This window comes from Pseudomonas sp. Y5-11 (assembly GCF_022368695.1).
In the GTDB taxonomy this organism is placed as follows: domain Bacteria; phylum Pseudomonadota; class Gammaproteobacteria; order Pseudomonadales; family Pseudomonadaceae; genus Aquipseudomonas; species Aquipseudomonas parakoreensis.
In genome coordinates, this window is record NZ_CP058974.1 from 3379035 (window position 1) to 3435905 (window position 56871).

General features: G+C 60.6%; 49 protein-coding genes and 2 pseudogenes (2 of these 51 running past the window's edge). 27 read left to right on the forward strand and 24 right to left on the reverse strand.

Features of this window, described 5'->3' with window-relative positions:
• Positions 1 to 1053 carry the 3' portion of a helix-turn-helix transcriptional regulator gene (locus tag HXW87_RS15040; protein ID WP_239776467.1) on the forward strand. It extends 444 nt beyond the left edge of the window, so 1053 of the gene's 1497 nt are visible here — the last part of the coding sequence; its start codon lies beyond the left edge, outside the window; it ends in the stop codon at positions 1051 to 1053.
• A gap of 134 nt (positions 1054 to 1187) precedes the next feature.
• On the forward strand, positions 1188 to 1445 hold the full coding sequence (locus HXW87_RS15045) for a DUF1652 domain-containing protein (RefSeq protein WP_041073283.1): 258 nt from the start codon (positions 1188 to 1190) through the stop codon (positions 1443 to 1445).
• Between the two features lie 1085 nt (positions 1446 to 2530).
• On the opposite strand, the gene HXW87_RS15050 is transcribed toward HXW87_RS15045, so the two are convergent.
• From HXW87_RS15050 to HXW87_RS15060, 3 genes are all read right to left on the reverse strand, one after another.
• Positions 2531 to 3298 carry an SDR family oxidoreductase gene (locus tag HXW87_RS15050; protein WP_047293630.1) on the reverse strand — a complete coding sequence of 256 codons (768 nt, stop codon included), beginning with the start codon at positions 3296 to 3298 and terminating at the stop codon, positions 2531 to 2533.
• A gap of 22 nt (positions 3299 to 3320) precedes the next feature.
• Complete coding sequence (locus HXW87_RS15055) at positions 3321 to 4388, reverse strand: phosphotransferase family protein (protein ID WP_239776468.1); 1068 nt, start codon at positions 4386 to 4388, stop codon at positions 3321 to 3323.
• Between the two features lie 157 nt (positions 4389 to 4545).
• Positions 4546 to 5514 carry a 2-hydroxyacid dehydrogenase gene (locus HXW87_RS15060; protein WP_047293634.1) on the reverse strand — a complete coding sequence of 323 codons (969 nt, stop codon included), beginning with the start codon at positions 5512 to 5514 and terminating at the stop codon, positions 4546 to 4548.
• Between the two features lie 287 nt (positions 5515 to 5801).
• Between HXW87_RS15060 and HXW87_RS29615 the strand changes: the two genes are divergently transcribed.
• From HXW87_RS29615 to HXW87_RS15080, 4 genes are all read left to right on the forward strand, one after another.
• Positions 5802 to 6182: a hypothetical protein gene (locus HXW87_RS29615; protein WP_345773031.1), complete on the forward strand. Its 381-nt coding sequence runs from the start codon at positions 5802 to 5804 to the stop codon at positions 6180 to 6182.
• A gap of 49 nt (positions 6183 to 6231) precedes the next feature.
• Entirely contained in the window at positions 6232 to 6402 is a 171-nt protein-coding gene (locus HXW87_RS15070; RefSeq protein WP_179294976.1) for a hypothetical protein, read from the forward strand.
• Positions 6403 to 6653: 251 nt separating this feature from the next.
• Positions 6654 to 7934 (forward strand): HAAAP family serine/threonine permease, encoded by a 1281-nt coding sequence (locus tag HXW87_RS15075; RefSeq protein WP_041067380.1) that lies wholly within the window; start codon positions 6654 to 6656, stop codon positions 7932 to 7934.
• Positions 7935 to 8085: 151 nt separating this feature from the next.
• On the forward strand, positions 8086 to 9732 hold the full coding sequence (locus HXW87_RS15080; protein WP_239776469.1) for a SulP family inorganic anion transporter: 1647 nt from the start codon (positions 8086 to 8088) through the stop codon (positions 9730 to 9732).
• Positions 9733 to 9784: 52 nt separating this feature from the next.
• On the opposite strand, the gene acnB is transcribed toward HXW87_RS15080, so the two are convergent.
• Positions 9785 to 12394 (reverse strand): bifunctional aconitate hydratase 2/2-methylisocitrate dehydratase, encoded by a 2610-nt coding sequence (acnB, locus tag HXW87_RS15085; protein ID WP_047293641.1) that lies wholly within the window; start codon positions 12392 to 12394, stop codon positions 9785 to 9787.
• Positions 12395 to 12861: 467 nt separating this feature from the next.
• Between acnB and HXW87_RS15090 the strand changes: the two genes are divergently transcribed.
• The gene (locus tag HXW87_RS15090; protein ID WP_041067373.1) at positions 12862 to 13332 is read left to right on the forward strand and encodes a DUF1289 domain-containing protein; all 471 of its coding nucleotides are present in this window, start codon (positions 12862 to 12864) and stop codon (positions 13330 to 13332) included.
• Between the two features lie 208 nt (positions 13333 to 13540).
• Here HXW87_RS15090 and HXW87_RS15095 read toward each other — a convergent pair whose 3' ends face one another.
• The gene (locus tag HXW87_RS15095; protein ID WP_041067371.1) at positions 13541 to 14404 is read right to left on the reverse strand and encodes a universal stress protein; all 864 of its coding nucleotides are present in this window, start codon (positions 14402 to 14404) and stop codon (positions 13541 to 13543) included.
• Positions 14405 to 14563: 159 nt separating this feature from the next.
• Here HXW87_RS15095 and miaE point away from each other — a divergent pair, with 159 nt between their 5' ends.
• The 3 genes from miaE to HXW87_RS15110 all read left to right on the forward strand — a co-directional run bounded on the left by miaE (position 14564) and on the right by HXW87_RS15110 (position 17385).
• Positions 14564 to 15172, forward strand: coding sequence for a tRNA isopentenyl-2-thiomethyl-A-37 hydroxylase MiaE (gene miaE / locus HXW87_RS15100; protein ID WP_047293644.1), 609 nt, complete (start codon positions 14564 to 14566; stop codon positions 15170 to 15172).
• A gap of 218 nt (positions 15173 to 15390) precedes the next feature.
• On the forward strand, positions 15391 to 16098 hold the full coding sequence (locus HXW87_RS15105; RefSeq protein ID WP_239776470.1) for a response regulator: 708 nt from the start codon (positions 15391 to 15393) through the stop codon (positions 16096 to 16098).
• Positions 16099 to 17385 carry an ATP-binding protein gene (locus tag HXW87_RS15110; protein WP_239776471.1) on the forward strand — a complete coding sequence of 429 codons (1287 nt, stop codon included), beginning with the start codon at positions 16099 to 16101 and terminating at the stop codon, positions 17383 to 17385.
• Positions 17386 to 17509: 124 nt separating this feature from the next.
• On the opposite strand, the gene HXW87_RS15115 is transcribed toward HXW87_RS15110, so the two are convergent.
• Positions 17510 to 17998 carry a GFA family protein gene (locus HXW87_RS15115; RefSeq protein ID WP_239776472.1) on the reverse strand — a complete coding sequence of 163 codons (489 nt, stop codon included), beginning with the start codon at positions 17996 to 17998 and terminating at the stop codon, positions 17510 to 17512.
• Between the two features lie 209 nt (positions 17999 to 18207).
• Between HXW87_RS15115 and HXW87_RS29490 the strand changes: the two are divergent.
• From HXW87_RS29490 to HXW87_RS15130, 3 genes and pseudogenes are all read left to right on the forward strand, one after another.
• A pseudogene (locus HXW87_RS29490) lies at positions 18208 to 18528 on the forward strand (LysR family transcriptional regulator); the annotation flags it as partial.
• Positions 18527 to 19003 (forward strand): annotated as a pseudogene (locus tag HXW87_RS15125) (agmatine deiminase family protein); the annotation flags it as partial. The pseudogenes HXW87_RS29490 and HXW87_RS15125, both read left to right, overlap by 2 nt.
• A gap of 2 nt (positions 19004 to 19005) precedes the next feature.
• The gene (locus HXW87_RS15130) at positions 19006 to 20103 is read left to right on the forward strand and encodes an extracellular solute-binding protein (RefSeq protein ID WP_041067353.1); all 1098 of its coding nucleotides are present in this window, start codon (positions 19006 to 19008) and stop codon (positions 20101 to 20103) included.
• 147 nt (positions 20104 to 20250) lie between these two features.
• Here HXW87_RS15130 and HXW87_RS15135 read toward each other — a convergent pair whose 3' ends face one another.
• The 3 genes from HXW87_RS15135 to HXW87_RS15145 are packed head-to-tail and all read right to left on the reverse strand — an operon-like array spanning position 20251 to position 22784.
• Entirely contained in the window at positions 20251 to 20871 is a 621-nt protein-coding gene (locus HXW87_RS15135) for a DNA-3-methyladenine glycosylase (protein WP_047293656.1), read from the reverse strand.
• A 1-nt stretch (position 20872) separates the two neighbouring features.
• The gene (locus HXW87_RS15140; protein ID WP_047293658.1) at positions 20873 to 21670 is read right to left on the reverse strand and encodes an isocitrate lyase/phosphoenolpyruvate mutase family protein; all 798 of its coding nucleotides are present in this window, start codon (positions 21668 to 21670) and stop codon (positions 20873 to 20875) included.
• Between the two features lie 31 nt (positions 21671 to 21701).
• Positions 21702 to 22784: a bifunctional transcriptional activator/DNA repair protein Ada gene (locus HXW87_RS15145; protein WP_239776473.1), complete on the reverse strand. Its 1083-nt coding sequence runs from the start codon at positions 22782 to 22784 to the stop codon at positions 21702 to 21704.
• A gap of 184 nt (positions 22785 to 22968) precedes the next feature.
• Between HXW87_RS15145 and HXW87_RS15150 the strand changes: the two genes are divergently transcribed.
• Positions 22969 to 23382, forward strand: a complete 414-nt coding sequence (locus tag HXW87_RS15150; protein WP_239776474.1) for a VOC family protein — start codon at positions 22969 to 22971, stop codon at positions 23380 to 23382.
• On the opposite strand, the gene HXW87_RS15155 is transcribed toward HXW87_RS15150, so the two are convergent.
• Positions 23379 to 23999: a LysE family translocator gene (locus tag HXW87_RS15155; RefSeq protein WP_239776475.1), complete on the reverse strand. Its 621-nt coding sequence runs from the start codon at positions 23997 to 23999 to the stop codon at positions 23379 to 23381. The two genes, HXW87_RS15150 and HXW87_RS15155, sit on opposite strands and share 4 nt — an antisense overlap.
• A 274-nt stretch (positions 24000 to 24273) precedes the next feature.
• Between HXW87_RS15155 and HXW87_RS15160 the strand changes: the two genes are divergently transcribed.
• Positions 24274 to 24888 (forward strand): biliverdin-producing heme oxygenase, encoded by a 615-nt coding sequence (locus HXW87_RS15160; RefSeq protein WP_121185960.1) that lies wholly within the window; start codon positions 24274 to 24276, stop codon positions 24886 to 24888.
• Positions 24885 to 27131: an ATP-binding protein gene (locus tag HXW87_RS15165; protein WP_239776476.1), complete on the forward strand. Its 2247-nt coding sequence runs from the start codon at positions 24885 to 24887 to the stop codon at positions 27129 to 27131. The genes HXW87_RS15160 and HXW87_RS15165 overlap by 4 nt, the downstream gene beginning before the upstream one ends.
• 42 nt (positions 27132 to 27173) lie before the next feature.
• Here the strand turns inward: HXW87_RS15165 and HXW87_RS15170 are convergent, their stop codons facing one another.
• Positions 27174 to 31115, reverse strand: a complete 3942-nt coding sequence (locus HXW87_RS15170; RefSeq protein WP_239776477.1) for a hypothetical protein — start codon at positions 31113 to 31115, stop codon at positions 27174 to 27176.
• A gap of 50 nt (positions 31116 to 31165) precedes the next feature.
• Here HXW87_RS15170 and HXW87_RS15175 point away from each other — a divergent pair, with 50 nt between their 5' ends.
• Positions 31166 to 31753: a LysE family translocator gene (locus tag HXW87_RS15175; protein WP_108182964.1), complete on the forward strand. Its 588-nt coding sequence runs from the start codon at positions 31166 to 31168 to the stop codon at positions 31751 to 31753.
• Between the two features lie 15 nt (positions 31754 to 31768).
• Here the strand turns inward: HXW87_RS15175 and HXW87_RS15180 are convergent, their stop codons facing one another.
• The 3 genes from HXW87_RS15180 to HXW87_RS15190 form a co-directional block, all read right to left on the reverse strand.
• Positions 31769 to 32602 carry an AraC family transcriptional regulator gene (locus HXW87_RS15180; protein WP_182404352.1) on the reverse strand — a complete coding sequence of 278 codons (834 nt, stop codon included), beginning with the start codon at positions 32600 to 32602 and terminating at the stop codon, positions 31769 to 31771.
• Between the two features lie 35 nt (positions 32603 to 32637).
• Positions 32638 to 33141 (reverse strand): VOC family protein, encoded by a 504-nt coding sequence (locus HXW87_RS15185; RefSeq protein ID WP_239776478.1) that lies wholly within the window; start codon positions 33139 to 33141, stop codon positions 32638 to 32640.
• Positions 33142 to 33357: 216 nt separating this feature from the next.
• Positions 33358 to 34026, reverse strand: a complete 669-nt coding sequence (locus HXW87_RS15190; RefSeq protein ID WP_239776479.1) for a class I SAM-dependent methyltransferase — start codon at positions 34024 to 34026, stop codon at positions 33358 to 33360.
• An 84-nt stretch (positions 34027 to 34110) separates the two neighbouring features.
• Between HXW87_RS15190 and HXW87_RS15195 the strand changes: the two genes are divergently transcribed.
• Positions 34111 to 34503, forward strand: coding sequence for a GFA family protein (locus HXW87_RS15195; RefSeq protein WP_239776480.1), 393 nt, complete (start codon positions 34111 to 34113; stop codon positions 34501 to 34503).
• A 261-nt stretch (positions 34504 to 34764) separates the two neighbouring features.
• Here the strand turns inward: HXW87_RS15195 and HXW87_RS15200 are convergent, their stop codons facing one another.
• A complete protein-coding gene (locus tag HXW87_RS15200; protein ID WP_239776481.1) occupies positions 34765 to 35595 on the reverse strand; it encodes an alpha/beta hydrolase in 831 nt (276 codons plus the stop codon).
• A gap of 251 nt (positions 35596 to 35846) precedes the next feature.
• Here HXW87_RS15200 and HXW87_RS15205 point away from each other — a divergent pair, with 251 nt between their 5' ends.
• From HXW87_RS15205 to HXW87_RS15220, 4 genes are all read left to right on the forward strand, one after another.
• Positions 35847 to 36302: a (2Fe-2S)-binding protein gene (locus HXW87_RS15205; protein WP_025111491.1), complete on the forward strand. Its 456-nt coding sequence runs from the start codon at positions 35847 to 35849 to the stop codon at positions 36300 to 36302.
• 14 nt (positions 36303 to 36316) lie between these two features.
• Positions 36317 to 38479, forward strand: a complete 2163-nt coding sequence (locus HXW87_RS15210) for a xanthine dehydrogenase family protein molybdopterin-binding subunit (RefSeq protein WP_239776482.1) — start codon at positions 36317 to 36319, stop codon at positions 38477 to 38479.
• A gap of 1 nt (position 38480) precedes the next feature.
• Positions 38481 to 39059, forward strand: a complete 579-nt coding sequence (locus HXW87_RS15215) for a hypothetical protein (protein ID WP_041067306.1) — start codon at positions 38481 to 38483, stop codon at positions 39057 to 39059.
• Between the two features lie 61 nt (positions 39060 to 39120).
• Positions 39121 to 40089: a sensor domain-containing diguanylate cyclase gene (locus tag HXW87_RS15220; RefSeq protein WP_047293691.1), complete on the forward strand. Its 969-nt coding sequence runs from the start codon at positions 39121 to 39123 to the stop codon at positions 40087 to 40089.
• Between the two features lie 122 nt (positions 40090 to 40211).
• On the opposite strand, the gene HXW87_RS15225 is transcribed toward HXW87_RS15220, so the two are convergent.
• Positions 40212 to 40637, reverse strand: coding sequence for a VOC family protein (locus tag HXW87_RS15225; protein ID WP_041067301.1), 426 nt, complete (start codon positions 40635 to 40637; stop codon positions 40212 to 40214).
• A gap of 113 nt (positions 40638 to 40750) precedes the next feature.
• Here HXW87_RS15225 and HXW87_RS15230 point away from each other — a divergent pair, with 113 nt between their 5' ends.
• Positions 40751 to 41614, forward strand: coding sequence for a LysR family transcriptional regulator (locus HXW87_RS15230; RefSeq protein ID WP_239776483.1), 864 nt, complete (start codon positions 40751 to 40753; stop codon positions 41612 to 41614).
• A gap of 43 nt (positions 41615 to 41657) precedes the next feature.
• Here HXW87_RS15230 and fabI read toward each other — a convergent pair whose 3' ends face one another.
• From fabI to gloB, 8 genes are all read right to left on the reverse strand, one after another.
• Entirely contained in the window at positions 41658 to 42452 is a 795-nt protein-coding gene (gene fabI, locus HXW87_RS15235; protein WP_003202751.1) for an enoyl-ACP reductase FabI, read from the reverse strand.
• Between the two features lie 19 nt (positions 42453 to 42471).
• Complete coding sequence (locus tag HXW87_RS15240; protein WP_239776484.1) at positions 42472 to 44082, reverse strand: ABC transporter ATP-binding protein; 1611 nt, start codon at positions 44080 to 44082, stop codon at positions 42472 to 42474.
• Between the two features lies 1 nt (position 44083).
• Positions 44084 to 45103 (reverse strand): ABC transporter permease, encoded by a 1020-nt coding sequence (locus HXW87_RS15245; RefSeq protein WP_047293700.1) that lies wholly within the window; start codon positions 45101 to 45103, stop codon positions 44084 to 44086.
• A gap of 1 nt (position 45104) precedes the next feature.
• Positions 45105 to 46178: a microcin C ABC transporter permease YejB gene (locus tag HXW87_RS15250; protein ID WP_095668974.1), complete on the reverse strand. Its 1074-nt coding sequence runs from the start codon at positions 46176 to 46178 to the stop codon at positions 45105 to 45107.
• A gap of 4 nt (positions 46179 to 46182) precedes the next feature.
• On the reverse strand, positions 46183 to 48024 hold the full coding sequence (locus HXW87_RS15255) for an extracellular solute-binding protein (RefSeq protein ID WP_239776485.1): 1842 nt from the start codon (positions 48022 to 48024) through the stop codon (positions 46183 to 46185).
• The gene (locus tag HXW87_RS15260; RefSeq protein WP_239776486.1) at positions 48021 to 49853 is read right to left on the reverse strand and encodes an extracellular solute-binding protein; all 1833 of its coding nucleotides are present in this window, start codon (positions 49851 to 49853) and stop codon (positions 48021 to 48023) included. Before HXW87_RS15260 ends, HXW87_RS15255 begins: the two co-directional genes overlap by 4 nt.
• Before the next feature lie 279 nt (positions 49854 to 50132).
• Positions 50133 to 51599 carry a LysM peptidoglycan-binding domain-containing protein gene (locus HXW87_RS15265; RefSeq protein ID WP_239776487.1) on the reverse strand — a complete coding sequence of 489 codons (1467 nt, stop codon included), beginning with the start codon at positions 51597 to 51599 and terminating at the stop codon, positions 50133 to 50135.
• A 99-nt stretch (positions 51600 to 51698) separates the two neighbouring features.
• Positions 51699 to 52466, reverse strand: a complete 768-nt coding sequence (gene gloB, locus HXW87_RS15270) for a hydroxyacylglutathione hydrolase (RefSeq protein WP_239776488.1) — start codon at positions 52464 to 52466, stop codon at positions 51699 to 51701.
• A gap of 66 nt (positions 52467 to 52532) precedes the next feature.
• On the opposite strand from gloB, the gene HXW87_RS15275 reads away from it, so the two are divergent.
• The 4 genes from HXW87_RS15275 to HXW87_RS15290 all read left to right on the forward strand — a co-directional run.
• The gene (locus tag HXW87_RS15275) at positions 52533 to 53291 is read left to right on the forward strand and encodes a methyltransferase domain-containing protein (RefSeq protein ID WP_047293705.1); all 759 of its coding nucleotides are present in this window, start codon (positions 52533 to 52535) and stop codon (positions 53289 to 53291) included.
• A 91-nt stretch (positions 53292 to 53382) separates the two neighbouring features.
• Positions 53383 to 53844: a ribonuclease HI gene (gene rnhA, locus HXW87_RS15280; protein WP_003224162.1), complete on the forward strand. Its 462-nt coding sequence runs from the start codon at positions 53383 to 53385 to the stop codon at positions 53842 to 53844.
• A 158-nt stretch (positions 53845 to 54002) separates the two neighbouring features.
• Positions 54003 to 54761, forward strand: coding sequence for a DNA polymerase III subunit epsilon (dnaQ, locus tag HXW87_RS15285; protein ID WP_047293706.1), 759 nt, complete (start codon positions 54003 to 54005; stop codon positions 54759 to 54761).
• A 205-nt stretch (positions 54762 to 54966) separates the two neighbouring features.
• Positions 54967 to 56871, forward strand: the 5' portion of a protein-coding gene (locus HXW87_RS15290) for an Orn/Lys/Arg decarboxylase N-terminal domain-containing protein (RefSeq protein ID WP_239776489.1). It continues 351 nt past the right edge of the window; 1905 of the gene's 2256 nt are visible here — the first part of the coding sequence; its start codon is at positions 54967 to 54969; the stop codon falls past the right edge of the window.

A 56871-nucleotide genomic window follows, 5' to 3' on the forward strand; every position in this document is an offset into this window, starting at 1 on the left:
AATGCCAACCCGGCGCCGGCGGTGATCTGCCGCCTCAGCGACTTGCGTTACATCAAAGTTAATCCGGGGTTTCTGGAGATGACCGGTTACACCCGCGACCAGGTGATCGGTACCTCGGCCTATGAAATCGATGTCTTCGATCAGGCTGAGAAAAAGGATCTGGCGATCCAGCGTCTGCGCGATGTGGCGACCATTCCACAGATGCAGGCTCAACTGCGTCTGCCCGATGGCGGCAGCAAGCAAGTGATCGTCGCCGGGCAACCGTTGGTGCTCAATGATGAGGATTGCATGCTGTTTTCCTTCGTCGACATGGAGCTGCGGCACAAGGCGGAAGTGGCGCTGCGTCAGAGTGAGGAACGCTTCGCCAAGGCGTTTCGCCTGACCCCGGTGCCGATTCTGATCTGCAGTGCTGACGAGCAGCAGGTGATTGATGTCAATCAGGCGTTCCTCGACACCCTCGCCTACGACAGCGACGAGGTGGTGGGCAAAACCGTGACTCAGTTGCATTTCATCGACGACGACGGTGCGCGGGCCCGGCTGCTGAACGCCCTGGCCAAAAGCGGTCGGATTGATCGGGTCGACGTCCGCGTGCGCAGGAAGGATGCAGAGCTGCTGGAGTGCGCGGTGTCGGCTGACACCGTGAACATTCAGGACACGCCGTGCTATCTGCTGGTGCTGATGGACATCACCGAACGCAAGCGCACCGAGCTGGAACTGGTGGCGGCGATCGAAGAGGTGATGAAGGATGCTTCGTGGTTCAGCCGGACGCTGATCGAAAAACTGGCGAATGTGAAGAAGGTCAACTCGCCGCAACTGCCGAGCGTGTCTCTCACTGATCTGACGGCGCGTGAGCGCGACGTGCTGGGGCTGATCTGCGAGGGGTTGGCCGACAAGGAGATCGCCGCCCGGTTGAAGCTGGCACCCAATACCGTGCGCAATCATGTGGCGACGGTGTATTCCAAGCTCGATGTGCACAGTCGCAGCGAGGCTATTGTCTGGGCGCGGGAGCGCGGGCTGTTTTCCGGCGAACGCGGCGCCAAGGGGCAACGGTAGGTGCAAATGCACTAATCGATGAGGTGCAAATGCAGGTTCTGGCGCGGTGGGGCAGTTCTTAGTCTGGTGGGGTGCGATACAAGCCTGTTGGCTTGGGATCGTCTCCCTTCGAAACAGCTAAAGGAACAAGCTCCATGATGAATCTTGCGCAGTTGCGCGCCAGCCTTGAGCAGAGTTTCTCGCCCTTGGCGTGCGAGTGTTCAGTGGATGGGGATCATTCGCTGACGGTGAAGTTGTATCACCGTGAGTCGGGACAGGTGGATCTGGTGATCAGCGGGTTGAAGCTCAATGAGTTGCGTACGCCGGAGGCTGTGGCGGCGTTGATTGATGAGTTGCGGTATGAGTTGGAGAGTAATTCTTTGCGGGCTGCTCGGGATCCGGATATGGCTTAGGGTTTTTGGCTGTTTTGGGTGTGGATCCGTTACTGCGGGTGTTGCTGATTAGGGTTCCGCCCTTACGGCGGGTCACTTTTGGCAAACGCCCGGAATGCCGGCCCAGCCAAAAGTAACCAAAAGGTCTATGCCCTGACGTTCGGCCCTCGCTTAGGCTCGGGTTCCTTCGCTGCGGGATTCATCCGGGGGGCAGCGCCTACGGTTTGCTTCGCTGCACCTCCTCTCGCTGTGTTTGGCTGCGCCAAACGGTCGCTGCGCTCCCCCCCGGATAAATACCTCCACTCAGCCTGCCGACGGGCCCTCAGATCAAGAGCGGTACTCGAGCTAACGCTCATCGTGTTGAGTGGGGCGGCTTCGCCGCATGGGGTGTGCACGAATAAAGTTGTGGGAGCTGGCTTGCCAGCGATGGCGGCCTGACAGCCGACCAATCTCTAACTGAAAACACCCGATCCCACTGTGGGAGCTGGCTTGCCAGCGATAGCGGCCTCCCAGTCAACAAATTGCTTGCTGAGGCAACCCTCCCTCACAGATTTTGCTCTCCACAAAATCGACAGCCAATTCCCTCATCCCCCTCCATTTCACTGGCGCTCGCCGGGTAGTCGGCTATAAAGAATGAGTGGTCAGGTCTTCCGTCATCCGCGGTATTCGTGCGCGATAGCGGAAGTGGCTCTTCCATTCACCGCGGGTCGTCCTATGAATAATCCTGGGAAACGCGTGTATCTGCCGTTGTCGCTGGCTTTCTCTGTCGCGCTATTGAGCGGCTGCGCCAGTCCTCCGCCACCGCCTCCTGCTGCGCCGCCACCACCGCCGGTGCGTACCTGCCAGACGCTGGAGAACACTCAGGTGTCTGGCGATATGTACGTTGACGAGCAGGTTACGCGCCATATCACCACCACCCGGTGTGTCACGCAGTAGCGTGGGGCGGCTTGGTTGGCGGTGCATTTTGGCTGGCATCTGGCCAAGGTCATTGCCTGACCTCAATCCCGTGCAGGAGCTGCCGAAGGCTGCGATCTTTTGATCTTTATCTGCAAAATCAAAGTCAAAAGATCGCAGCCTTCGGCAGTTCCTGCACAGGCACGTCTGGTTCAGGACAGGAACCCACCGTCCACATTCAGCGCAACCCCGGTGGTGTAGCTCGACGCATCACTGGCCAGGTACAACACCGCCCCGGCCATTTCACTCGGATCGGCTACGCGCTTGAGCGGAATCTGCGTCAGCGCCTGCTTGAGGATCGCGTCGTTCTTGACCAGTGCCGAGGCGAATTTGGTGTCGGTCAGGCCCGGCAGCAGGGCGTTGCAGCGGATGCCGAATTGCGCGCATTCCTTGGCGAAGACCTTGGTCATGTTGATCACTGCCGCTTTGGTCACCGAATAGATGCCCTGGAAGATCCCCGGTGAAATACCGTTGATCGACGCAACGTTGATGATGCTGCCGCCACCGTTTTCGCGCATCAGCTTGCCGGCTTCTACCGACATGAAGAAGTAGCCGCGGATGTTCACGTCGACGGTCTTCTGGAATGCGCTCAGGTCGGTGTCCAGCACGTTGCAGAACTGCGGGTTGGTCGCGGCGTTGTTCACCAGGATATCGAGGCGGCCGAACTGTTCCTTGATCCCGGCGAATACCTGGCTGATCTGTTCCATTTCACCGATGTGGCAGGCCACGGCGGTGGCTTTGCCGCCAGCGGCGATGATCGCGTCGGCGACATGCTGGCAACCTTCGAGCTTGCGGCTCGAGACGATCACATGGGCGCCTTGCTGGGCCAGCAGTTTGGCGATGGCTTCACCGATGCCGCGGCTGGCGCCGGAGACGAATGCGATTTTGCCGTCGAGGTCGAACAACTGAGTCTTGGACATGGGGGTTCCTTGGTATGGGCCGTCAGAGGCTCGATTTCGCAATGACCTGCAGGCTCATGTGCTCCAGCAGTTTGTTCATGTGAATGAACTGCGCGAAGCGTTTGTCCTGAGTCTGGCCGTGGTAGAAGCGGTAGTAGATCTGCTGCACGATGCCGGCCAGGCGGAACAGGCCGTAGGTGTAGTAGAAGTCGAAATTGTCGATGCGGATGCCCGAGCGTTCGGCGTAGTAATCGACGAATTCGCGGCGGGTCAGCATGCCCGGGGCGTGGCTGGGCTGGCGGCGCATCAGTTGCACGGGGGCCGGATCGTCCGCCTGAATCCAGTAGGCGAGGGTGTTGCCCAGGTCCATCAGCGGATCGCCGAGGGTGGTCAGTTCCCAGTCGAGCACGCCGATGATCTGCATCGGGTTGTTCGGGTCGAGGATCACGTTGTCGAAACGGTAGTCGTTGTGGACGATGCTTGAGGTCGGATGGTCGGCCGGCATCTTGTCATTGAGCCAGGCCTTGACCGTTTCCCAGTGCGGCGCATCCGGGGTCAGGGCTTTTTCGTAACGTTCGCTCCAGCCCTTGATCTGACGGGCGACGTAACCTTCCGGCTTGCCCAGATCGCCGAGGCCGCAGGCGTTGTAGTCAACCCGGTGCAGTTCGACGAAACGGTCGATGAAGCTCTTGCACAGTGCTTCGGTCCTGGCTGCATCGAGGCCCAGTTCTGGCGGCAGATCTGAGCGCAGGATGATGCCCTTGACCCGCTCCATGACATAGAACTCGGCACCGATCACCGACTCGTCGGTGCAGTGCACGTAGGCTTTCGGGCAGTAGGGGAAACCGTCGCGCAATTGATTGAGGATGCGGAATTCGCGGCCCATGTCATGGGCGGATTTGGCCTTGTGGCCGAACGGCGGACGGCGCAGGACAAATTCCTGGTCCGGGTATTCCAGCAGGTATGTCAGGTTCGACGCGCCGCCGGGAAACTGGCTGATCTGCAGCGTGCCGGTCAGGCCCGGAATGTGCGCCTTGAGGTACGGGTCGATCAGGCTGGCATCGAGTTCTTCGCCAGAGCGGATACGGGTGGACTGGTCAGTAAGCGCCATGCTTATCCCTTCTGCTTATTTCGGAGGCCAGACATCATTGGCTAATCTAATGGCGCACCAGGGCGGCCACAAGCGCGCAGCGGTCTTATAGGTTAGCGTGTTGCAGGATAATCAGCGTTTCGAATAGGCACCGGCAGCAGGGCGCTGCCGGCGCTTGTTAATGCACGCGCTGGTTGGTGAGTCTCGGTGGCAGGATGACTGGCGTGAGCACTGGTTGCCCCGAAAAGAATGCCATCAGGTTTTTCCCCACCAGTTCCACCGTACCTTGTGTGGCTTCCGGCGACAGACCGGCGACATGCGGCGTGAGAATCACATTGTTCAGGGTTTTCAGCGCATCCGGCACCTGCGGTTCGTGATCGAACACGTCCAGCGCAGCCCCGGCAATCCGTCGTTGCTCAAGCGCGCTGATCAGCTCTGCGGTGGCGATCACACTGGCCCGGGCGATGTTGACGATGAAACCGGTCGGGCCCAGAGCATCAAGTACCGGACGCGTCACCAGATGCTGGGTGCCAATCCCGCCCGGCGTGGCGACGATCAGAAAATCCGAAGCCCGCGCCAGTTCGGTCGGCGTGGAGCAGAACGCATAGGGCACATCACTGCGCAGCTGCCGGTTGTGGTAACTGATCTGCATGTCGAAACCAAGGTGAGCACGTTTGGCAATCGCCATGCCCACCGCCCCCAGGCCGAGAATCCCCAGGCGTTTATTGGCCAGCGACGGACGCATGATCTTCGGCCATTCACCCCGGCGCACCGCCGCGTCGCAGCGCGGAATGTCGCGTACCAGTGCCAGCAGCATGGCCAGGGCATGGTCGGCCACCGACGAGGCATTGACCCCGGCGCCGTTGGTCACGGTGATCCCGCGATCGCTGGCGGCCTGCAGGTCGACGTGTTCGTAACCGGCACCGATCACGGTGATGATCTTCAGCGCCGGCAGGGCGGCGACTTCCTCGGCGGTCAGGCCCAGCGGGCCACGAGTCAGTACCGCGTCGATCCGTGCCCCGTGGGTGGCGATGGCTTGCGCGCGTTCGGCAGGGGTTGGCGCGAGGATCAGATGAAAGCCCTGATGCTCGAGAATCGGCAGATAGTCATTGATGGTTTCAACCAGTACCAGAACGGTGGCGGGCATTGCGCGGCTCCTGTGATCAATGGCGGTTCGGTCGCGAAGTCGTGTCAGGGTGCTGATTCCAGAGCTGTTTGGCAATGATGGCCGCAGCCCCGCTTCAGCCAGTGTAGGAGCTGACGCGGGGAGCGCGCGGGCGCTTCGTCAGAAGCTCGCCCCGGTATTGTTGATCGGCTGCACGAAGACGCCAGCGAGTCCAGTCAACTGGCGTATTGGGCGTTTTTTGATTTCGACGCGGACGAGGGGCATGGGCAAAGACTCCGTGGGGCAAGGAGCTCCTCTCACGCTAGAACATGTCGGTCAGATTGAAAATTTGGGGTGATGAGCTCGCCGCTGTTTTTGTACGAGGCTACCTACGTTTTTCGCGGATTTTGCCTACGAATTTGGCAGATGCGTCTGCTACCGGAATGGTGATGAACGCGAAATCATGGGGACACAAAGTAGCTCGGGCAGTGACTACCAACAGCCAAGGAAGGCAAATGCTTCAAAACAATCGAGAACACCTGGAACTCGAAAGGATAATGAGTGAAATACGGAAACTGGCGGCCGAGAGAAAAAAGCTTATAGCGGAAGAAAAGAAGTTGAGGTGGGATACGTATTTTTATCCGTTTGCGGTAGTCACTGGGGTGTTGACCGCAACAGCAGCTGTAGTAGGACTTTCACTCAAGTTTTAAGTGTTCGCGTTTGTACCATTCAAACCCACTCTCTAAAAAGGAAATCACCATGAGTACATTTGACCGTCAGGCCATGATTGATCGGGCAGATCGAGAATACGATGAGGACGTTGAAAGAATGCGCATCAAAAACAAGGGCGATATGTACCCAATCTGGGGAATGCTGGCGTTCGGCCTGTTTTGCATGTCACTCGGATTTCTCCTCGCTCGATCAATCTGATCGTCTTGCCGGTGGAGTTGTCGCTGAAACTTGTCGAAAAACGACATTTCACTTATCCGAAACCGACAGCTATTTTCCCGAAAACGACAACCCGCTGATCTGCTCCGTACAACCATTCCTCAGCTAAGTCTTTGCTTCTGCTCATTTATCACGGAGAATCGCGCCCCTGTTTCGGCCGGAGCATGTCTGTCGGTTTTTTCCGACGCGTCCCGACCGAGTGGCAAGTGACCGGAATGCGGAGATCCGACCGGATGAATGATCAGGCCAATAGCGTCGACGAACGCTATGAAGCGGCAGCACCAGCTGAACTGTCGAGCTGGAATCGCCATGACACCACGTGGATGTTGGGACTGTTCGGGACGGCCATTGGCGCCGGTACCCTGTTTTTGCCGATCAACGCCGGTCTGGGTGGCTTCTGGCCGCTGGTGATCCTCGCGCTGCTGGCCTTCCCGATGACGTTCTTTGCCCACCGGGGCCTGACCCGCTTCGTCCTCTCCGGTCGCGAAGGCGCCGACATCACTGACGTGGTCGAGCAGCATTTCGGCATCAAGGCCGGTGCGCTGATCACCCTGCTGTACTTCTTCGCCATCTTCCCGATCCTGCTGATCTACAGCGTCGGCCTGACCAACACGGTCGCCAGTTTCCTTGAACACCAACTGCACATCACGCCGCCACCGCGCGCGCTGCTGTCGTTCGTGTTGATCCTCGGCCTGCTCGCCGTTGTGCGTTGCGGCGAGCAAGCCATCGTCAAGGCGATGAGCCTGATGGTGTATCCGTTCATCGTTGCGCTGCTGTTCCTCGCGGTGTACCTGATTCCGCACTGGAACGGCGGCATTCTCACCACCGCCTCGCAAGTGCCGGCACCGTCGGCGTTGCTGCACACACTGTGGCTGGCGATTCCGGTCATGGTGTTTTCGTTCAACCACTCGCCGATCATCTCGGCGTTTGCGGTGGATCAGAAGCGTCGTTACGGTGTCAACGCTGACCAGCGCAGCTCGCAGATCCTCTGCCGTGCCCACCTGTTGATGGTGGTGATGGTGCTGTTCTTCGTCTTCAGTTGCGTGCTGACCCTGTCGCCGGAACAACTGGCTGAAGCCAAGGCGCAGAACCTGTCGATCCTGTCGTACCTGGCCAACCACTTCAGCAACCCGACCATCGCGTTCGCGGCGCCGTTGATTGCGTTTGTGGCGATCTCCAAGTCGTTTCTCGGTCACTACATCGGCGCCAGCGAAGGCCTCAAGGGCCTGATCGTCAAGAGCGGCAAGCGTCCGGGTGCCAAGGCGCTGGATCGCATCGTGGCGGCGTTCATGCTGGTGGTGTGCTGGATCGTCGCGACCCTGAACCCGAGCATTCTCGGGATGATCGAGACTATCGGTGGCCCGGTGATCGCTGCGATTCTGTTCCTGATGCCGATGTACGCGATCCGTAAAGTACCGGCGATGGCGCGCTATCGCGGTCAGGCGTCGAACGTGTTTGTCACCGCCGTAGGTCTGGTGGCGATTTCGGCGTTGATTTATTCGCTGACTGCTTGAAGATCAAGAGATCGCAGCCTGCGGCAGTTCCTACAGGGTTTGTGTATACCTGTAGGAGCTGCCGAAGGCTGCGATCTTTCGCTTTTCAGCTACAGTAGGCCGCTGCGCATCTCTCATGCACAGCGGCTTTTTTTCGTCTGGAGACAGTGGATTGTCGAGTACGGCCCAACCGGTAGAACCCACCAATCGCTGGCGTGACATCCTCGCCGGCCTGTCGATTGCCGGGCTGCTCTTGCCCGAAGCGGTCGCTTATTCGACCATCGCCGCGCTGGCGCCGCAGGCCGGCGTGATTGCCCTGTTTGCCGGATTGCTCTGCTACGGACTGTTTGGCACCAGCCGCTTTGCCATTGTCTCGGCCACGTCTTCGTCAGCGGCGGTGCTGGCGGCGACCACCGCGACCATGGCCAATGGCGACCCGCAGTTACGCGCGACGCTGGCGGTCGGCTTGGTACTGGTCACCGGTGGGCTGTTCTTGCTGGCGGGGATCTTTCGCTTCGGCAGCGTGACTTCGTTTATCGCCAAACCGGTATTGCGCGGTTTCGCCTTCGGCCTGGCGCTGACGATCATCCTCAAACAGGTCGCCAGCGTGGTCGGCGTGCACCTGACCGATGCCAATCTGGTGCGCTTCGCCCCGCAATTGCTCGAACAACTGCCGCAATGGAACTGGTCGGCGGCCGTTGTCGCCGCGGTGGCGCTGCTGTTGTTAAGCCTGTTCTCCCGTTTTCCACGAGTGCCCGGCGGTTTGCTGGTGGTAGTGATCGGTATCGTCGCCGGGCAATGGCTGAACCTTCCGGCTCACGGTGTGAAGTTGATCGGCTTGATCGACCTGAGCCTGGAAGTACCGAATCTGCCGGTGCTGCCGTTTGCCGACTGGCTGCGGCTGGGTGAGGTGGGGTTCGCGCTGGTGATGATTCTGTATGCAGAGTCGTACGGCTCGATCAGTGCGTTCGCCCTCAAACACGGTGATCGTGTGACCTCCAACCGTGATCTGCTGGCGCTGGGGGCCTCGAATCTGTTGTCCGGGTTGTTCCATGGCATGCCGGCGGGGGCCGGGTATTCGGCGACGTCGGCGAACGAGGCGGCCGGGGCGACGTCACGCTGGGCCGGTGGCGTGGCGGCGCTGGTGGTGCTGGTGATCGTGCTGACGGTGTTGCCGTGGATCGCCCTGACGCCGGAGCCGATTCTGGCGGCCATCGTGATTCATGCGCTGGCGCGTGGCTTGAGTCTGCAGCCGCTGGGGCGCTACTTCGTCTGGCGCCGGGATCGGCTGTTGGTGATGTGCGCGGTGGGGGCGGTGCTGGTGCTGGGCATTCTCGACGGCTTGCTGGTGTCGGTGGCGATCAGCGTGTTGCTGATGCTCAAACAGATGTCGGCGGCGGACATTCAGGTGCTCGGGCGGATCGACGGCGGGCACGATTTTGTCGATTTGCAGCGACATCCAACGGCGACGGTTGAGCCGGGAGTGCTGATTGTGCGGCCCAGTGAGGCATTGTTTTTCGCCAATGTGGAGCGGATTCTCGGTGCGGCGCTGCATTTGATTCGTCATTCGGACGCGCCGGTACACACGGTGATCCTCAGTCTGGAGGAAACCCCGGACCTGGACGGCACCAGTATCGAGGCGATGCAAGAGTTTTTCCTGCGGGTGCATCAGGAGGGCAAGCGGCTGATTCTGGCGCGGCTCAAACAGGAAGCGCTGGTCGCGTTGGAGGCGTTGCCGGAGGTAACGGCCAACGGGGTGATACTCAGCGGGCTGAGCGTCGATGGGGCGGTGCAGCAAGCCCTCAAACTCAAGGCATAAAAAAACGCCGCACATCTCACGATGGGCGGCGTTTTTTCATTGCGTTGCAGCGTTAGGCTTGAACGACCGGAATCTTGGCGTTCGCAGCCGCTTCACGGAACTCGGCGATCTGGTCGAAGGACAGGTAGCGGTAAACATCGGCCGCCATGCTGTCGATCTTGCCAGCGTATTCCATGTACTCCTCGACGGTCGGCAGGCGACCCAGGATCGAAGCCACGGACGCCAGTTCGGCCGAAGCCAGGTAGACGTTCGCGCCGTCGCCCAGACGGTTCGGGAAGTTACGGGTCGACGTCGAGACCACGGTGCTGTTCGGCTCAACGCGTGCCTGGTTACCCATGCACAGCGAGCAGCCTGGCATTTCCATGCGTGCGCCGGCCTTGCCGTAGATGCCGTAGTAGCCTTCTTCGGTCAGTTGGTGAGCGTCCATCTTGGTCGGCGGCGACAGCCACAGACGGGTTGGCAGCTGACCCTTGACCTGATCCAGCAGTTTACCGGCAGCGCGGAAGTGACCGATGTTGGTCATGCACGAACCGATGAACACTTCGTCGATCTTCTCGCCAGCGACGCTGGACAGCAGACGGGCGTCGTCCGGATCGTTCGGCGCGCACAGTACCGGCTCGTTGATGTCGGCCAGATCGATTTCGATGATTTCGGCGTATTCGGCGTCGGCATCGGCTTCCATCAGTTGCGGGTTGGCGATCCAGGCTTCCATCGCTTGCGCACGACGTTCCAGGGTACGTGCATCGCCGTAGCCTTCGCCGATCATCCAGCGCAGCAGGGTGATGTTGGACTGCAGGTACTCGGTGATCGATTCTTTCGACAGCTTGATGGTGCAACCGGCAGCCGAACGTTCGGCCGAGGCGTCGGACAGTTCGAATGCCTGTTCCAGGGTCAGGCCTTCCAGGCCTTCGATTTCCAGGATGCGGCCGGAGAAGGCGTTTTTCTTGCCTTTCTTCTCGACGGTCAGCAGACCGTTCTGGATGGCGAAGTAAGGAATGGCATGAACCAGGTCACGCAGGGTGATGCCAGGTTTCATTTTGCCTTTGAAGCGCACCAGGATCGATTCCGGCATGTCCAGCGGCATGACGCCGGTGGCAGCGGCGAACGCGACCAGACCGGAACCTGCCGGGAACGAGATGCCCATCGGGAAACGGGTGTGCGAGTCACCACCGGTACCTACGGTGTCCGGCAGCAGCATGCGGTTCAGCCACGAGTGGATGATGCCGTCGCCCGGACGCAGGGAAACGCCGCCGCGGGTCATGATGAAGTCAGGCAGGGTGTGGTGGGTGGTCACGTCGATCGGCTTCGGATACGCCGCGGTGTGGCAGAAGGACTGCATCACCAGGTCAGCGGAGAAGCCCAGGCACGCCAGGTCTTTCAGTTCGTCACGGGTCATTGGACCGGTGGTGTCCTGAGAACCTACGGTGGTCATTTTCGGTTCGCAGTAGGTGCCAGGACGAACGCCTTTGCCTTCTGCCAGACCGCACGCCTTGCCGACCATTTTCTGCGCCAGGGTGAAGCCCTTGGTGCTTTCAGCCGGTGCTTCCGGCTTCTTGAACAGGTCGAACGCAGGCAGACCCAGTTCGGCGCGAGCCTTCTCGGTCAGGCCACGGCCGATGATCAGCGGGATACGACCGCCGGCACGGACTTCGTCCAGCAGCACAGGGGTCTTCATTTCGAAGGTGGTGATGACTTCGTCGGTACCGTGCTTGCAGACTTTGCCGGCGTGCGGGTACAGGTCGATCACGTCGCCCATGTTCATGTTCGACACGTCGAACTCGATCGGCAGAGCGCCGGCATCTTCCATGGTGTTGTAGAAGATCGGAGCGATTTTGCTGCCGAAGCAGAAACCGCCAGCGCGCTTGTTCGGCACGTAAGGGATGTCGTCACCGAAGAACCACAGCACCGAGTTGGTCGCCGATTTACGCGAGGAACCGGTACCGACCACGTCACCGACGTAGGCGATCGGGAAGCCCTGGCCGCGCATTTCTTCGATCTGCTTCATCGGGCCGGTCTTGCCTTGCTCGTCCGGAACGATGCCGTCACGGGCCATTTTCAGCATGGCCAGGGCGTGCAGCGGGATGTCAGGACGCGACCAGGCGTCTGGTGCCGGGGACAGGTCGTCGGTGTTGGTTTCGCCGGTGACCTTGAACACCCGCAGGCTGATCTTGTCGGCCAGCACCGGGCGCTTCTTGAACCACTCGCCGTCAGCCCAGGATTGCAGCACGGCCTTGGCGTGAACGTTGCCGTTCTTGGCTTTTTCAGCCACGTCGTGGAAGGCATCGAACATCAGCAGGGTGTGCTTGAGTTCTTCGGCAGCCACTGGCGCCAGCTCGGCGTTGTCCAGCAGTTCAACCAGGGTCACGATGTTGTAGCCGCCCTGCATGGTGCCGAGCAGTTCTACAGCGCGCTTCTTGTCCAGCAGAGGGGAGGTGACTTCGCCTTTGGCCAGGGCCGACAGGAAACCGGCTTTGACATAAGCGGCTTCGTCCACTCCTGGTGGTACGCGATTGGTGATCAGGTCAACGAGGAAAGCTTCTTCGCCAGCCGGAGGATTCTTCAGCAGCTCGACCAGGCCTGCAGTTTGTTCGGCGTTAAGCGGCTGGGGAACGATACCCAGGGCTGCACGCTCTTCGATATGTTTGCGGTAGGCTTCAAGCACAGTTATTACCCTCATCAGTGGTCCCAAATGGGTGTCCGGGACGCTCATCCCGAAATTGCCGTACTCATGCACCGCACGACGTTGTGAGTCGTTTGGCCAGAATTACCGGCAATTCCTTACAGAAGCTGCTTTCAAAGTTTTACGCCTGCAGAACGGGGAGCTGATGAGGGTTGGCGTTGGGCTTTTCCCCGCTGGAAAAACCCTTCGCCAACACCGCTCTGAAGGAACGACTGTGCTCGTGACGCTTTGAAAACAGCTTCTAACGGACATTGGCGCCTTAAAAGGCTGGCTGATTCTACGGCAAAAAAAATTTAAAGGTAAGTCGCGCTCTATTGGACTTTGGTGGCGTTGTGCACGGGCGCGCCAAACCGCGATCCAGCGCTTGCCCCTGACGTTTGAGGGGTGATCAATGGCCGACAAAGGGCTAACATGCCGACCTGTTCCGCGTTTCAGTGTTTTGCCAATTTATGCCCAATCAGACCATCAAGACCCCCTGCGTCGGCCTCTGCTCCACTGTTTACGGAGATCTGGTGTGCCGTGGCTGCAAGCGTTTCCACCACGAAGTGATCCACTGGAACGGTTACGGCGAGGAGGAAAAGCGTGCGGTGTGGTTGCGTCTGGAGCAATTGCTGTCACAAGTGATGGCGAGCAAGGTCGAGATCTTCGATTCGGCGCGTCTGCGCCAGCAGCTGGAACAGCGCAAGATCCGCTTTGTACCGCATCAGTCGGAATATTGCTGGGCCTATCAGCTGATCGCTCGCGGGGCGCGGGTGATCATTAATCTGGAGGCCTACGGGATGGTGTTGCTGCCGGAGTTCCGCGACTGGAACCTGCCGGAACTGCGGGATGCCATTGATCGGGAATTCTTCCTGTTGTCGGAAGCGCATTATCAGCGCTATATCGCACCGGGCTTTCTCAAGGACGCCTTCGGCGCCTAGCAGCTTCGCGAGCAGGCTCGCTCCCACAATGAACGGAGTGGAATGCAAATATTGTGGGAGCTGGCTTGCCAGCGATGAGGGCGGTGCATCCAATATCAATGTTGACGGACCCACCGCTATCGCTGGCAAGCCAGCTCCCACAGGGATATGCATTCCAACGGTGGGAGCGAGCCTGCTCGCGAAGGCGCTGGTTCAGGCACCGTAATCCTCAGTGTTTCACCGCCAACTCCACCAGATGATCCTCAACCTCCTGCGGCTTGAGCACCAGCACGTCGCTTTCCAGTGCATCCAGCACCACTTCAGCGGTATTGCCGATCAACGCGCCCGACAACCCGCTGCGCGCTACGGTGCCGATCACGGTCACCGCCGCCTGCAGCTTGTGCGCCATGAACGGAATCAACACATCCGCCGGGCCTTCCTCGATATGCAGGTGCTCGTCGTCCACATCGAACTCGGCCTGAAACGCCTTGCACTGCTCGCGGTACCGCGCTTCGATGGTTTCCTTGAGCTGGAAGGTCGGATCCGCGGCCGAGAGCATGGGCGACGGATGCGCCGTGATCACATGCAGATGCGCCTTGGCCAGGCTGGCAATGTCGTAGCCATGATCAATGATCGTGGTGTGCAAATGCCGGTGTTCGCCATCGGCATTGCCCACATCCACAGCCGCAAGAATCACTCGGTCTTTCCAGGAGGTGGATGTTTTCACCAACAGCACCGGAGTCGGGCAGTGGCGCAGCAGTTTCCAGTCGGCCGGGGTCAGCAGGGCCTTTTTCAGCGCGCTGTCGGGATAGTGCTGTTTGATCACCAGCCCGCAACCTTCGGCCTGCTGCACGTCGATGATGGTCTCGTGCAGGCTTTCGTTCCACGCCTGTTCGGTGGTCACGCTGTAGCCATCCGCCAACAGCGCGGCTTTGAGCACGCCAAGCATGCCGGCATGGTCGTGCTTGCGGTCACACACCAGCAGGTGCAGATGGGCCTGGGTCACGCCGGCGATCAACTTGGCGCGCTTTAGCGCCAGGCTTTCCGAGTGTTCGGGTTCGATGACCACCAGAATGCTGCGAATGGCTTGCATGAGCGGAGTCTCCAGCAAAGAAAAGGCACGGCGTTGCACAACTATAGTTGCTGCTCATGCGCCTGCGACTTGATGCATATCAACGCCTGCGACTGGTGGTCTGCGGGCAGGCCGGTATAATCGGCGGCCTTTGCTCGTACACCTTTTACCGTGAGCCTCATGATCCTTCCCGAAATCCACGAATTCCTTGGCTGCCGCACACCCGACGCCTGGGTCCAGGCGGCACTGGCCGATCAGGAAACCCTGCTGATCGACCACAAGAACTGCGAGTTCAAGGCCGCCAGCACCGCGCTGAGCCTGATTGCCAAGTACCATTCCCACGTCGACCTGATCAACATGATGTCGCGTCTGGCCCGGGAAGAACTGGTGCACCACGAACAGGTCATGCGCCTCATGAAACGCCGCAAGATCGAGCTGCGCCAGCTGCACGCCGGGCGCTACGCCTCGGGACTGCGCAAAGTGGTGCGCAGCCACGAGCCGGTGAAACTGGTGGATACGCTGGTGGTCGGCGCATTCATCGAAGCGCGCAGTTGTGAGCGTTTCGAAGCGCTGGTGCCGCATCTGGACGAAGAACTCGGCAAGTTCTATTTCGGCCTGCTGAAAAGCGAGGCGCGGCACTTCCAGGGTTATCTGAAACTGGCTTACCAGTACGGCGACGCGAAGGACATTGCTCAGGTGATCGACAAGGTGCGTGCTGCCGAGCAGGAACTGATCGAGTCGCCGGACGACGAGTTCCGCTTTCACAGCGGTGTGCCGGCTGCCGCATAACCTGTAGGAGCTGCCGAAGGCTGCGATCTGTTGATCTTGTTTCAAAAATCAAAAGATCGCAGCCTTCGGCAGCTCCTACTTGTTAAAAACTCTTAAGAGTATGAAATATCACCGAAAACCGGCCCCTGCGGCCGGTTTTTGTTGCCCGAAACAACGCCTTGCGAACGATTGCCGCCATACTGTCGACCATTTCACACATGGGTTGGCAGACGGTCGTTATGGATAACCTGGGTTTTGGCAAAGTCCTGCTGGTCGAAGACGATGAACGTCTGGCCACGCTGATTGCGCACTTTCTCGAGCAGCATGGCTACGAGGTGCGCGCGGTGCATCGCGGCGATCAGGCGGTGGCCGCGTTTCTCGAATTCCAGCCCAAAGTGGTGGTGCTTGATCTGATGCTGCCGGGGCAGAGCGGGCTGCACGTGTGCCGGGAAATCCGCAGCGTGTCGGACACGCCGATTGTCATCCTCACCGCCAAGGAAGACGACCTCGACCACATTCTCGGCCTGGAATCCGGCGCCGACGATTACGTGATCAAGCCGATCAAGCCGCCGGTATTACTCGCCCGGCTACGCGCCTTGCAGCGTCGGCAGATGCCGGAGGCCGGCGTGGTCAGTGCGCTGGAATTCGGCCGCTTGAGCATCGACCGCAGCTGCCGCGAAGTGCGGCTGGCTGGCGAGATCATCGAAATGACCACCATGGAATTCGAGCTGCTGTGGCTGCTGGCCAGCGCCGCCGGCAAAACCCTGTCCCGCGATGACATTCTCAACCGCATGCGCGGTATCGCCTTCGACGGGCTCAATCGCAGCGTCGACGTGTACATCAGCAAGTTGCGCAACAAACTCAAGGACAATCCCCGTGAGCCGGTGTGCATCAAGACCGTGTGGGGCAAGGGTTACCTGTTCAATCCATTCGCGTGGGAGCTGTAGATGCTGCGGTTATTCCTCGGGCTGTTTCTGGTGATGACGGTGGGCCTGGTCCTGGCCCTGCAAACTGTCGAACACACCTTCAACGCGTTGCTCGACAACCAGATGCAGGCCTACAACCGTGAGGCGGTGCGCGGGCAGGCGTGGTCACTGGTCGAGCACATGCGCGATCAGCAAGGCGCGGCCCGAGAACAGCAGCTGGAAGCGTTGCGCCCGCACTACGGCTTGTCGCTGAAGCTGATCGAAGCCGATCAACTGGACCTCAGCACCGAGGAGAAGGCCGAACTGGCGCAAAACCTGTTGGTGATCCGCGACAACTACACCCAGTTCATCAGCAACATCGACGGTGGCTCGCAACTGCTCAGCATCAAGCTGCCGCCCGAGCCGAGCCTGATGCCGTTCTACATCGCGGTGGCTTATGCGATGCTCGCGGTGCTGATCGGTATCGTCCTGTTCTTCTGGGTACGCCCGCACTGGCGCGATCTGGAAAAACTGCGTCTGGCCGCCGAGCGCTTTGGCGATAACGATCTGTCGATGCGCATTCAACTGTCGAAACGCTCGAACATTCGCGATCTGGCGGAACACTTCAACCTGATGGCGGCGCGCATCGAGAGCCTGATCGCCAATCAGCGCGAGCTGACCAACGCGGTCTCCCACGAATTGCGTACGCCAATTGCACGGCTGTCGTTTGAACTCGACCAACTCAAGCAACAGCCGGATGCCAACCAGAACCGCGAACTGATCGCCGACATGTACGCCGACCTCGGCGAGCTGGAAGAAATGGTCTCCGAACTGCTGACCTACGCCAGCCTCGAACGCGGTGCGACGGTGATCAAGCGCGAAAACATTCAAGCGGCCAACTGGCTCGACAGCGTGGTCGGCAGCGTTGCGCTGGAGGCGGAAGCGGCGGGGGTGCAGTTGCTGATTGGTGACTGCCGGCTCGACACCGTGCGCATCGAGCCGCGGTTCATGGCGCGGGCGGTGATCAATCTGCTGCGTAATGCCATTCGTTATGCCGAGCAGCGGGTCGAAGTGACGCTGGTGCGCAGCGGCGATTACTACGAAGTGCGGGTCAACGACGATGGCCCGGGGGTGCCAGTGGAGGGCCGGGAGAAAATTTTCGAACCGTTCTCGCGACTGGATGCCAGCCGCGACCGGCGTACCGGTGGCTTTGGGCTGGGCCTGGCGTTGGTGCGACGGGTGTCGCAGTCCCATGGCGGGCAGGTCGAGGTCGGGGAATCGGTGTGGGGTGGGGCGTCGTTCCGGATGACCTGGGCGCATTTGGACTGATCTGCGTTGTCGGTTCCGGCCCTATCGCTGGCAAGCCAGCTCCCACAGGTTCCTCGGCGTACGCAAAACCTGTGGGAGCTGGCTTGCCAGCGATAGGGCCATCAAAGCCAGCGCAAATCCATGCTCATTTGACCAACCTCAATCGCTCATGCCACTGCGCAATCGACTCTTCGGGATACACCGCAAACTGTTTGTCCTTGGGCTTGGCATCCACTTCGACCCAAGGCGCCTTCGACCCCAGCATCAAATGCGTGTATTGCGGCGGTACCGGCAGCGGCGTATCGATGGCCGAGGCGAACGGGTGAATCAGCTCCGGCCACTCAGGGCTGAACAACCATAAACCGCTGCCGCACTGTGAGCAGAAATGCCGTTCGGCTGTGCTGCGATGGGCACGTTTGTCACCTTCGTCCTTCATCTTCGCGTGGTAGATGCTGATGTGCTTGCGCCCCTGAACCTTGAGGCTGGCCGCGTCGCCACCCAGGTTGATCGCGTAACCGCCACCGCCCTGGGTCTTGCGGCAGATCGAGCAGTAGCAGCGTTGATAGGGATAGGGATGGGCGCTGGTCAGGCTGAAGGTGACGGCGCCGCAGTGGCAAGAGCCTTCGAGGTGCATGAGGGGCCTCCGGTTGGCTGAAGTGGTGTGGTTGAGCCTAGAAGGTTTGTGGCGATCATGCAGACGCGTTCGCGAGCAGGCTCGCTCCCACAGGGGGAACGCATTCAAGAATGTGGGAGCGAGCCTGCTCGCGAATAACGATAACTCGGTCGCACTGGACGCCCACCGCCAGCCCGGTCAGCATGTCCCCAAAAAAGGCACCCCAACCCATGCGAAGACTCCCCTCACTGGCCGCCCTCAGAACCTTCGAATGCGCCGCCCGCCACGCGCATTTCGGCCGGGCTGCCGCCGAGTTGTGCGTCACCGACAGCGCGGTCAGCCACCAGATCCGTCAGCTCGAAGAGCAGCTCGGCGTCTCGCTGTTCATCCGCGAAGGCCGGCAGATCCGCCCGACCATCGCCGCCGGGCGCCTGATGCAGAGCCTGCAGCAGGCCTTCGAATTGATCGGCGAGGCCTGCGATGAACTGCGCGATCCATCCTCGCTGGCGGTCGTGCGTCTGGCGGTCACCGCCGAGCTGGCGCAGAAGTGGCCATGTCGATGACCTCGCGTGCTTCGTCCGCCCCGGCGAAGTGGTGTTGCAATGGACTGACAACCGCGATGACCCGCAATGGGAAATCTATCAGGAGGCCTACGACATCCTGCGCAGCACCCGCGACAGTCGAGGTCGCGCGTTGATCGTGCACAAACTGCCGCAACCGGACGTGCTGGAGTGGACCGCCGAGGAAGCCGAAGGCCTCGATCAGCAGGACAGCACCCATACCCGTCAGGCCGGCACCAGAATCTGCGCGTCGTACATCAACTACTACGCCGGCAACAGTTCGATCGTGGTGCCACTGTTCGGTGATCGCAACGATCAGGTGGCCATGGCGACCCTCGCCGAACTGTTCCCGCAGCACCAGATTGTCGGCATCGAAAACTCCCGGGAAATCCTCCTCGGCGGCGGCAACGTCGCGTGCATCACCATGCCGCAATACGCCGGCACGCCAAACATCAAGGGGATGTGATGATGGGCCTGCACAAACTGACTCAAGCGTTATTGCTGGTGCTTGCACCCCTGTGTGTGCAGGCCGCCGACGCCGCCAGACCGGTGGTCAATCTGTACATCTGGGGCGAGTACCTGGCCCCGGATACGCTGAAGAATTTTGAAGCGCAGACCGGCATTCAGGTGGTCGCCGATCACTTCGATTCGCTGGAAACCGTGGAAACCAAACTGCTCACCGGGCGCAGCGGTTATGACCTGGTGCTGACCGCCGGCCAGCACCTGTCGCGGGCCATCGAGAGTGGTGCGATCCAGCCGCTGGACAAGGCGCAAGTGCCGCACTTTGCCGGGGTTGGCGAGGAGTTTCGCCAGCACATGGCGGTGTTCGATCCGGGCAACCGCTACGCCGGGATTTACGCCTGGGGCACCACGGGGGTGGGCTATCAGGAACAGGCGATCAAGCAGCGTCTACCGCAGGCGCCGACCGACAGTTGGGCGATGCTGTTTGACCCGGCCGTGGTGGCGAAATTTGCCGATTGCGGGGTCAGTCTGCTCAACGATCCGAACGAAGTGTTCGCGGCGGTCATGAAGTACATGGGCCTGGACATCAACCGGCAGAACCTCGATGACCTGAAACTCGCCGAGCAGCAACTGGCGAAGATCCGCCCGTACATCCGTTACTTCGACAACGACCTGAACATCAGCGACCTGGCCAACGGCAACACCTGCGTGGCGATGTCATGGAACGGCAACGTGGCGATTGCAGCAGGGCAGGCGCAAGCGGCGAACAAGCCGTTCCAGCTCAGTTACCGCATCCCCAAAGAAGGTACGTTGATCTGGTTTGACGCCATGGTCATTCCCAAGGATGCGCCGCATCCGCAGGCCGGGCTGGCGTTGATGGATTATCTGATGACGCCTGAGGTGATCGCGCCGATCACTGACACCATCCACTACGCCAATGCGATCACGGCGGCGGATGCTTTGGTTGACGCGTCGATCCGTAATGATCCGGGGACGTACCCGTCAGCGGCGGTGCGGGCTTCGCTATACAGCAAGAACGACAATGGCAAGGCGTTCAATCGGGCTTTGATTCGGGCGTTCAGCAAGTTGAAGTCAGGTCTGTGATTTGAGGTTGAATCAACTGGTGCCTTCGCGAGCAGGCTCGCTCCCGCCTTTGCAATGCATTCCCCTGTAGGACCTGCCGCAGGCTGCGATCTCTTGAAAAGCAAGATCAAAAGATCGTCCGATCGCGGCCCGAACCTGCGGCAGCTCCTACAGGGTTTTTGGTACGCGCCACAGGTACCAGGCCGCCACCGTCCGATACGGGCTCCACGCCAAGCCGATCTCGATCATTTGCTTGCGCGTCGGCTGCACCTCCAGCCCCTTCAATCGGCGATAGCCCTCGCGCACGCCAAAGTCATCCGCCGGCAAAATATCCATGCGCTCCAGGCTGTAGATCAGCAGCATCTCCACCGTCCAGCGGCCAACCCCGCGCAGGCTGACCAGACGTTCAATCAACGTCTCGTCGTCCATCGCCAGCGCGGTGGGGTAGTCCGGTACCACGCCGTCCAGCGTTGCCTGGGCGATGCCCTGAATCGTTGCAATCTTGCCCGCCGAAAAGCCGCAGCCGCGCAGTTGATCAAAGTCGGTCGCGAGAATCTGTTCAGGCCGGGGAAACGTCTGTCCGGGAAACAACGCCACCAGGCGCCCGACAATCGCGTCCCCGGCCTTGGCGTGCAGTTGCTGATAGGCAATCGCCCGCACCAGCGACTGATACGGATCACGCGTCGGGTGCGGTTGATGCAGGCAGGGGCCGACGGCGGCAATGTGGCGCTGCCAGTCCTCGTCGAGCGCGGCCAGAAACTCACTGGCCGCCTGATAACGATCCGGCATGCTATTTCAGCAGACCGTTGACTTCGCCGTAGGTCAGCGCTTTCAGATCATGGGTATCGAGCTTGCCACTGGCGAGGAAGCTTTTCACCAGCGCACCCATCGCGCCATAGAGGAATTCGGCGATCCCGGACCCGGCGCTCAAGCGCCGCACGCCCAGGGCGTGCAGCTCGGTCGGCGAGGGCAGGCAGGCGAAGCCGAGCACGTTCACCGGCAGTGACGTGCCCTTGCAGATTGCCTCGATTTCATAAGCGGCGGTCACGCCAGCGGCAAACAGCCCATCAGCCCCAGCCGCCTGATACAACGCCGAACGGCGCAGGGTTTCGGCGACACGATCCTCGGCCGGTACCAGACCCTTGAGGTAGACGTCCGTGCGGGCGTTGATGAACAGCTTCACATTGCGCTTGCGAGCGGCTTCGCGGGCGACTTCGATCTTGCGCGCCAACAGTTCCGGGGCGCCGCTGCCGTCCTCGATATTGATCCCGACCGCACCTGCAGCGAGCACCGCATCAATGACTTCGGTCACGCGCCCGAGGTCATCGGAATAACCGGCCTCGATGTCCACGCTCAGCGGCACCTGGATCACCCGCGCGATGGATTCCACGGTTGAAATCAACCGTTCAAGGGGCAGGGTGTTGCCGTCTGGGTAGCCATGCGCCCACGCGACTGCCGCGCTGCTGGTCGCGACCGCTTTACCGCCCGCGTGCTCGACCAGTCGCGCGCCAGTGGCGTCGGCGACGTTGGTCAGGATCAGTAGACCTTCCTGGTGTAACTGGTGGAACCGAGTGTCGAGCGCGTTCATCGAGATTCCTTCTTGTGAGTGGTGCAAAGCGTCAGAAAGCCAGGGGTTGCGTGAGCTGCACCGCAGCGTTTTCCAGCCTCAGCAGAAACGCCTTGCGCGGCTGCCCACCACCATAGCCGGTCAGTGAGCCATCCGCGCCAATCACGCGATGGCACGGCACCACGATCGACAACCGATTGTGCCCGTTGGCCAACCCCACCGCGCGACTGGCGCCGGGTTTGCCCAAACGTGCCGCGATGGCACCGTAGGTGCTGGTGTGGCCGTAGGGGATGTTCAGCAGTTCGTTCCAGACTTGCCGGTCGAACGTGCTGCCGGGCAGGTGCAGTGGCACGCTGAAGGAGCTGCGGGTGCCGGCGAAATATTCCTTCAGTTGTTGTTCGATCTGCTGCAGATGGGCATCGTGCCCCGGTGCGACCACGTAGCCGTGACGGGCCTGCAATTCCTCAACCTCGCGGGTCAGCGCCGGGCGGTCGAGAAACTCCAGCAACACCAGTCCCCGACGTTCGGCCATGGCAATCATCGGCCCCAGTGGTGTGGTCAGGCGGGTGAACAGCAGCGGTTCACTGTTGGCCGCGCGTCCCGGGGTGATGTGGAAGGATTTTTGGAATGCGTCACGAAAACCGCTGAGCGATTCATAGCCGGAATCGAATGCCGCGTGATCAATCGAGGCGCCCTGGCGAATGCCACCCAGCGCCATGCCGAGCCGGCGCGTGCGCAGCCATGCATGGAAGGTCATGCCGAAATGCTGCTTGAACCAGCGTCGCAGCTTCAGCGGTTCGATGCCTTCGGCCAGCAACTGGGCGTCACTCCAGCGCACCTCCGGGTCGGCATCGACGGCTTTGAGCAGGCGCTGCACCCAATCGGGTGCGATGGCTGCAGCGTCCAGTGGTTTGCAGCGCAGGCAGGCGCGATAACCGGCGCTCAGGCACTCATCGGCATGGGCGAAAAATTCGACGTTTTCCGGCTTCGGCTTGCGCGCCGTGCAACTGGGGCGGCAGAAGATCCCGGTGGTTTTCACGGCCGTGAAGAACACCCCCTCGTAGGCGGTGTCGCGTTCGAGCATGGCGCGAACCATCTCGGCGTGGGGCGGCAGCAGTGCGGTTTGTATGTTCATGGCCAGAGCTTAAATCCAGGATTTCGATGGCTCCACCGAAAAATCGACAGTGAATTTCCAGAACCTCTGAACTACCGTGTAGGAGCTGCCGCAGGCTGCGATCTTTTGATCTTGTTTCTTAAAATCAAAAGCAAAAGATCGCAGCCTGCGGCAGCTCCTACAGAGTGGGTGAGGTGTCGAGTTTATGCATCCGTTTTCGATTCAACATATTGATCACATCGTCCTGCGCGTCGCCGATCTGCAGCGCAGTATCGATTTTTACCGCCAGGTCTTTGGTGCCGAGGTGGTCAGGCACAACGAGCCGCTGGGTCTGGTGCACCTGCGCGCCGGGACTTCGATGATCGATCTCGTCGACTTGCAAGGCGAGCTGGGCAGGAAGGGCGGCGCTGCCGCCGGGACCGAGCGGCGCAACGTCGATCACTTCTGCCTGCGCATCGAGCCGTTCGATGAATTTGCGCTGACCGAGCACTTGCAGGCACACGGTCTGACCGTGGAAAAAGCCGCCCGACGCTTCGGCGCCGAAGGCTACGGCCTGTCGCTGTATTGCTTCGACCCGGACGGCAATCAGGTCGAACTCAAAGGCCCGTCCGAGGCTTAAGCGCGCTTGGCGAACAACAGCACTGAAGCGGCCGCCGACAGCAGCCCTGCACAGCAACGGTTGAAGATCCGTTTACCGCGCGGCTCGGCGAACCAGCGGCGCATGTGCAGGCCCATCCACGCATAGGCACCGATCGCGATCCATTCCAGTAGCAGGAACAGTGCGCCGAGCACGGCGAATTGCGCCGGCACCGGGCGGCTCGGGTCGACGAATTGCGGCAGGAACGCGGTGAACAGCAAAATCGCTTTCGGATTGCCCGCCGCCACCAGAAACTCCTGACGCGCCAGGCGCCAGAATCCCACCGACGCTCCCGCCACTTGCTGCTCGGCCTCGGGATTGGCGCGCCACAGTTGCCAGGCCAGGTACAGCAGATACGCCGCGCCGATGATCTTGATCGCATGGAACAGCCATTCCGAGGTCTGCAGCACCACTGACAGTCCGGCGCCGGCGAGGGCGATCATCCCGGCGAAGGCGATAATCCGCCCGATACCGGCGGCGCAGGCCCGGCGATAGCCATAGCGGGTGGCATTGCTGACCGACAGCAAATTGTTCGGGCCGGGGGCCATGTTCAAGGCAAAGCAGGCCGGCAGAAACAGCGTAAGCGTGGCGAGATCCATGGATGTGGGCTCCAGAAGCGATGCCGCTTTTTTATCACAGGCGGCGGCCGCGTTGACCCATACAGTCTCGCGGCGCTGTCGCGGTACAGCCTTGGCAGTTCCTTCAATCCAGTCGAACTTTTCCGATTGGCCGGAACTCTCAAAAGTCTGAAGGCGCTGGTTTCGTCAGAAAAATCTATGCGCCAAGTCAGAAAAAGGCGTTTGCCGTGTAATATTCGTCCAAAGCTGCAAACACCCTGCCGGCCCCGAAGCGGCCCCACCAAGAGCGATTTACATGCAAGCAAAGGCCCGTGAAGTTTATGTGCCGCCGGTGCTGCAAGATCTGCGAGCCGGCACTGCCGAACTGCACATCGCACTGGAAAAACGTCTTCCTTTTTTCTCCAATACCCTCGATTTCAAGGCTTTCGTACGGTTGATGCAGGCTTATTACGGCTTTTATCGGCCACTGGAAAACGCATTGCTCGACAGCGGCGCGATCCCGGTGGATTTCGATCTTGCGCCACGCCTCAAATCGCAGATTTTGCTCGATGATTTGCAGGCTCTGAGTCTGACGACCGAGAACATCGCCCGTTTGCCACAGTGTCAGACGTTGCCCGTGATCGACTCCGGGCCGACTTGCCTGGGTGTGCTGTACGTGCTGGAAGGGGCAACCCTCGGCGGGCAGATCCTGCGTCGCGAAATCGCTTCGCGGTTGCGTCTGGACGCCGACAACGGCGCGGCATTCCTCGACGTTTACGGCGCTGCCACCGGCCGCCGCTGGCGCGATTTCATTGATTACCTGGGCAGTCGACCGCTGAGTGCGGATGAACGTGAAGCCGTGGTTGCGGCGGCCCAATCCACATTCAGTTGTTTCGAGCGCTGGCTCGAAAGCCGGGAGGTACTGGCATGAACCCGCAAGACCAAGAAGCCTTTGAAGAACTGCTGGCCAACTGTGCCGACGAACCGATCCGCTTTCCGGGTGCCATCCAGCCCCATGGCCTGTTGCTGACCCTGAGCGAGCCGGCGCTGGACATCATTCAGATCAGCGCCAACGTCGAGACCCTGCTGGCACGCCCGGCGCAAGAACTGATCGGCCAGCCGCTGCACAGTCTGTTGGGTGAAGCACCTACCGCCGCTGTGCGCGAAGCGCTGCAGCAACCGCTGATCGCCGATGCCGGACCGCTGCATTTCCGCCTCAACGGCACCGCGTTCGAAGGTCTGCTGCACCGTCATCAAGGCGTGTTGATTCTGGAACTGGAAATCCACGTCGAAAACTTCCAGCCGCGTAACGTCGCCGGCAACCAGACCCATCTGGGACGCATGCTCCAGCGCTTGCAGGCAGCCACCACATTGCAGGCGCTGTATGACATCAGCGTCAAGGAAATCCAGGCGATGACCGGTTACGACCGGGTGCTGATCTACCGCTTCGAAGAGGAGGGCCACGGCCAGGTGATCGCCGAGGCGTCCGATCCGTCGATGGAAGTGTTCAACGGTCTGTTCTTCCCGGCTTCGGACATCCCCGAGCAAGCGCGCGAGCTGTACCGCACCAACTGGCTGCGGATCATCCCGAATGCCGATTATCAGCCAGTGCCGCTGGTGCCCAAGCTGCGCCCGGACACCCAGACCCCGCTGGACCTGAGTTTCGCCACCCTGCGCAGTGTCTCGCCGATTCATTGTCAGTACATGAAAAACATGGGCGTTCTGTCGTCGATGAGCATCTCGCTGCTCAAGGGTGACAAACTCTGGGGCCTGATCAGCTGTGGCAACCGCCAGCCGCTGCATGTGCCGCACGAGTTGCGCAGTGCCTGTCAGACCATCGGTCAGGTGCTGTCGCTGCAGATCAGCGCGATGGAGGCGCTGGAACTCAGCCGTCAGCGTGAAGAAAAGGTCGAGGCGCTGGCGTTGCTCAATCAGGCCATGATCGACTCGCCGCAAAACGTCTTCGATGGTCTGGCGCAACAGCCGCAAGTGTTGATGGCACTGGCCGGGGCCGGGGGCATTGCGATCATCGAAGACAAGCAGTTGCACCGTTACGGCAACTGCCCGGAACCGGAAGACATTCGCGCCCTGCACAAGTGGCTGCAGGAAACCGGCGAGCCGGTGTTCGCCAGTCATCATTTGGCCAGCGTCTATCCGCCGGCCGCGCAGTTTCAGCAAGTGGCCAGCGGCGTGCTCGCCATGAGCCTGCCCAAACCGGTGGACAACGGCGTGTTGTGGTTCCGCCCCGAGGTCAAGGAGAACATCAACTGGAGCGGTGATCCGCGCAAGCCGCTGGACCTGGAAAACTCCGATGCCGGCCTGCGTCTGCGCCCGCGCACCTCGTTCGAAATCTGGAAAGTCGAGATGGCCGGGATCTCCACCAAGTGGAGCCACGGCGATCTGTTTGCGGCCAATGACCTGCGCCGCTCGGCACTGGAAAACGACCTGGCCCGGCAGGTGCGCCGCGAGCAGGAGGCGGTGCGCGCCCGGGATGAGCTGGTGGCAGTGGTTTCCCACGACTTGCGCAATCCGATGACCGTGATTTCCATGCTCTGCGGCATGATGCAGAAGACCTTCAGTTCCGACGGCCCGCACACCTCGCGGCGCATCTCCACCGCGATCGACACCATGCAGCAGGCGGCCGGGCGGATGAACACGCTGCTCGAAGACTTGCTCGATACCTCGAAAATCGACGCCGGGCGCTACACCATCGCCCCGCAGACCCTGGACGTCGGGCAGATGTTCGAGGAAACGCAATCCCTGCTGGGGCCGCTGGCGCTGGACAAGGACATCAGCATCTCGTTCCAGGCCGACCCCGACCTGAAAATCCATGCCGACCCGGAGCGCCTGTTTCAGGTGCTGTCGAACCTGATCGGCAACGCGATCAAGTTCACCCCGCGCAAAGGTTCGGTGGGCGTGCTGGCCAAGTCTGACGGCAAGGAAATCGTGTTTACCGTGCGCGATACCGGTGAAGGCATTCCCAAGGAAAACCTGGCGCGGGTGTTTGACCGCTACTGGACGGTGAAGGAGGGCAACCCGACCGGAACCGGACTGGGTCTGTACATCACGCAGGGGATTGTTGAAGCTCACGGCGGACGCATCGAGGCCAGCAGTGAGCCGGGTGAGGGCACGGAGTTTCGGTTTACCGTGCCGGCGATGCTTACCGGTGAATGAGAAAATCCGTGCCTCGTTAAACGGGGCACGGATTTTGAGTGGTCAGCCCAGATCGCTCAACGACATGAACACGTGTTTCGGCATCGGTACAAATCGCTGGTTGCGCAGTTGGCTGATCGCATACACCGCACTCGCGGTACGACCATTGCCGTCGCCGAAGCCTTGAAACCCGGCGATGGCCGCCAGCAAGTGTTTGTCGAAGTGCTCATGAGCGGCATCAAGCGTTTTCAGGTGTTGCTCCAGCAAGGCAAAACCGCTGACGCTGCTGCCATACTTTGACGGCGCACCCGCCTCGCGCACGGACCCAGCCAGTTGAGGAACCAGTCGGCCGTGGATCTCTCTGACCACGGTCGCATCGGTCAGGGATCTGTTGTTGCCCGCATACTCACGCAGGATCGCCACAATGTGTGCCAGTTCGTTGTCGGAGGTCGAGCCTTTGACCATCCACGCCCCGGCTCGCTGCGCATTGTCGGAGAAACCCTGCGGGTTGAACGACGATTCGGGCATCACATCGGTGTAGGGCGGCTTGCCAAGATCCAGCTTCAAGACGTTTTGCTGATGATTCTTGAGGTAGATGATTTTCTTTGATTCAAGCTCGGCCATGAACCCGAGTGTGTCGGAATAGTCACGGGCTTTTGTAGTGAACTTCGTTCCATTGAACCTGGGGCCCTTGCTTTTTGTGAACGTGATCAATACATCGTTCGCTGCGGCATGGCCTATTAACGATTCCAGTTGCTGGAATCCCTTTGACGGCGCAGCCGCTTCCCTCGTTGCAGTATTGAAAAGATGCTGCAGCTCTGTCGCATTGCTGCCCTTGGGGACGGATATAACGTCCTGACTCAGTCGTGTGACGATCTGTTCGACAGTTTCCAGAGCGTCATCCTTGAACAGTGCCCGCGCATGAGCCACCGTCGGCAGGGTCATGCGAATCTCGGCCGCCGCCCCGGACTTGCTCAACGCTTTGACCAGGTCGTAGGAGCCACTGCTGGTGGTCGTCAGTCGACGCAACTGGCGGGCGGCTGTCATGCTGATCGAACTGCCAGCCTGGCTGAGTTTCAGCGCGCCTTTGCCTGCCAGCTTCCCGGCGCCGACGATCACTTGGGGAACACCGTCGACGGGGTTGAAGATTGACACCAGAACACTGCCGGCCACGCGCCCCAGGCTGAGCAGCCTGGTGCTGCTTGCCACTGCCTTTGCCAGCGCACCGGCCGCGCCGATAAAGACGAAGGACACCGCGAGGGCGTCGATGACGCAACTGAAGGCGGCCCCGCTGCGTTTATCCGGATCATCCGAAGTCAGTTGCTGGATACAGCCTCTGAATGGAATGAAGATATTCAGAATGATGTTGGCAACGCGCTCGTACGCTTCCTGCTTTTCCTCGTATTCAGTCTGGTCATAGCCCATCCGGTAGTATTCGTCGTAGGTGATCGGCGGGTTCTTTTGCGCAATGAAGTCGGCAATGTCTTTCAGCCTCGGCGATTGGTAACTTTCCATTGGCGATGTGTACCAGGCTGACTCTTTGTCGTATGGCGCAAATTGACCAAACCGATCAAGCAGCATGCCGAACTCGTGAACATCTGCATGTTCGGCCAGTTCCCAGTGGCGGCGCGGCAGTAGTTTATTGATGTCTGCCTGTTCGCTCTGGGAAGGCGTTGCACCCTGAAAGTACGCCGCGTGCTCGGTAATGATGTTTTCCAGATAGGTAAGGCGCGGGAAGTTCCCGTTCTTGCCGTTGGTCGCTCCGTCGAAGCTTGCTGTGTCTTCGTTAAATATATGACCGCTGGCGAAAGCCTCGGCCAGGCGATCGCTTTTGCGGCACAGTCCTTGTAACGGGAACAACTCATAGCAATGGTTTTTCGATTGGTGACGGCACAGGATGACCACCCCGTGCGGCGAGAAGTGGTCGGCGCTGTGCCCGGGGATATTGCGGTTACCGCGCACCAGGTAGAGCGTTAATGCGCCCTGTGTCAGTGCTTCTCGATCACTCAGGCCGAGGCGGGAAAATGCCAGCCGGATCATGGTGCTGATTCCCGACTTGAAGGTTTCGTGCTGCCCCTTGATCTTTGCGGCATACAATTGATTGACTGGCGCAAGGCTGGCCAATGTCGGATGCACGTCGTGCAAATTGCGCCGGGTCGATGTGCTGGTGAGGTTTTTACGGTGTAACTGGTTGGCAAGGTAAAGATTGATCACCGTGTCGCTGATCAGTCCCCCTTTATTGTGCGGCGAACGAAATACCTCCTGATGGTGGTTGATGTCGGCATCGAACAGCGTTTGCTGCGCCAGGTTCCTTCGGCTGGCCGGCGCAGTGGTTATAGACTTCAGTGCCGCCTCCAGTTCATCGGCATATGTGTTGTAGTGATTCATTGCCGCTGTTGCGATTTGTGCTTCGGATAATGTCGAATCTTCACGGAGCATCACTTCGTTGATGTTTGCCCAATCCAGCACGCACTGCAGATTGAGTAATTGATGCAGGGAGCGTTGTGCATCGCTGAGCGGCGCCAGTTCGGCAAATTTCATCAGTTGCTCATAAGACAGTTTGCGCGACAACCCGGGAGCGATCCTTTCTGTCAGCATGACCGCCTTGCGCAACATGACCCAGCCTGGTGAGCCGATCAGCAGTGTCGGCGGGGTAACGACCAGAAACTCTGGTGATTGCCCCGCCAGCACCAGTTCCACTGCCAGGTAAGCGGCAAACAGACTGACGCGGTTGATCTGCTCAAAGTGGCGCTTGAGACGAGTCCGCGCCTGCGCCGGGGTTTCATGCACATACAGCGATTCATAACGCAGACTTCGATGAGTTTCGACCCGTTCCTCCGAGCCCATGTCCAGGTCCAGCACGACCGCGGCCAGCAACAGCCGGCTGCGGGTGACCTCCGTTAATGTGGGGGCCTTGCCTTCGATCAGAAGTGCATCGAAACAGCTCTGAGCCAGACGGTGTGCCTCGCTCGTTTGCATCAAATACTCCCACGCCAGTCGCGGATCTTCCTGCAGCAAGGCGCCGCTTTTTCTCTTGAGCACCACATCCGTCAGGTAGTTGATCAACGGTTCGGAATGCCGCCCCAGGTCGGCCATCAACTTTCGCACGACCTGCATGATCACAGGATACTGTGCGGGCTCGATGATCAGGGCTACATCCTGAGTCTCTTCGGAAATGCCCCAGTAGTTAGCGAATTTTGGCGGCGCGGGCATTTTGAAGTTCAGGCAGTCGATCAAGTTTGCAAGGTCTGCGTAGTCGTTGGGCGGATCGATTTCCTGAAACGCCAGCCAGTTGCGCAGTGGCACGGTGGCGCTGGAGGAAATAATGCCGCCAGAACGCCATGCGGTTTTCGACAAGAGTTCGATATCGTTCCGTAAAGATTCGATCTCATACAGTTCGTCGGTAATGATGGTGGATTGGATGTAAAAGCCCGTAGCACCGAATTCCTCATAGGCGGCGTAAACTTCACCATTGCTTCTGACCATGAAAAAGTGATCGGCAGGAAGGTCGAAGGAGGCAATGAATTCAATGAATTCCGGATGTTTGCTGAGTGAGCGCAGCAATAATTTGCCAGCGAGATGTTCGCTGTCGAAACGACTTCCCGACACCACTTCCGTGGCGAGTTGCATGAGGTCTTCTTCAGCACGAAAAGATTGTCGAAGGAAATTTCGGTTCTCCAGAGCCCTGGCGATTTTCAATCGTTCTACTTCGTCGGCCGATGCAGGGGTCGTTGCAAAAAGGTTGCGGTTAATATCCATATTGAGTTGTTCTGGTCCGTGTTGGTTAGTGCGGCAATCAGCCAGGTTAACGTGGCTGGTTGTGAAGGGGTCGGGAATATAAAACATCGAGCAAAGTTGGTTTTTTGTTTTAAGTTGCAAGTTGTTTTTGAAAGTGCCGAGATGTCTGTTTGAGGTATTAAGTGGCAACAGAAACTTCGTCGCCGGTTTCAATGGCCTGAGTGGTGGCGCGGGTCGTGGGTGATTTTGTTCAATACGCGGGCGCACGGCGCTGTCTACTGTTGGCTCCTTGTTCCCCAATTTGCAGCAGGTGCGTAATGAGTCTGATTGTGTCGATGGCGGCGTTTGCGCTGGTGGCATCCATAACCCCGGGGCCGGTAAATATCGTCGCGCTGAGTTCCGGGGCGCAATACGGCTTTCGGGCCAGTCAGCGGCATGTGGCGGGGGCGACGCTGGGCTTTGTGCTGTTGCTGGTGCTGATGGGGTTGGGCCTGCATGAAGTCCTGAAACTGTGGCCATTCCTGACCCGGGTGGTGCAATTGGCCGGGGTGGCGTTTCTGTTGTTCATGGCCTGGAAGCTGGCTGCCGATGACGGCCAGTTGCATGCCGGCGAAGCGGGGCGGGCGCCGTCGATGCTGTACGGCGCGGTGATGCAATGGCTCAACCCGAAAGCGTGGCTGGCCTGTGTGGCAGGGATGGGCGCGTTTGTCGCCGATGGCGAGGCGCGGCTGGTCTGGCAGTTCGCCGCAGTGTATCTGGTGATCTGTTATCTGTCGGTCGGTTGCTGGGTGTACGCCGGAACGTTTTTGCGGGGGTATCTGGGCAATCCGGCGGGGATGCGCCTGTTCAATCGCTTGATGGCCTTGTTGCTGGCGGCGAGCGCGGTTTATCTGCTGTTGCCGTGAGCCCGAAGTCGATGGTCAGCCGCGATATTGGCCGGGTGTCGCGGCCAGATGCTGTTTGAACGCGCGCTGAAAATGCGCCTGATCGGCAAACCCTGCTTCCAGTGCAACATCGGCAATCAGCTGGCCGCTGCGCAGGCGTTCGCGGGCAAACTGGATGCGCTGGTTGACCAGAAACGCGTGCGGCGTCATGCCGTAATGCTGCTTGAATGCGCGGATCAGATACGACGCTGATAACTGCGCCGCCGTGCAGATGTCCTCCAGGCTGAGCAGGTCAGTGCAATGTTCGCGGATGAAATCGGCGGCGCGTTCGAGCTTGAAATTCGGTTCGCGCAGCGCCGGTTCAGCCGGGTTCAGGCGCCATTGCAAATCACTGAAAAACTCCACCGCTGCGCTGTGTTTACGCTGTGCGTCCTGCTGCTCATCGACCAATAGGGCGTAAAGCCCTTGCAGGTCACGAAACAGTCGCAGGTCATCCAGGTGCGTGGTGGCAAATCGGCGAAACTCAAGTTCGGCACTGAACCCCAACTGATGCTGCAGATCGGTCAGCCATGGCGTATCGACATACAACATCAAGTACGACCACGGCTGATCATCGATCGGATTGCAGGCATGCACGTCGCCCGGATTCATCAGCACCACGGTGCCGGCGGCCACTTCGAATGTCGATTGCTCATGCACATAAATGCTGCGCCCGGCCGTGATCGCGCCGATGGAAAAGTGCGCATGGGAATGGCGTGAGTAGCAGACCTCACGACCATCGGCGATGGCCCGCGCTTCGATGAAGGGCAGGGCATCGTCCCGCCAGAAGCGTGGGGCTTTTTGAGGATTTTTGGCGGCAGCGTGTTTCATCGTTATGGTTCCCGGCAGGCCAGACCCGGAGTGTATTAGCTCTGGCCGGCAAAGGCCCGCTCCAGTTCAGCGATGTCGAGTTTTTTCATCGTGAACATGGCCTGCATTGCCCGTTGCGACTTGCTGGTGTCAGGGTCCTGCATCATGTGCATGAACGCCACCGGCACGATCTGCCACGACACGCCGAACCTGTCCTTGAGCCAGCCGCATTGCTGGGCCTCGACCGGGCCACCGGCCGACAGGTTGCCCCAGAAGTGGTCGATTTCTTCCTGATTCTGGCAGTTGACCTGAAACGAAATCGCCTCGCTGAACTTGAACATCGGCCCGCCATTGAGACCGGTGAAACTGTGGCCGTCGAGTTCGAAACTGACGGTCATCACCGCGCCTTCCGGCTTGCCGTGGAATTGCTCGCCGACCTTGCTGTAGTGGGTCAGTCCGGTGATTTTCGAATGATCGAAGATCGAGCAATAGAACTTCGCAGCCGCTTCGGCCTGATCATCGAACCACAGGCACGGTGTGATTTTCTGGAAACGTTGCATGGCAGTCATCCTCGGCAGGTTAGACACGCGGGATTTACAGCGTAGTCAGTCCTTGGTCGACTGGCGGTGCCGTAGATCGACAACTGAAGCATCAGACGCCAAACAATGTGGGAGCGAGCCTGCTCGCGAAAGCGTCGGCACATGCGGCAACGAGCCTGTCAGACACTCCGCATTCGCGAGCAGGCTCGCTCCCACAAGGGGCTCGAGTTACCCCGGTCAGCGCCGTTCGGCGACCATCAGCAGCGATTGCGGCACGGGGCTTTGCGGATGCTGCGGCTCCTGCAAACCGAGCATGTGAAACCCGGCCATGTCCAGCGCGTTGCACCAGCTCGACAGCGTGCGGAAATACCACGGCATCGGCTGCCACTGGCCCTTGAACGCGGCGAACGATTCTTCACGCCAGCCATCCTGATAATTTCCGGCCGCCACGGCCCACGGATGCAGGGTCTGAATGATGATGGCGCCGCCGGGAACCAGCAACGCATGCATCGCAGCAAGCAGCGGGATGATGTCCTGATGCAGTAGCGAAAAGTTGGCACAGATCAAATCGTAATCACGGCCAACATCAATCTCGGCGTCGACCAGCGCCGCGTAACGGGCGACATGCACCTTTGTCGAACCGGCCGCACGTGCCGCCTCGATCAGACTCGCATCGCCGTCGACACCCGCCGCATCAATGCCGCGATCCGCCAGCGCGCGCAACAACCAGCCTTCGCCGCAACCCAGATCCAGCACGCGTTCCGGTTGGCGGCCCATGATCGCCAGCAGGATTGCCTGATCGGTGACCTGCTGACGGCTTTCGATGGCACCGCTGCGGATCACCTCGATCCAGGCTTCAGCGTTGGCGTGCCAGCTCTGCAACAAGGTGGATTCAAGGGAGGGCATGGCGCTGTCTCCGAAATTGTGAGCGTTCGCTTGTACGGCTGCTATGTTCAAAGGCTGAACAAAGTCTGGCAGAGGATAGACACCATGACCCCATTAACCGGCGGTTGCCTGTGCGGCGACGTTCGCTTCGAAGCCGCGGGCCAACCTTACCGCATCGGCATTTGCCATTGCCTCGACTGCCGCAAACATCACGGCGCATTGTTTCATGCTTCGGCGATATTTCCCGAGAAGGCGGTGACCGTCAGCGGGACTCTCGGCGAGTATCAAGGGCGGGTCTTTTGCCCGCGCTGTGGTTCGCCGGTACTAGCGCGTTCGGGGGATGAGATTGAAGTGAATGTCGGCTCGCTGGACGCGCCGAACCAGTTCAAACCGACTTATGAGCTGTGGACCATCCGCCGCGAGGCCTGGTTACCGGCGCTGCCACTGGCGCACCATTACCAACGTGATCGCGAAGGGACGGGCCGTACCGAGGCGTAGTACGCAGTCAAGCCAATCACCCAGTCCCCTGTGGGAGCGAGCCTGCTCGCGAATGCGGGGGGGCAGCCAACCCATGACTGACTGACCGATTGCCTTCGCCAGCAGGCTCGCTCCCACACGGTTTCTGGTGTGACAGAGTATGCAGCAGGCATCTGAAAACCTGTGGGAGCTGGCTTGCCAGCGATGAGGCCGGCACATCCACAGTTGATGTTGCCTGACCCACCGTCATCGCTGGCAAGCCAGCTCCCACAATGATGTGTGTCAGCCGCGAATAAACGCCAACAAATCCGCATTGATCGTCGCCGCCTCGGTTGTCGGCATCCCGTGCGGAAAGCCCGGATACGACTTCAGCGTGCCATTTGGCAGCAGTTTCGCCGATAAAGGCCCCGAGTTCGCATACGGCACGATCTGGTCGTCCTCGCCATGCATCACCAGCACCGGTACGGTGACCTTCTTCAGGTCTTCGGTGAAGTCGGTCTGCGAGAAGGCAACGATCCCGTCGTAATGCGCCTTGGCGCCGCCGATCATGCCCTGACGCCACCAGTTGCCGATGATCCCTTCCGAAGATTTTGCTCCCGGGCGGTTGTAGCCATAGAAAGGACCGCTGGGAATGTCGCGATAGAACTGCGCGCGATTGGCCGCCAGTTGTGCCTGAAAATCATCGAACACCGATTTCGGCAAACCACCGGGATTGCTTTCGGTCTGGACCATCAACGGTGGCACCGCGCTGATCAGCACGCCTTTGGCCACGTTGTCCTGCCCATGCCGGGCGATGTAGTGGATGACCTCACCGCCGCCGGTGGAGTGGCCGACGTGCACCACGTTCTTCACCCCCAGATGCTGAACCACCGCCAGCGCATCGTCGGCGTAATGATCCATGTCGTGGCCGTCCCAGACCTGGCTCGATCGCCCGTGCCCGCGCCGGTCATGGGCAATCACCCGAAAGCCCTGGGCCAGAAAGAACAGCATCTGCGCATCCCAGTCGTCCGAGCTGAGTGGCCAGCCGTGGTGGAAGTGGATCACCGGAGCGTCCTTCGGGCCCCAGTCCTTGTAGAAGATATCGACGCCGTCTTGAGTAGTGACAAATCCCATGTTCGCGACTCCTGACCAATGTGATGGGTGACCGCGCTCGTCGCAGGCCGGTGGTGCTGGCTCGGGTGAGCGCCGTTATCAGCCAGAAGATTAAAGTCGACATTTTTACGTTGAGGCATGACCGGTGGTCGCAACGCCTGGCTTGCGGCGCAATTTGGGCTTTGCTGAAAGGGATAAGCCGAGGCGCGCACAGGCTTCGATGGCCGTAGCGACGCCCCTTCAGAACACCGTGAGTCTGAGGAAAACCCCCGATGCTGACCTTGAATATCAATGGCAAGGATCAGGAACTCGATGTGCCGGCAGACATGCCGCTGCTCTGGGTCCTGCGTGATGTGGCGCACCTGACCGGTACCAAATTCGGCTGTGGCATGGCCCAGTGCGGCGCCTGCACCGTTCACGTGGATGGGGCACCGTTGCGTGCCTGCATCACGCCCGCCACTGCCGTGGCCAACGGCCAGAAAATCCTCACCATCGAAGGCCTGTCCACCGACGGCTCGCACCCGGTGCAGCAAGCCTGGGCCGAACTGGATGTGGTGCAATGCGGTTACTGTCAGTCCGGGCAGATCATGTCTGCCGCGGCGCTGCTGGCGAAAATCCCCAAACCTACCGACAGCGATATCGATCAGGCGCTCTCCGGCAACATTTGCCGCTGCGGCACCTATCCGCGAATCCGCGCAGCAGTGAAACGTGCGGCCGAAATTGGCTGATTGGGAGACAGACGATGAACAGTCCTGTATCGCGTCGCGGCTTTCTCAAGGGCAGTGCCGTGCTGGGTGGCGGTCTGGTGGTGGCGTTTGTCGTGCCCGGTGCCCATCGGTTTGCGCGGGCAGCGGAGAATGAAGGCAAGGTCTTCGCGCCGAATGCGTTTTTGCGCATCGCCGCCGACAACAGCGTGACGGTGTTGCTCGGGCATTCGGAAATGGGCCAGGGCATCTGGACTGGCCTGACCATGCTGATCGCCGAAGAGCTGGACGCCGACTGGTCGACGATCCGCGTCGAGCACTCGCCGGCCTCGGCGGCCAATTACGGCATGCCGGCGTTTGGCGGAATGCAGATTACCGGCGGCTCGACTTCGACCTGGATGGAGTTTGATCGTTACCGGCTCGCAGGGGCCACGGCGCGGCAGATGCTGGTGGAAGCGGCGGCCAAGCGCTTCAACGTTGCGGCGTCGACGATTCGCACTGAGTCGGGCGTCGTGATTGCCGGCGATAAACGCGCGACGTATGGCGAACTGGCGGATGCCGCCGGGCAACTGCCGGTGCCGGATGCGAAGTCGATCACCTTCAAGGAGGCGAAGGACTGGAAAGTCATCGGCAAACCGACCAAACGCCTCGACACCCCGGAGAAAATCACCGGGCGCGCCAAGTTCGGCATGGACGTGCAGTTCGACGGCTTGATGACCGCGATGGTCGCGCGGGCGCCGGTGTTCGGTGCCACGGTCAAATCCTTCGAGGGGGCCGAGGCGCTGGCGGTGCCCGGCGTGCACAAAGTGGTACAGGTGCCGACCGGCGTGGCGGTGATTGCCGATCATTACTGGGCGGCGAAACTCGGGCGTGATGCCTTGAAAGTCGATTGGGACATGGGCCCGCACACTGACCTGAGTAGCCAGGGCCTGCTCGACAGCTTTCGCAAACTGGCGGCGACACCGGGGACTTCCGCCAGTCAGGCCGGGGATCCGCAGGGCAACTTCAATAAGGCGGCGAAGAAAATCGACGTCGAGTACAGCGTGCCGTATCTGGCGCACGCACCGATGGAACCGCTCAACTGCACAGTGAAGATCAGCGCCGACAAGTGCGAAATCTGGACCGGCACGCAATTCCAGACCCTCGACCAGATGGTCGCCGGCAAGATCACCGGGCTCAAACCGGAGCAGGTGGAGATTCACACCGAATTTCTCGGTGGCGGTTTCGGGCGCCGGGCCAATCCGACCTCGGACTTTGTCGCTGAAGCCGTGCAAGTGGCGAAAGCGGCCGGGATGCCGGTGAAAACCGTCTGGTCCCGTGAGGATGACATTCGTGGCGGTTATTACCGCTCGATGTTCCTGCATCAGGCGCGCATCGGCCTCGACGGGCAGGGCATGCCGTTGAGCTGGCAGCATGTGCTGGTCGGTCAGTCGATCATGGCCGGCACGATGCTTGAACAGACCATGGTCAAGAACGGCATCGACGCAACCTCGGTCGAAGGTGTGGCTGACAGCCCGTATATCAAAGGCCTGGCTCATCAACAGGTCGAGCTGCATTCGCCGCAGACCGGGATCAACGTGCTGTGGCTGCGTTCGGTGGGGCACAGCCACACCGCGTTTGTCATGGAGTCACTGATCGATGAAATGGCCACGGCGGCCGGCAAGGACCCGGTGGAATACCGGCGAACGTTGCTCAAGGATCATGCGCGCCATCTCGGCGTGCTGAATCTGGCGGTGGAGAAGGCCAACTGGACAGCGCCATTGCCGGATGGGCATGCGTTGGGCGTGGCGGTGCACGAGTCATTCGGCAGTTATGTGGCGCAGGTGGCCGAGGTCTCCCAGGACAATCTGGCGATCCGCGTGCACCGCGTGGTGTGTGCGGTGGATTGCGGGATTGCGGTCAATCCGCAGAGCATCGCGGCGCAGATGGAATCGTGCATCACCTTTGGCCTGGGCATGGCGCTGCACAGCAAGCTGACGGTCAAGGACGGCGCGGTGGTGCAATCCAACTATCACGACTATCAGGTGCTGCGCCTCAATGAGATGCCGCTGGTCGAGGTGCATATCGTGCCCAGCCGCGACAAACCCGGCGGCATCGGCGAGGCCGGTGTTCCGCCTACCGCGCCGGCGGTGGCCAACGCGGTGTATGCACTGACCGGGCAACGCCTGCGTGAACTGCCGCTGCAACTGTCGGGGGTGTGAGATGAAACGACATCTGCTGTTGGGCACGGTGATTCTGCTGGGGCTGGGCGGCTACGCTTCGGACCTGTTCGCCGATGATCAGGAGGCGCTCAAGGCGTTCGGCACGGTGCAGAAGGTGTTCCAGAGCCCGCGTTGCCAGAACTGCCACATTCCCGGCGACTCGCCGCTGCAATTCGATGCCGGCAAACCGCACGCGATGAATGTCGTGCGCGGCATGGACGGCAAGGGCGCCGCCGGTTTGCCTTGCGCCACCTGCCATGCCGAGCGCAACCCGCCCGACAGTTATGGCCCGCATGCGCCTCCGGGGGCGCCGCACTGGAGCCTGCCACCGGCGGCGCACAAGATGGCCTGGATTGGCCTGCCGCCGGACAAGTTGTGCGCGATGATCAAGGATCGTTCCAGCAACGGCGACCGTGACTTCGCCGCGCTGATCAAACATGTCAGCGACGACAAACTGGTGTTGTGGGGCTGGAATCCCGGAGCCGGGCGCGCGCCGGTGCCAGTGCCGCATGACATTTTTGTGGCCCAGTTCAAGCTTTGGGCCGATGCCGGCGGGCCGTGCCCGGTGGCGGGCGGCTGAGTGTGTGAGTCGCTGGCGATTCAAGCTACTCTAACGGTCGTTGACCCTGATGGAGTGCGTGATGCTGGCCCCGATCAAACCTGCCAATGAAGCTGTGCGAATCCAGGCATTGCACGGACTGAACGTCCTGGACTCTGCGCCCGAAGAGCGTTTCGACCGTTTGACGCGTCTGGCCAAACGGCTGTTCAACGTGCCGATTGCGTTGGTCACGCTGGTCGACAAGGATCGGCAATGGTTCAAGTCGTGCGTCGGCCTCGACGTCAACGAAACCCCACGGGATGTGTCGTTCTGTGGGCACGCGATTCTTCAGGATGAATTGCTGCTGGTGCCGGATGCCAAGCAAGACAAACGCTTTCATGACAATCCGCTGGTGACCGGCGAGCCGAACATCCGTTTTTACGCGGGCTATCCGCTGACCGTGCCCAACGGCAACAAGATGGGCACGCTGTGCCTGATCGACACCAAGCCGCGCGAGCTCGATGACGAGGAGCGCGGGCTGTTGCGCGATCTGGCCGGGATGGCCGAGCAGGAATTGATGGCGGTGCAGATGGCGAACATGGACGAGCTGACGCTGCTGTCCAACCGCCGTGGTTTCAAGGCCCTTGCTCAGTATGCGCTGGAGGCCTGCAAGCACCGGGACAAACCGGCGACGCTGCTGTTTTTCGATCTCAATGACTTCAAACACATCAATGATCACTATGGGCATGCCGAAGGCGACAGTGCGCTGAAGACTTTCGCCGACGTGCTGCGCATCGCTTTTCGCGAGAGCGACGTGGTCGGGCGCCTGGGCGGTGATGAGTTCGTGGCGCTGCTGACCGGCTCCAGTCACGTCGAAACCACGGCGATCATGGCGCGGCTCAAGGACATCCTCGACGAGCGCAATACGATGTTGCAACGCGGCTACGACATCCGCTTCAGCGTCGGCCAGATCGAATACGATCCGCAACGGCATGACACGGTGGATCGGCTGCTGGCGGATGCCGATAGCGCAATGTACGAACACAAGCAGCAATTGAAGCGCGGCCATTGAGGGCCTCATCGCCGGCAGGCCAGCTCCCACAGATTTCGCGGCTGCCCACACAATCCAGGGACTGCACGGAACCTTGTGGGCGCTGGCTTGCCAGCGATAGCGTCCGGTCAGACGTCATACTTCTATTTGGCAAACAACTGCCCGATATCCTTGAACGCCTTGAACTCCAGCGCATTGCCACACGGGTCGAACAGAAACATCGTCGCCTGTTCGCCCACCAGGCCCTGAAAGCGAATCCCCGGCTCAATCACAAACCGCGTGCCCAGCGATGTGAGGCGTTCGGCCAGCGCCTGCCATTGCGCCATCCCCAGCACCACTCCGAAATGCGGCACCGGCACGTCATGCCCGTCCACGGCATTGGTGTGGGCAGCTTCCTGTGCAGCGTTTTTCGGCGCCAGATGAATCACCAGTTGATGGCCGAAGAAGTTGAAGTCGACCCAGTGTGCGCTGGAACGTCCTTCCTCCAGCCCGAAAACTTCGCGGTAAAAGTGCCGTGCGGCGGCCAGGTCATAGACGGGGATGGCCAGATGGAATGGGCTGAGTGACATAGGTGCGGTCTCGATCAACGGTTGGGGTGAGCTGAGTCTAGCGCTGTGCATTTCGATTGAAAGACAATAGTTTTTGCGCCGAGCTCAAATTATTTCGATCAATCGAGGTGTCCATGCTGCGTGAACTCAAGACCTTTCTGGCGGTGGCGCAGCACGGCACGTTTGCCGCGGCGGGTCTTCATGTCGGCCTGACGCAATCGGCGGTCAGCGCGCAGATCCGCAATCTGGAACAGACCCTCGGCGTAAGGCTGTTCGATCGCACCGGTCGGCAGGCGATCCTCAATCCGGCAGGGCAGCGCGCGGTGCCGATGGCGCAGGAAATGCTCGCCACCTTCAGCCGCATGGCGATCAGCGAAGACGCCAGCGAGTTTTGCGGCGAGCTGAGAATCGGCGCCGTGGCCACCGCACAGACGGGGTTGTTGCCTCAGGCCTTGCTGCGCTTGCGCCAACAGGCGCCCGGCGTGGAGCCGAAACTGGTGCCGGGGGTGTCGCTGAACCTGCTGAGCCAAGTGGATGCAGGGCAGGTCGATCTGGCGGTCATGATCAAGCCGCCGTTCGAATTGCCCAAGGAGCTGTCAGCGCAGGTGATCCGACGCGAACCGTTCGTGCTGATCGTACCGCGCGGTGTCGAGGGCGATGATCCGCTGCAATTGCTCGCCGAGCATCCTCATGTGCGCTACGACCGTAACTCGTTCGGGGGGCGACTGGTGACGCGCTTTCTGCGTGAGCAGCGGATAGACGTCCACGTAGCGCTGGAGCTGGATGAGCTGGAAGCGATCGTTAAAATGGTCGAATGCGGGCTCGGGGTTTCGTTGCTGCCCATGGCTGGGCTGTGGCTGGAGCATCCGCTGAGGGTGAGAGTGATCGAACTGGGCGAGCTGAAGTTTTATCGGGAGATGGTGCTGTTGCAGCGTTACAGCCAGCGCGGCCAGCCGATTCAGCAGTTGTTCGCCCGTTGCCTGGCATCGCAGGCATGAAAAAGCCCGCCAATTGGCGGGCTTTTTATCGGCAGCGCGAAAATTACTCTTCGATGTTGCCCATGGCGGTGGTGTTGAAGCCGCCGTCCACGTACATGATTTCACCGCTGATGCCCGACGCCAGGTCGGAGCACAGGAAGGCGCCGGCGTTGCCGACTTCTTCGATGGTGACGTTGCGGCGCAGTGGAGTTTGCGCTTCGTTGGCGGCCAGCATCTTGCGGAAGTTCTTGATGCCCGAGGCGGCCAGGGTACGGATCGGGCCAGCCGATACGCAGTTGACGCGGGTGCCGTCCGGGCCCAGGGAACCGGCCAGGTAACGTACGCCAGCTTCCAGCGAAGCCTTGGCCATGCCCATCACGTTGTAGTTCGGCATGGTGCGCTCGGCGCCCAGGTACGACAGGGTCAGCAGGCTGCCGTTGCGGCCTTTCATCATCTCGCGGCCAGCCTTGGCCAGGGCCACGAAGCTGTAGGCGCTGATGTCGTGAGCGATGCGGAAACCTTCACGGGTGGTGGCTTCGGTGAAGTCGCCGTCCAGTTGGTCGCCCGGGGCGAAGCCGACGGAGTGCACGATGCAGTCCAGGCCGTCCCACTTCTTGCTCAGTTCTTCGAAGACCTTGGCGATTTCTTCATCGCTGGCCACGTCGCACGGGAAGCACAGCTCAGGGCTCGAACCCCAGCCCTGTGCGAACTCTTCAACGCGACCCTTGAGTTTGTCGTTCTGATAAGTGAAGGCAAGCTCAGCGCCCTCGCGATGCATGGCGGCAGCGATGCCGGATGCGATGGACAGCTTGCTGGCGACACCGACGATCAGTACGCGCTTACCGGCGAGAAAACCCATGTGTTGCTCCTCTTTCAGGTTATTGCGCAGTGGCTGGTGCCAGAAAAGCGGCTTCCAGCAACTGCTGTGTATACGAATGTTTGGGAGCGGCAAAGATGGCTTGCGCGTCTCCCTGTTCGACCACTTGGCCATGCTTGACCACCATCAGCTGGTGGCTCAGCGCTTTGACGACAGCCAGGTCATGGCTGATGAACAAATACGTCAGGTTGTACTTGGCTTGCAGTGAACGCAACAGCTCCACCACTTGCCGCTGCACCGTGCGGTCGAGCGCCGAAGTTGGCTCGTCCAGCAGGATCAGCGCCGGTTTCAGCACCAAGGCCCGGGCAATGGCGATACGTTGCCGTTGCCCGCCGGAAAATTCGTGGGGGTAGCGGTGCCGGGTTTCCGGATCCAGACCTACCTCCTTCAATGCCGCAATAATCGCCGCTTCCTGCTCGGTCGCGGTGCCCATCTTGTGAATCCGCAGGCCTTCGCCAACGATGTCGCTGACGCACATTCGCGGGCTCAGGCTGCCGAACGGGTCCTGAAACACCACCTGCATCTCCCGCCGCAACGGGCGAACCTCGTTCTGCGTCAGGCAGTCTAGCTGCTTGCCCTCAAAGCGGATCGCGCCTTTGCTGCCGATCAGCCGCAAAATCGCCAGACCCAGCGTGGATTTGCCGGAACCGCTTTCCCCCACGATCCCCAGAGTCTGTCCCTGAGGCAGGCTGAAATTGATGCCGTCCACTGCCTTGACGTAATCCACCGTGCGTTTGAGCAGGCCTTTCTTGATCGGGAACCAGACTTTCAGGTTCTCGACTTCGAGCAGCGGCGCCCCGATTATATTGGTCGCCGGGCCTCCGCTGGGCTCCGCGCCGAGCAATTCCCGAGTGTACGGATGCTGCGGCGAACGGAACAGCTCTGCGCACGATGCCTGTTCGACGATGCAACCGCGCTGCATGACACATACGCGATGCGCAATTCTTCGCACCAGGTTCAAATCATGACTGATCAGTAACAGCGACATGCCCAATCGAGCCTGAAGTTCCTTGAGCAAATCGAGGATTTTCAGCTGAACGGTCACGTCCAGTGCGGTGGTTGGCTCGTCAGCGATCAGCAGTTCCGGCTCGTTGGCCAGCGCCATGGCGATCATCACCCGCTGGCGCTGGCCGCCAGACAATTCGTGGGGCAGGGCCTTGAGACGTTTGTGCGGCTCGGGGATGCCGACCATCTCCAGCAGCTCGAGCGTGCGCTTGGTCGCGACTTTGCCGCTCAAGCCCTTGTGGATGGCCAACACCTCGTTGATCTGTTTCTCGATCGAGTGCAGGGGGTTGAGCGAGGTCATCGGCTCCTGAAAGATCATCGCGATGCGGTTGCCACGGATGTGGCGAATGGTCTTTTCGCTCAGGTCCAGCAGATTCTGCCCGGCATAGGTGATGCTGCCGGCCGGATGGCGGGCCAGCGGGTAGGGCAACAGGCGCAGGATCGAGTGCGCGGTCACCGATTTGCCCGAGCCGGACTCGCCGACCAGCGCCAGGGTTTCGCCGCGCTTGATGTCGAAGCTCACGCCCTCGACCACCCGGTGCAGTCGCTCGTTGAAGCCGAACTCGACGGCGAGGTCGCGCACTTCGATCAGATTGTCCTGATTCATTTCACTTCCTCGGGTCGAAGGCATCGCGAGCGGACTCGCCGATAAACACCAGCAGACTCAACATCAGCGCCAGCACCGCAAACGCGCTGATGCCCAGCCACGGCGCCTGCAGGTTGGATTTGCCCTGAGCCACCAGTTCACCCAGCGACGGGCTGCCGGCCGGCAAGCCGAAGCCGAGGAAATCCAGCGCGGTCAGGGTGCCGATGGCACCGGTGAGGATGAACGGCATGAAGGTCATGGTCGAGACCATCGCGTTGGGCAGTATGTGGCGGAACATGATCGCGCCGTTCTGCATGCCCAGCGCCCGCGCCGCACGCACGTATTCGAGGTTGCGCCCACGCAGGAACTCGGCGCGCACCACGTCGACCAGGCTCATCCACGAAAACAGCAGCATGATCCCCAGCAGCCACCAGAAATTCGGCTGGACGAAACTGGCGAGGATGATCAGCAGGTACAGCACCGGCAGCCCCGACCAGATTTCCAGAAAGCGCTGCCCGGCCAGATCGACCCAGCCGCCATAGAAACCCTGCAACGCGCCGGCAATCACGCCGATGATCGAGCTGAGCACGGTCAGGGTCAGGGCGAACAGCACCGAGATGCGGAAGCCGTAAATCACCCGCGCCAGCACATCGCGGCCCTGATCGTCGGTGCCCAGCAGGTTGTCCGCCGAGGGCGGGGCCGGGGCCGGGACTTTCAGGTCGTAGTTGATGCTCTGGTAGCTGTAGGGAATCGGCGCCCACAACACCCACGCGTCCTTGGCCTTGAGCAGTTCGCGGATATACGGGCTCTTGTAGTTGGCTTCCAGCGGGAATTCGCCGCCGAAGGTGGTTTCCGGGTAGCGCTTGATCGCCGGGAAGTACCAGTGGTTGTCGTAATGCACCAGCAGCGGCTTGTCGTTGGCGATCAGCTCGGCGCCGAGGCTCAGGCCGAACAGGATCAGAAACAGCCACAGCGACCACCAGCCGCGTTTGTTGGCCTTGAACAGTTCGAACCGGCGGCGGTTGAGCGGGGACAGGTTCATCTCAATGCTCCCGGCTGGCGAAGTCGATGCGCGGATCGACCAGGGTGTAGGTGAGGTCGCCGATCAGTTTCACCACCAGGCCCAGCAGGGTGAAGATGAACAGGGTGCCGAACACCACCGGGTAATCGCGGTTGATCGCCGCTTCGAAACTCATCAGGCCCAGGCCGTCGAGGGAGAAGATCACCTCCACCAGCAACGAGCCGGTGAAGAAGATGCCGATGAACGCCGACGGAAACCCGGCAATCACCAGCAGCATGGCGTTGCGGAACACGTGGCCGTAGAGCACGCGGTTGCGCGTCAGGCCCTTGGCCTTGGCGGTGACCACGTACTGCTTGTTGATCTCGTCGAGGAAGCTGTTTTTGGTCAGCAGGGTCATGGTCGCGAAGTTGCCGATCACCAGCGCCGTCACCGGCAGCGCCAGGTGCCAGAAGTAATCGAGGACTTTGCCGCTCAGGCTCAGCTCATCGAAGTTGTTCGAAGTCAGGCCGCGCAACGGGAACCAGTCCAGATAACTGCCGCCGGCAAACACCACGATCAGCAGAATCGCAAACAGGAACGCCGGGATCGCGTAGCCGATGATGATCGCCGAACTGGTCCACACGTCGAAGTGGCTGCCGTGTCGCGTGGCCTTGGCGATCCCCAGCGGGATCGACACCAGGTACATGATCAGCGTGCTCCACAGCCCGAGCGAGATCGATACCGGCATCTTCTCCTTGATCAGGTCGATGACCTTGGCGTCGCGGAAGAAGCTGTCGCCGAAATCCAGCTTCGCGTAGTTCTTGACCATGATCCACAGGCGTTCCGGGGCCGATTTGTCGAAGCCGTACATGTGCTCGATTTCCTTGATCAGCGCCGGGTCCAGACCTTGCGCGCCGCGATAGGCGGAGCCGGCCACCGAGACTTCGGCGCCGCCACCGGCGATGCGGCTGGTGGCGCCTTCGAAGCCTTCGAGCTTGGCGATCATCTGTTCCACCGGGCCGCCTGGCGCGGCCTGGATGATGACGAAGTTGATCAGCAGGATGCCGAACAGGGTCGGGATGATCAGCAGCAGTCGCCGAAAAATATACGCCAGCATCTGATTACTCCGTGCCCACAGGGTCGGCTTGCAGTTTGGTTTCGACTTCTATGGCGGGTTTCGCGTCAGGCTTGACCCACCAGGTGTTAATCCCGATGTCGTATTTGGGCGAGACTTTCGGGTGACCGATGTGGTTCCAGTAAGCCACGCGCCAGGTCTTGATGTGCCAGTTGGGGACTACGTAGTAACCCCATTGCAGCACCCGATCCAGCGCCCGCGCATGGGCCACCAGGCTGCTGCGTGAATCGGCGTTGATCAGGCTTTCCACCAGTTGATCGACAATCGGATCCTTCAGGCCCATGGTGTTGCGGCTGCTCGGTTTGTCGGCGGCGGCGCTCATCCAGAATTCGCGCTGCTCGTTACCCGGCGAGTTGGATTGCGGGAAGCTGCCGACCATCATGTCGAAGTCCCGCGAGCGCACGCGGTTGATGTATTGCGAAACGTCGACACGGCGGATCACCAGATCGATGCCGAGGTCGGCCAGATTGCGTTTGAACGGCAGCAGCACGCGTTCGAATTCGGTCTGTGCAAGGAGGAACTCGATGACCACCGGTTTGCCGCTGGCGTCGACCATTTTGTCGTCGACAATCTTCCAGCCGGCCTCTTGCAGCAGTTGATAGGCCTCGCGCTGCTGGGCGCGGATCATGCCGCTGGCGTCGGTCTTGGGGTTCTCGAAGGCTTCGCTGAACACCTGCGCCGGCAGTTTGCTGCGAAACGGTTCGAGGATCGCCCGCTGCTCGGCGTCCGGCAGGCCGGTGGCGGCCATTTCCGAGTTCTCGAAATAGCTGCGGGTGCGGAAGTAGGCACCGTTGAACAGCTGTTTGTTGGTCCACTCGAAATCGAACAACAGGCCGAGCGCCTGGCGCACCCGCACATCCTGAAACACCGGACGGCGCAAATTGAAAACGAAGCCCTGCATGCCGGTCGGGTTGCTGTTGGCGATCTGTTCCTTGATCAGCCGACCTTCGGTGACCGCCGGAATGTTGTAGGCGTTGGCCCAGTTCTTCGCGGTCATTTCCAGCCAGTAATCGAACTGCCCGGCCTTCAGCGCTTCGACGGCCACGGTGTTATCGCGGTAGTAATCGGTGGTCATCACATCGAAGTTGTAGAACCCGCGATTGACCGGCAAATCCTTGCCCCAATAGTCCTTGACCCGCTCATAGCGCACCGAGCGCCCGGCCTTCACTTCGGCGACCTTGTACGGGCCGCTGCCCAGCGGGATTTCCAGATTGCCCTTGGTGAAATCGCGATTGGCCCACCAGTGTTTCGGCAGCACCGGCAACTGGCCGAGGATCAGCGGCAACTCGCGATTGTTGGTGTGCTTGAACTTGAACAGCACCTTGAGCGGGTCTTCGGCGATCACCTCATCGACGTCGCTGTAGTAGCCGCGAAACAGCGGCGAACCGTCCTTGGTCAGGGTCTGGAAACTGAACACCACGTCTTCGGCGCGCACCGGATGGCCGTCATGGAAGCGCGCTTCCGTACGCAGGTAGAAACGCACCCAGCTGTTGTCCGGGGCTTTCTCGATCTTCGCAGCGATCAGGCCGTATTCGGTGAACGGTTCGTCGAGGCTGTGCTTGGTCAGGGTGTCGTAGATCTGCCCGACGTCATCGGCCGGCACGCCTTTGCTGATGAATGGGTTGAGGCTGTCGAAGCCGCCGAATCCGGCCTGGCGGAAGATCCCGCCCTTGGGCGCGTCGGGGTTCACGTAATCGAACTGTTTGAAGTCCGCCGGGTATTTCGGCGGCTCGTTGTACAGGGTCACCGCGTGTTGCGGGGCGGCAATCGCCAGCCCGGCGAACAGCAGACCGCTGGCCTGCAGGAGCAGGGCACGGATGGGGGTCATTTATTGTTCTCCGAAGATTTCAGCCACCACGCGCTCAGGCCCAGGGTGTAGGGCGGCGTGGTGACGAAAGCCAACCGGTTGCGGTAGGCCAGTCGGTGATAATTGAGGTACCAGTTGGGAATGCTGTAGTGCTGCCACAGCAGCACGCGGTCCAGCGCCTTGCCGGCGGCGACCTGTTCGTCGCGGGTTTGCGCGGCGAGCAATTGTTCGAGCAGGTGATCGACCACCGGGTTGGCGATGCCGGCGTAATTCTTGCTGCCCTTGACGCCGACCTGACTGGAATGGAAGTACTGCCACTGCTCCAGGCCCGGGCTGAGGGTCTGGTTGAGGGTCATCAGGATCATGTCGAAATCGAATTGATCCAGACGCTGTTTGTACTGGGCGCGATCTACCGTGCGCAGGCGCGCATCGATGCCGATGCTGTTGAGGTTTTCGATGTACGGCTGCAGGATCCGCTCAAGGTTCGGATTGACCAGCAGCAGTTCGAAGCTCAGCGGCTGCCCGGCAGTGTTTTGCAGGCGCTGGCCGTTGAGCTTCCAGCCGGCCTCGGCGAGCAGCGCCAGGGCCTTGCGCATGGTTTCTCGCGGGATGCCACGGCCATCGGTTTGCGGCAAGGTGAACGGCTCGGTGAACAGCTTCGCCGGTAACTGATCTTTATACGGCTTGAGCATCAGCCATTCGTGCCCGACCGGCAGGCCGCTGGCGCTGAATTCGCTGTTGGGGTAGTAACTGGTGGTGCGTTGGTAGGCGTCGCTGAACAGCGCGCGGTTGGTCCACTCGAAGTCGAACATCAGGCCCAGCGCTTCTCGCACCTTGACGTCGCTGAAGGTCGCGCGCCGGGTGTTCATGAACAGGCCCTGGCTCTGGGTCGGGATCTGATGCGCGATCTGCGCCTTGATCACGTCGCCACGGCGCACCGCCGGGAAGTTGTAGCCATTGGCCCAGTTCTTCGCCTGATGCTCGATGTAGATATCGAATTCACCGGCCTTGAACGCTTCGAAGGCCACGTCGCTGTCGCGGTAAAACTCGACTTCCATGCGATCAAAATTGTACTTGCCGCGATTGACCGGCAGGTCCTTGCCCCAGTAATCCTTGACCCGCTCGAAAATCAGCTGCCGCCCCGGCGTCACCGAGGTGATGCGATACGGCCCGCTGCCCAGCGGTGGCTCGAAGGTGGTGGCCTTGAAGTCGCGATCTTTCCAGTAATGCTGTGGCAGCACCGGCAGCTCACCGAGGCGCAGAATCAATAACGGATTGCCCGAGCGTTTCATCACGAAACGAATGCGCTGCGGGTTGAGGATGTCGACCCGTGAGACTTCCTGCAGGGCAGTGCGGTACAGCGGGTGGCCGTCCTTGAGCAGCAAACGATAGGAGAACGCCACGTCGTAGGCGGTGATCGGTGTGCCATCGTGGAAACGTGCTTCCGGGCGCAGATTGAACACCACCCAACTGCGATCTTCGCTGTATTCCACCGACTGCGCGATCAAACCATAGCTCGATGCCGGCTCGTCGCCGGACGGCGAATACTGGCCGGTGCCGACCATCAGCGGCTCGTTCAGCTCGTTGATGCCGTACTGCAGGAAATTCGGCGTGGTGACCGGGCTGGTGCCCTTGAAGGTGTACGGGTTGACCGTATCGAAGGTGCCGAACGCCATCACCCGCAACGTACCGCCCTTGGGCGCTTGCGGGTTGACCCAGTCGAAGTGGGTAAATCTGGCCGGGTACTTGAGCGTGCCGAACTGCGCATAACCGTGACTCTCGGTAATCGTCGCGCTTGCGGGTGAGCTCAAGGCCAGGCTGATCAGGAGCAGGAGGAGGGGACGCTTCAAGTCAGATCCGATCCAGGCGGCTTGGGCTTTGTGGGCCGTACAGTAACAGCTTGTCTGGACAGGAAAAAGATGCGGGTTAATGGGCTGTTAATCGGCGTGCAATTCTCACCCGGTTTGCATTGTAGCGAGGGGATTTATCCCCGATGGACTGCGCAGCAGTCCCCGTGGATTTTGGAAGGCAGGGGCCCCCATCGGGGATAAATCCCCTCACCACAAGGAATCCATCAGGGACAATATTCTGGTAATAAAAAAAAGCCCCTGAATTTCAGGGGCTCTTTGTCAGTGCGGCTGATAAACCGTGAGCATCTGCCCAGGCTTGAGGGCCTTGCCGGCACCCGGGTTCCAGCGCTTGAGATGCTGCATCTCGACGTTGAAACGCTTGGCCACCACGTACAGGGTATCGCCGCGTTTGACCTTGTACTGGGTCTGCTGCTGGCTGTCGGCCTTGCCTTTGGTCTTGCTGTTGGCGGCAATCACCGTGTTGATCCGGCCACTGTTACGAGCCGGGGCGCGCTTGGTGGTGTCCTGCATCACCAGGGTCTGGCCGACCTTGAGGTTTTTGCCGGTCAGCTTGTTCCAGCGCTGCAGGTCCTTGACTTCGACCTTGTTGGCCTTGGCGATGGAACCGAGGTTGTCACCGCGTTTGACCCGATAGGCGCGTTTGAGCTTTGCCACCTCGGTCGGGTCGGCACCGTCGAATACCGGTTTCAACGAACGGGGACTGATCAGTTCTTCAGGCCGCATGGTCTGCAGGCTGGCGGTCAGCAGTTGCGCCTTGGACGTCGGCACCAGCAGATGCTGCGGGCCGTCGATGGTGGTGCGTTGCTTGAAGGCCGGGTTGAGCTGGAACAGTTCGTCTTCGTCGATGTTGGCCACCGCCGCGACCTTCGACAGGTCCATGCGCTGGTTGATTTCGACGACCTGGAAATACGGTTCGTTGGCGATCGGGTTGAGGTTCACCCCGTAGGCTTCCGGGGCCAGCACCACTTGCGACAGGGCCAGTAGTTTCGGCACGTACGCCTGGGTTTCCGCCGGCAACGACGACAGGTTCCAGTAGTCGGTCGGCAGGCCGAGCTTCTCGTTGCGCTCGATGGCGCGGCTCACCGTGCCTTCACCGGCGTTGTAGGCCGCCAGGGCCAGCAGCCAGTCGCCGTTGAACATGTCGTGCAGACGGGTCAGGTAATCCATCGCAGCGGTGGTCGAGGCGGTGATATCGCGACGGCCGTCATAAAAGCGGGTCTGGCGCAGGTTGTAGTAGCGACCGGTGGACGGAATGAATTGCCACAGCCCCGAGGCGTCGGCGCGCGAGTAGGCCATCGGGTTGTAGGCGCTCTCGATCACTGGCAGCAGGGCCAGTTCCAGCGGCATGTTGCGCTCTTCGAGACGCTCGACGATGTAATGAATGTAGAGACTGCCGCGTTCGCCGGCATTCTCGAGGAAAGAAGGGTTGCTGGCGAACCACAGGCGCTGTTGCTCGATGCGCGGGTTGACGCCCAGGCCGTCCTGCAGCTGGAAACCACCGCGCATGCGCTCCCAGATGTCCTGAGGCACCTGCGGGCTGGGCTTTTCGCTCAGCCAGATCGGTTTCTGCTTGGCTCGCGCAGCAATGTTCGGCGTATGGGTCGCTTCAGTCTGCGGAGCATGGCTGGAACAGCCCGCCAATGTGGCGGACACAGCCACCGCGATGGCTTGGGCCAGGCGGGTCAACGTGTCTGAATTGACGGACTTACGTATGGATGACGACATTGGCTGGAAGTAAGTTCCGGGCAAAAATGTCGGGCGATTCTAGAAAGCGCACCCCCTGCGGTCAACCATTCAGAATTTTTGTACCAGGGGGCGAGTCACTTAGAATTTATCTTTCCACGCCCGCAGAGCCGCAAAAACCTCACTCGGCGCCCGGTTTTGAGCGCCTGCCCGTTCGTCCACTTTTTGTGTAACTAATGTTTCAGAGGTGCGCAGAAACGGATTGGTGAGCTTTTCCAGGGCCAGGGTCGACGGCAGGGTCATCACGCCTTTTTCCCGTTGTTGAGCGACTTTTTCCAGACGGGCGGCAATGTCCGGGTTGCCCGGTTCGACCGCGGCGGCAAACTTCAGGTTGCTCAGAGTGTATTCATGGGTGCAATACACCAACGTATCCTCGGGTAGCGCGGCGAGGCGGCTGAGCGAGTGGTGCATCTGTTGCGGCGTGCCTTCGAACAGGCGCCCGCAACCGGCGGCGAACAGGGTGTCACCGCAAAACAGCAGGCCGTGGTGGTAATAGGCAATGTGGCCGAGGGTGTGACCGGGCACCGCATAGACATCGAAGTCCCAGCCGAGGACGCTGACCGTGTCGTTGTCCTTGAGCGCCACATCGCGCCCCGGGATGTTTTCGCTGGCCGGGCCGTAGACTGTGGCGCCGCTCGCGGCTTTCAGGCGTTCGACGCCGCCGACGTGGTCGTGGTGGTGATGGGTGATCAGAATGTCGCTCAGCACCCAGCCCGGGTGTGCGGCGAGCCAGGCCTGCACCGGCGCGGCATCGCCCGGATCGACCACGGCGCAGCGCTGGGTGCGGTGATCCTGTAACAACCAGATGTAGTTGTCGGTGAACGCGGGCAGGGCACTGATCTGTATCATCGTCGGAATTCGCCAAGCGGAAAACATTGGCGCATCTTAGAGCTTCTAGCGGCGTTGGAGAATGACATGACCGATAAAGCGTTCGCTCAGGCCGATCCCGACTGGCTGGCGTTGATCGGCGCGGCCCGTGAATGGCTCGCCGGCCCGCTCGGGCAATTTCTGCTGGATGAAGAACGACGCATGCTCGAAGACGAGTTGGGGCGGTTCTTCGGCGGCTATCTGGTGCATTACGGGCCATCGGCGCAGACCCCGCCGTCGGCGCCACAGGTGCAGCGCAACGTGCGGCTTGGCGCGCCATTGCCGGGGGTCGAGATCGTCTGCGAGGAACAGGCCTGGCCGTTGAGCGAGCACGCCGCCGACGTGGTGGTGTTGCAGCACGGTCTGGATTTCTGCCTGTCGCCCCACGGATTGCTGCGTGAAGCGGCGAGCAGCGTACGCCCCGGCGGGCATCTGCTGATCATCGGCATCAATCCCTGGAGCACCTGGGGCCTGCGCCATGTGTTCGCCCACGACGCCTTGCGCCAGGCGCGCTGCATCTCGCCGTCGCGGGTTGCCGACTGGCTCAACCTGCTGGGCTTTGCGCTGGAGAAACGCCGCTTCGGGTGCTATCGTCCGCCGCTCGCGTCGCCCAAGTGGCAGGCCCGACTGGCCGGCTGGGAACGCAAGGCCGGCGACTGGCAACTGTCGGGCGGTGGCTTCTATTTATTGGTCGCGCGCAAGATCGTGGTTGGCCTGCGACCGTTGCGTCAGGAGCGTCGCGAGCCGATGGGCAAGCTGATTCCGCTGCCGATGGCCAAGGTCAACCGCCGTCGGATCGAACCGTAAACCTTCTTTTTATAGTGGCCGGACCTGCTCCGGCCGCGGCCATCGTCGATCCGCGATTGACGGGGCCAGGCATTTATCTGGATAGCGTGGCATGAGCGAAAGCGTCGATAGCGTAGAACTGTTCACCGACGGCGCCTGCAAGGGCAACCCCGGCCCGGGCGGCTGGGGCGCCTTGCTGGTGTGCAAGGGCGTTGAAAAGGAACTGTGGGGCGGCGAAGCCAACACCACCAACAACCGCATGGAACTGCTCGGCGCCATCCGTGGCCTTGAAGCCCTGAAGCGTCCTTGCGAAGTGCTGCTGGTGACCGACTCGCAGTACGTGATGAAAGGCATCAACGAGTGGATGGCCAACTGGAAGAAACGCGGCTGGAAAACGGCCGCGAAAGAACCGGTGAAAAACGCCGACCTGTGGAAAGAGCTGGATGAGCAGGTCAATCGCCACAAGGTCACCTGGAAGTGGGTGCGCGGGCACATTGGTCATCACGGGAACGAACGGGCTGACCAATTGGCCAACCGTGGGGTAGATGAAGTGCGCGGCTACAAGCAGAGCTGATTGCCAGCAGGCTCACTCCTGCCATCTGGAATGCATTCCCCCTGCGGCAGCTCCTATAGGGTTATCGGCGCCGATCAAGCGGTGGTGGGCGACGCGCACCGTGAGCGTGTTAACATCGCCGCTTTTGCACGATTGACCCCGTTGAGAACTGAACACTGATGGCCACCAGATCCGTTGTACTCGATACCGAAACCACCGGCATGCCGGTGACCGATGGTCACCGGATCATTGAAATCGGCTGTGTCGAACTGATCGGTCGGCGCCTGACGGGCCGGCACTTTCACGTCTACCTGCAACCGGATCGCGAGAGTGATGAAGGGGCGATCGGCGTTCACGGCATCACCAACGAATTCCTCGTCGGCAAACCGCGTTTCGCCGAGGTCGCCGACGAGTTCTTCGAGTTCATCAATGGCGCGCAGTTGATCATCCATAACGCGGCGTTCGACGTTGGCTTCATCAACAACGAATTCGCCTTGATGGGCCAGCACGATCGTGCGGACATCACGCAGCACTGCACCATTCTCGACACCCTGATGATGGCGCGGGAACGTCACCCGGGGCAGCGCAACAGCCTCGACGCCTTGTGCAAGCGTTATGGCGTCGACAACTCCGGCCGTGAACTGCACGGCGCTTTGCTCGACTCGGAGATTCTCGCCGACGTCTACCTGACCATGACCGGTGGCCAGACCAGCCTGTCGCTGGCCGGCAACGCTTCCGACGGCAATGGCACGGGCGAGGGCGCGGACAACTCCGCCACCGAAATCCGTCGTCTGCCGGCGAATCGTCAGCCTGCGCGGATCATCCGGGCGACGGAAGACGAGCTGGCGGAGCACCTGGCGCGGCTGGAGATCATTGCCAAGTCGGCCGGTGGCCCGGCGCTGTGGACGCAGATCGCCGAAGCTGACGCTCAGGCCTGAAAGATCAAAAGATCAAAAGATCAAAAGATCGCAGCCTTCGGCAGCTCCTACATTGGAATGCGATCCCTGTAGGAGCTGCCGAAGGCTGCGATCTTTTGCTTTTGGCTGAATGAAGCCAACTGGCCACCCTCGCCACTTTTGCTGCAACCCTCTACCCTGAGTGCATTGGCAGACATTGATCCGCCGCCTCGGGACACTGAGCCTCATGTACAAAGATTTGAAGTTTCCGGTGTTGATCGTCCACCGCGACATCAAGGCCGACACGGTCGCCGGCGAGCGTATCCGGGGCATCGCCCGGGAGTTGGAGCAGGAAGGTTTCAAGATCGTTTCGGCCATCGACTACACCGAAGGGCGGTTGGTGGCGTCAACCCATCATGGTCTGGCGTGCATGCTCATCGCTGCCGAAGACGCCAGCACCAATTCCCATCTGTTACAAAACATGGCCGAACTGATCGGTCTGGCGCGGGTTCGGGCTCCGGATCTGCCGATCTTTGCCCTCGGCGAACAGGTCACCCTGGAAAACGCCCCGGCCGATGCGATGGCCGAGCTCAATCAGTTGCGCGGCATTCTCTATCTGTTCGAAGACACCGTGCCGTTTCTCGCCCGGCAAGTGGCGCGGGCGGCGCGCAAATACCTGGATGGCCTGCTGCCGCCTTTTTTCAAGGCGCTGGTGCAGCACACCGCCGACTCCAACTATTCCTGGCACACCCCCGGGCATGGCGGTGGCGTGGCCTATCACAAGAGTCCGGTGGGGCAGGCGTTTCACCAGTTCTTTGGCGAAAACACCCTGCGTTCGGATTTGTCGGTGTCGGTGCCGGAACTCGGTTCGCTGCTCGATCACACCGGCCCGTTGGCTGAGGCCGAAGAACGCGCAGCGCGCAATTTTGGCGCCGATCACACGTTTTTCGTGATCAATGGCACCTCGACTGCCAACAAGATCGTCTGGCACTCGATGGTCGGTCGGGATGATCTGGTACTGGTCGATCGCAACTGCCACAAGTCGGTGCTGCACGCGATCATCATGACCGGCGCGATCCCGTTGTACCTGTGCCCCGAGCGCAATGAACTGGGGATCATCGGCCCGATTCCGCTGAGCGAATTCAGCTGCGAGTCGATCCAGGCCAAGATCGACGCCAGCCCGCTGACCAAGGGGCGGGCGCCGAAAGTCAAACTGGCGGTAGTCACCAACTCGACTTACGACGGCCTGTGCTACAACGCCGAGCTGATCAAGCAGAGCCTGGGCAATAGCGTTGAAGTGCTGCATTTCGACGAGGCGTGGTATGCCTACGCGGCGTTTCACGAGTTCTTCGCCGGGCGCTATGGCATGGCCACCTCGCGCACAGAGGACAGCCCACTCGTGTTCACTACACATTCCACGCACAAGCTACTCGCTGCGTTCAGCCAGGCCTCGATGATTCACGTACAGGACGGTGGTGCGCGGCAACTGGACCGTGATCGTTTCAACGAAGCGTTCATGATGCACATCTCGACCCCGCCGCAATACAGCATCATCGCCTCGCTGGACGTGGCCTCGGCCATGATGGAAGGCCCGGCCGGGCGTTCGCTGTTGCAGGAAACCTTTGATGAGGCGCTGAGTTTTCGCCGGGCGCTGGCCAATCTGCGCCAGCACATTGCGGCGGATGACTGGTGGTTCTCGATCTGGCAGCCGCCCGGCGTCGAAGGCATCGACCGGGTGCAGACCGAAGACTGGCTGCTGCAGCCGGACGCCGACTGGCATGGCTTCGGTGAAGTCAGTGACGACTACGTGCTGCTCGACCCGATCAAGGTGACCCTGGTCATGCCCGGATTGAATGCCGGCGGCGCGCTGAGCGAAAAGGGCATCCCGGCGGCGGTGGTCAGCAAATTCCTCTGGGAGCGCGGATTGGTGGTGGAGAAGACCGGGCTGTATTCGTTCCTGGTGTTGTTCTCGATGGGCATTACCAAAGGCAAGTGGAGCACGCTGCTCACCGAGTTGCTCGAATTCAAACGCAGCTACGACGCCAACGTCAGTCTGGCGAGCTGCCTGCCTTGCGTGGCGCAGCAAGACACCGCGCGCTATCGTGGCATGGGCCTGCGTGACCTGTGCGATCAACTGCACGCCTGTTACCGC

What these genes read in the sequence shown, in the direction of transcription:
- HXW87_RS15045 (WP_041073283.1), top strand. Translation starts at nt 1,188, where the DNA reads ATGATGAATCTTGCGCAGTTGCGCGCCAGCCTTGAGCAGAGTTTCTCG.
- HXW87_RS15050 (WP_047293630.1), bottom strand. Translation starts at nt 3,298, where the DNA reads ATGTCCAAGACTCAGTTGTTCGACCTCGACGGCAAAATCGCATTCGTC.
- HXW87_RS15055 (WP_239776468.1), bottom strand. Translation starts at nt 4,388, where the DNA reads ATGGCGCTTACTGACCAGTCCACCCGTATCCGCTCTGGCGAAGAACTC.
- HXW87_RS15060 (WP_047293634.1), bottom strand. Translation starts at nt 5,514, where the DNA reads ATGCCCGCCACCGTTCTGGTACTGGTTGAAACCATCAATGACTATCTG.
- HXW87_RS29615 (WP_345773031.1), top strand. Translation starts at nt 5,802, where the DNA reads ATGTCGGTCAGATTGAAAATTTGGGGTGATGAGCTCGCCGCTGTTTTT.
- HXW87_RS15070 (WP_179294976.1), top strand. Translation starts at nt 6,232, where the DNA reads ATGAGTACATTTGACCGTCAGGCCATGATTGATCGGGCAGATCGAGAA.
- HXW87_RS15075 (WP_041067380.1), top strand. Translation starts at nt 6,654, where the DNA reads ATGAATGATCAGGCCAATAGCGTCGACGAACGCTATGAAGCGGCAGCA.
- HXW87_RS15090 (WP_041067373.1), top strand. Translation starts at nt 12,862, where the DNA reads ATGCCCAATCAGACCATCAAGACCCCCTGCGTCGGCCTCTGCTCCACT.
- HXW87_RS15095 (WP_041067371.1), bottom strand. Translation starts at nt 14,404, where the DNA reads ATGCAAGCCATTCGCAGCATTCTGGTGGTCATCGAACCCGAACACTCG.
- miaE (WP_047293644.1), top strand. Translation starts at nt 14,564, where the DNA reads ATGATCCTTCCCGAAATCCACGAATTCCTTGGCTGCCGCACACCCGAC.
- HXW87_RS15105 (WP_239776470.1), top strand. Translation starts at nt 15,391, where the DNA reads ATGGATAACCTGGGTTTTGGCAAAGTCCTGCTGGTCGAAGACGATGAA.
- HXW87_RS15110 (WP_239776471.1), top strand. Translation starts at nt 16,099, where the DNA reads ATGCTGCGGTTATTCCTCGGGCTGTTTCTGGTGATGACGGTGGGCCTG.
- HXW87_RS15115 (WP_239776472.1), bottom strand. Translation starts at nt 17,998, where the DNA reads ATGCACCTCGAAGGCTCTTGCCACTGCGGCGCCGTCACCTTCAGCCTG.
- HXW87_RS15130 (WP_041067353.1), top strand. Translation starts at nt 19,006, where the DNA reads ATGGGCCTGCACAAACTGACTCAAGCGTTATTGCTGGTGCTTGCACCC.
- HXW87_RS15135 (WP_047293656.1), bottom strand. Translation starts at nt 20,871, where the DNA reads ATGCCGGATCGTTATCAGGCGGCCAGTGAGTTTCTGGCCGCGCTCGAC.
- HXW87_RS15140 (WP_047293658.1), bottom strand. Translation starts at nt 21,670, where the DNA reads ATGAACGCGCTCGACACTCGGTTCCACCAGTTACACCAGGAAGGTCTA.
- HXW87_RS15145 (WP_239776473.1), bottom strand. Translation starts at nt 22,784, where the DNA reads ATGAACATACAAACCGCACTGCTGCCGCCCCACGCCGAGATGGTTCGC.
- HXW87_RS15150 (WP_239776474.1), top strand. Translation starts at nt 22,969, where the DNA reads ATGCATCCGTTTTCGATTCAACATATTGATCACATCGTCCTGCGCGTC.
- HXW87_RS15155 (WP_239776475.1), bottom strand. Translation starts at nt 23,999, where the DNA reads ATGGATCTCGCCACGCTTACGCTGTTTCTGCCGGCCTGCTTTGCCTTG.
- HXW87_RS15160 (WP_121185960.1), top strand. Translation starts at nt 24,274, where the DNA reads ATGCAAGCAAAGGCCCGTGAAGTTTATGTGCCGCCGGTGCTGCAAGAT.
- HXW87_RS15165 (WP_239776476.1), top strand. Translation starts at nt 24,885, where the DNA reads ATGAACCCGCAAGACCAAGAAGCCTTTGAAGAACTGCTGGCCAACTGT.
- HXW87_RS15175 (WP_108182964.1), top strand. Translation starts at nt 31,166, where the DNA reads ATGAGTCTGATTGTGTCGATGGCGGCGTTTGCGCTGGTGGCATCCATA.
- HXW87_RS15180 (WP_182404352.1), bottom strand. Translation starts at nt 32,602, where the DNA reads ATGAAACACGCTGCCGCCAAAAATCCTCAAAAAGCCCCACGCTTCTGG.
- HXW87_RS15185 (WP_239776478.1), bottom strand. Translation starts at nt 33,141, where the DNA reads ATGCAACGTTTCCAGAAAATCACACCGTGCCTGTGGTTCGATGATCAG.
- HXW87_RS15190 (WP_239776479.1), bottom strand. Translation starts at nt 34,026, where the DNA reads ATGCCCTCCCTTGAATCCACCTTGTTGCAGAGCTGGCACGCCAACGCT.
- HXW87_RS15195 (WP_239776480.1), top strand. Translation starts at nt 34,111, where the DNA reads ATGACCCCATTAACCGGCGGTTGCCTGTGCGGCGACGTTCGCTTCGAA.
- HXW87_RS15200 (WP_239776481.1), bottom strand. Translation starts at nt 35,595, where the DNA reads ATGGGATTTGTCACTACTCAAGACGGCGTCGATATCTTCTACAAGGAC.
- HXW87_RS15205 (WP_025111491.1), top strand. Translation starts at nt 35,847, where the DNA reads ATGCTGACCTTGAATATCAATGGCAAGGATCAGGAACTCGATGTGCCG.
- HXW87_RS15210 (WP_239776482.1), top strand. Translation starts at nt 36,317, where the DNA reads ATGAACAGTCCTGTATCGCGTCGCGGCTTTCTCAAGGGCAGTGCCGTG.
- HXW87_RS15215 (WP_041067306.1), top strand. Translation starts at nt 38,481, where the DNA reads ATGAAACGACATCTGCTGTTGGGCACGGTGATTCTGCTGGGGCTGGGC.
- HXW87_RS15220 (WP_047293691.1), top strand. Translation starts at nt 39,121, where the DNA reads ATGCTGGCCCCGATCAAACCTGCCAATGAAGCTGTGCGAATCCAGGCA.
- HXW87_RS15225 (WP_041067301.1), bottom strand. Translation starts at nt 40,637, where the DNA reads ATGTCACTCAGCCCATTCCATCTGGCCATCCCCGTCTATGACCTGGCC.
- HXW87_RS15230 (WP_239776483.1), top strand. Translation starts at nt 40,751, where the DNA reads ATGCTGCGTGAACTCAAGACCTTTCTGGCGGTGGCGCAGCACGGCACG.
- fabI (WP_003202751.1), bottom strand. Translation starts at nt 42,452, where the DNA reads ATGGGTTTTCTCGCCGGTAAGCGCGTACTGATCGTCGGTGTCGCCAGC.
- HXW87_RS15240 (WP_239776484.1), bottom strand. Translation starts at nt 44,082, where the DNA reads ATGAATCAGGACAATCTGATCGAAGTGCGCGACCTCGCCGTCGAGTTC.
- HXW87_RS15245 (WP_047293700.1), bottom strand. Translation starts at nt 45,103, where the DNA reads ATGAACCTGTCCCCGCTCAACCGCCGCCGGTTCGAACTGTTCAAGGCC.
- HXW87_RS15250 (WP_095668974.1), bottom strand. Translation starts at nt 46,178, where the DNA reads ATGCTGGCGTATATTTTTCGGCGACTGCTGCTGATCATCCCGACCCTG.
- HXW87_RS15255 (WP_239776485.1), bottom strand. Translation starts at nt 48,024, where the DNA reads ATGACCCCCATCCGTGCCCTGCTCCTGCAGGCCAGCGGTCTGCTGTTC.
- HXW87_RS15265 (WP_239776487.1), bottom strand. Translation starts at nt 51,599, where the DNA reads ATGTCGTCATCCATACGTAAGTCCGTCAATTCAGACACGTTGACCCGC.
- gloB (WP_239776488.1), bottom strand. Translation starts at nt 52,466, where the DNA reads ATGATACAGATCAGTGCCCTGCCCGCGTTCACCGACAACTACATCTGG.
- HXW87_RS15275 (WP_047293705.1), top strand. Translation starts at nt 52,533, where the DNA reads ATGACCGATAAAGCGTTCGCTCAGGCCGATCCCGACTGGCTGGCGTTG.
- rnhA (WP_003224162.1), top strand. Translation starts at nt 53,383, where the DNA reads ATGAGCGAAAGCGTCGATAGCGTAGAACTGTTCACCGACGGCGCCTGC.
- dnaQ (WP_047293706.1), top strand. Translation starts at nt 54,003, where the DNA reads ATGGCCACCAGATCCGTTGTACTCGATACCGAAACCACCGGCATGCCG.